This window comes from Halorubrum wangae (assembly GCF_051194135.1).
Classification (GTDB): Archaea; Halobacteriota; Halobacteria; order Halobacteriales; family Haloferacaceae; genus Halorubrum.
On record NZ_JBLZNH010000004.1, the window covers coordinates 218,127 to 272,659 of the forward strand.

Annotated in this window: 59 protein-coding genes, 2 tRNA genes and 1 pseudogene (1 of these 62 only partly in view); 37 read left to right on the forward strand and 25 right to left on the reverse strand. The window is 67.9% G+C overall.

Translation table 11 applies throughout. The annotated features are described in order from the left end of the window. A protein-coding gene (locus ACNS84_RS13500; protein WP_435075386.1) for a 3-hydroxyacyl-CoA dehydrogenase/enoyl-CoA hydratase family protein crosses the window boundary here: on the reverse strand, nt 1–356 show its beginning. The gene continues 1,636 nt to the left of window position 1, outside the view; the window shows 356 of its 1,992 coding nt (coding positions 1–356); its start codon is at nt 354–356; its stop codon lies beyond the left edge, outside the window. Between the two features lie 149 nt (nt 357–505). Here ACNS84_RS13500 and ACNS84_RS13505 point away from each other — a divergent pair, with 149 nt between their 5' ends. Continuing rightward, nucleotides 506–1,102 carry a DNA-3-methyladenine glycosylase family protein gene (locus ACNS84_RS13505; protein WP_435075387.1) on the forward strand — a complete coding sequence of 199 codons (597 nt, stop codon included), beginning with the start codon at nt 506–508 and terminating at the stop codon, nt 1,100–1,102. A gap of 20 nt (nt 1,103–1,122) precedes the next feature. On the opposite strand, the gene ACNS84_RS13510 is transcribed toward ACNS84_RS13505, so the two are convergent. Further along, nucleotides 1,123–2,475 (reverse strand): putative ATP-dependent zinc protease, encoded by a 1,353-nt coding sequence (locus tag ACNS84_RS13510; protein ID WP_435075388.1) that lies wholly within the window; start codon nt 2,473–2,475, stop codon nt 1,123–1,125. 156 nt (nt 2,476–2,631) lie between these two features. On the opposite strand from ACNS84_RS13510, the gene ACNS84_RS13515 reads away from it, so the two are divergent. Continuing rightward, nucleotides 2,632–3,669, forward strand: coding sequence for a succinylglutamate desuccinylase/aspartoacylase family protein (locus ACNS84_RS13515; RefSeq protein WP_435075389.1), 1,038 nt, complete (start codon nt 2,632–2,634; stop codon nt 3,667–3,669). A 53-nt stretch (nt 3,670–3,722) separates the two neighbouring features. Here the strand turns inward: ACNS84_RS13515 and ACNS84_RS13520 are convergent, their stop codons facing one another. The 3 genes from ACNS84_RS13520 to ACNS84_RS13530 all read right to left on the reverse strand — a co-directional run bounded on the left by ACNS84_RS13520 (nt 3,723) and on the right by ACNS84_RS13530 (nt 6,298). Continuing rightward, nucleotides 3,723–4,616 (reverse strand): bifunctional methylenetetrahydrofolate dehydrogenase/methenyltetrahydrofolate cyclohydrolase, encoded by an 894-nt coding sequence (locus ACNS84_RS13520; protein WP_435075390.1) that lies wholly within the window; start codon nt 4,614–4,616, stop codon nt 3,723–3,725. Between the two features lie 124 nt (nt 4,617–4,740). Next, a complete protein-coding gene (locus ACNS84_RS13525) occupies nt 4,741–5,547 on the reverse strand; it encodes an aldo/keto reductase (protein WP_435075391.1) in 807 nt (268 codons plus the stop codon). A 61-nt stretch (nt 5,548–5,608) separates the two neighbouring features. After that, on the reverse strand, nt 5,609–6,298 hold the full coding sequence (locus ACNS84_RS13530; protein ID WP_435075392.1) for an HAD family hydrolase: 690 nt from the start codon (nt 6,296–6,298) through the stop codon (nt 5,609–5,611). Nucleotides 6,299–6,430: 132 nt separating this feature from the next. On the opposite strand from ACNS84_RS13530, the gene ACNS84_RS13535 reads away from it, so the two are divergent. Then, nucleotides 6,431–7,570, forward strand: a complete 1,140-nt coding sequence (locus tag ACNS84_RS13535; protein ID WP_435075393.1) for a CBS domain-containing protein — start codon at nt 6,431–6,433, stop codon at nt 7,568–7,570. A gap of 417 nt (nt 7,571–7,987) precedes the next feature. Here ACNS84_RS13535 and radB read toward each other — a convergent pair whose 3' ends face one another. Further along, nucleotides 7,988–8,695 carry a DNA repair and recombination protein RadB gene (gene radB, locus ACNS84_RS13540; protein ID WP_435075394.1) on the reverse strand — a complete coding sequence of 236 codons (708 nt, stop codon included), beginning with the start codon at nt 8,693–8,695 and terminating at the stop codon, nt 7,988–7,990. A gap of 184 nt (nt 8,696–8,879) precedes the next feature. Next, the gene (locus ACNS84_RS13545) at nt 8,880–9,086 is read right to left on the reverse strand and encodes a cold-shock protein (RefSeq protein ID WP_004046191.1); all 207 of its coding nucleotides are present in this window, start codon (nt 9,084–9,086) and stop codon (nt 8,880–8,882) included. Nucleotides 9,087–9,356: 270 nt separating this feature from the next. On the opposite strand from ACNS84_RS13545, the gene ACNS84_RS13550 reads away from it, so the two are divergent. The 6 genes from ACNS84_RS13550 to ACNS84_RS13575 all read left to right on the forward strand — a co-directional run bounded on the left by ACNS84_RS13550 (nt 9,357) and on the right by ACNS84_RS13575 (nt 13,762). Beyond that, entirely contained in the window at nt 9,357–10,052 is a 696-nt protein-coding gene (locus ACNS84_RS13550; protein WP_435075395.1) for an SCO family protein, read from the forward strand. Further along, nucleotides 10,049–10,597 carry a TlpA family protein disulfide reductase gene (locus tag ACNS84_RS13555; protein WP_435075396.1) on the forward strand — a complete coding sequence of 183 codons (549 nt, stop codon included), beginning with the start codon at nt 10,049–10,051 and terminating at the stop codon, nt 10,595–10,597. Before ACNS84_RS13550 ends, ACNS84_RS13555 begins: the two co-directional genes overlap by 4 nt. After that, nucleotides 10,594–11,259 (forward strand): cytochrome c biogenesis CcdA family protein, encoded by a 666-nt coding sequence (locus tag ACNS84_RS13560; protein WP_435075397.1) that lies wholly within the window; start codon nt 10,594–10,596, stop codon nt 11,257–11,259. The genes ACNS84_RS13555 and ACNS84_RS13560 overlap by 4 nt, the downstream gene beginning before the upstream one ends. A gap of 96 nt (nt 11,260–11,355) precedes the next feature. Next, a complete protein-coding gene (locus ACNS84_RS13565; RefSeq protein ID WP_435075398.1) occupies nt 11,356–12,006 on the forward strand; it encodes a hypothetical protein in 651 nt (216 codons plus the stop codon). Nucleotides 12,007–12,106: 100 nt separating this feature from the next. Then, nucleotides 12,107–12,763 (forward strand): AIM24 family protein, encoded by a 657-nt coding sequence (locus tag ACNS84_RS13570; RefSeq protein WP_435075399.1) that lies wholly within the window; start codon nt 12,107–12,109, stop codon nt 12,761–12,763. A 168-nt stretch (nt 12,764–12,931) separates the two neighbouring features. Then, nucleotides 12,932–13,762, forward strand: coding sequence for a glycerophosphodiester phosphodiesterase (locus ACNS84_RS13575; RefSeq protein WP_435075400.1), 831 nt, complete (start codon nt 12,932–12,934; stop codon nt 13,760–13,762). A 19-nt stretch (nt 13,763–13,781) separates the two neighbouring features. Here the strand turns inward: ACNS84_RS13575 and ACNS84_RS13580 are convergent, their stop codons facing one another. Beyond that, nucleotides 13,782–15,137, reverse strand: coding sequence for a sodium-dependent transporter (locus ACNS84_RS13580; protein ID WP_435075401.1), 1,356 nt, complete (start codon nt 15,135–15,137; stop codon nt 13,782–13,784). A gap of 184 nt (nt 15,138–15,321) precedes the next feature. Here ACNS84_RS13580 and ACNS84_RS13585 point away from each other — a divergent pair, with 184 nt between their 5' ends. Further along, nucleotides 15,322–16,710 (forward strand): NAD(P)/FAD-dependent oxidoreductase, encoded by a 1,389-nt coding sequence (locus ACNS84_RS13585; RefSeq protein ID WP_435075402.1) that lies wholly within the window; start codon nt 15,322–15,324, stop codon nt 16,708–16,710. 24 nt (nt 16,711–16,734) lie between these two features. Here ACNS84_RS13585 and ACNS84_RS13590 read toward each other — a convergent pair whose 3' ends face one another. Beyond that, complete coding sequence (locus tag ACNS84_RS13590) at nt 16,735–17,856, reverse strand: M24 family metallopeptidase (RefSeq protein WP_435075403.1); 1,122 nt, start codon at nt 17,854–17,856, stop codon at nt 16,735–16,737. A 204-nt stretch (nt 17,857–18,060) separates the two neighbouring features. Between ACNS84_RS13590 and ACNS84_RS13595 the strand changes: the two genes are divergently transcribed. Then, a tRNA-Val gene (locus ACNS84_RS13595) sits at nt 18,061–18,135 on the forward strand. 196 nt (nt 18,136–18,331) lie between these two features. Here ACNS84_RS13595 and ACNS84_RS13600 read toward each other — a convergent pair. After that, a complete protein-coding gene (locus ACNS84_RS13600; protein ID WP_435075404.1) occupies nt 18,332–19,438 on the reverse strand; it encodes an NAD(P)/FAD-dependent oxidoreductase in 1,107 nt (368 codons plus the stop codon). Nucleotides 19,439–19,666: 228 nt separating this feature from the next. Here ACNS84_RS13600 and phoU point away from each other — a divergent pair, with 228 nt between their 5' ends. From phoU to ACNS84_RS13625, 5 genes are all read left to right on the forward strand, one after another. Next, nucleotides 19,667–20,341, forward strand: a complete 675-nt coding sequence (phoU, locus tag ACNS84_RS13605; protein WP_435075405.1) for a phosphate signaling complex protein PhoU — start codon at nt 19,667–19,669, stop codon at nt 20,339–20,341. 227 nt (nt 20,342–20,568) lie between these two features. Next, complete coding sequence (locus ACNS84_RS13610; RefSeq protein ID WP_435075406.1) at nt 20,569–20,967, forward strand: acyl-CoA thioesterase; 399 nt, start codon at nt 20,569–20,571, stop codon at nt 20,965–20,967. Nucleotides 20,968–21,095: 128 nt separating this feature from the next. Then, complete coding sequence (locus ACNS84_RS13615; RefSeq protein ID WP_435075407.1) at nt 21,096–21,335, forward strand: glutaredoxin family protein; 240 nt, start codon at nt 21,096–21,098, stop codon at nt 21,333–21,335. After that, nucleotides 21,332–21,865 carry a cob(I)yrinic acid a,c-diamide adenosyltransferase gene (locus ACNS84_RS13620; protein WP_435075408.1) on the forward strand — a complete coding sequence of 178 codons (534 nt, stop codon included), beginning with the start codon at nt 21,332–21,334 and terminating at the stop codon, nt 21,863–21,865. Before ACNS84_RS13615 ends, ACNS84_RS13620 begins: the two co-directional genes overlap by 4 nt. 112 nt (nt 21,866–21,977) lie before the next feature. Continuing rightward, on the forward strand, nt 21,978–22,256 hold the full coding sequence (locus ACNS84_RS13625) for a DUF7553 family protein (protein WP_435075409.1): 279 nt from the start codon (nt 21,978–21,980) through the stop codon (nt 22,254–22,256). 4 nt (nt 22,257–22,260) lie between these two features. Here the strand turns inward: ACNS84_RS13625 and ACNS84_RS13630 are convergent, their stop codons facing one another. Next, nucleotides 22,261–22,785 (reverse strand): hypothetical protein, encoded by a 525-nt coding sequence (locus ACNS84_RS13630; RefSeq protein WP_435075410.1) that lies wholly within the window; start codon nt 22,783–22,785, stop codon nt 22,261–22,263. A gap of 82 nt (nt 22,786–22,867) precedes the next feature. On the opposite strand from ACNS84_RS13630, the gene ACNS84_RS13635 reads away from it, so the two are divergent. Next, nucleotides 22,868–22,942: transfer RNA gene (locus tag ACNS84_RS13635), tRNA-Val, on the forward strand. A gap of 125 nt (nt 22,943–23,067) precedes the next feature. On the opposite strand, the gene ACNS84_RS13640 is transcribed toward ACNS84_RS13635, so the two are convergent. Then, nucleotides 23,068–23,892 carry a DUF7537 family lipoprotein gene (locus ACNS84_RS13640; protein ID WP_435075411.1) on the reverse strand — a complete coding sequence of 275 codons (825 nt, stop codon included), beginning with the start codon at nt 23,890–23,892 and terminating at the stop codon, nt 23,068–23,070. Nucleotides 23,893–23,985: 93 nt separating this feature from the next. Continuing rightward, nucleotides 23,986–25,146 carry an NAD(P)/FAD-dependent oxidoreductase gene (locus tag ACNS84_RS13645; protein ID WP_435075412.1) on the reverse strand — a complete coding sequence of 387 codons (1,161 nt, stop codon included), beginning with the start codon at nt 25,144–25,146 and terminating at the stop codon, nt 23,986–23,988. Between the two features lie 159 nt (nt 25,147–25,305). On the opposite strand from ACNS84_RS13645, the gene ACNS84_RS13650 reads away from it, so the two are divergent. The 6 genes from ACNS84_RS13650 (at nt 25,306) to ACNS84_RS13675 (ending at nt 31,233) form a co-directional block, all read left to right on the forward strand. Further along, nucleotides 25,306–26,277, forward strand: a complete 972-nt coding sequence (locus ACNS84_RS13650; protein ID WP_435075413.1) for an ornithine cyclodeaminase family protein — start codon at nt 25,306–25,308, stop codon at nt 26,275–26,277. Nucleotides 26,278–26,570: 293 nt separating this feature from the next. Further along, a complete protein-coding gene (locus ACNS84_RS13655; protein ID WP_435075414.1) occupies nt 26,571–27,815 on the forward strand; it encodes an ABC transporter substrate-binding protein in 1,245 nt (414 codons plus the stop codon). Nucleotides 27,816–27,819: 4 nt separating this feature from the next. Then, on the forward strand, nt 27,820–28,734 hold the full coding sequence (locus ACNS84_RS13660) for a branched-chain amino acid ABC transporter permease (RefSeq protein WP_435075415.1): 915 nt from the start codon (nt 27,820–27,822) through the stop codon (nt 28,732–28,734). After that, nucleotides 28,731–29,771 (forward strand): branched-chain amino acid ABC transporter permease, encoded by a 1,041-nt coding sequence (locus ACNS84_RS13665; protein WP_435075416.1) that lies wholly within the window; start codon nt 28,731–28,733, stop codon nt 29,769–29,771. Before ACNS84_RS13660 ends, ACNS84_RS13665 begins: the two co-directional genes overlap by 4 nt. Further along, nucleotides 29,768–30,532, forward strand: coding sequence for an ABC transporter ATP-binding protein (locus ACNS84_RS13670; RefSeq protein ID WP_435075417.1), 765 nt, complete (start codon nt 29,768–29,770; stop codon nt 30,530–30,532). The genes ACNS84_RS13665 and ACNS84_RS13670 overlap by 4 nt, the downstream gene beginning before the upstream one ends. Then, nucleotides 30,529–31,233 (forward strand): ABC transporter ATP-binding protein, encoded by a 705-nt coding sequence (locus ACNS84_RS13675; RefSeq protein WP_435075418.1) that lies wholly within the window; start codon nt 30,529–30,531, stop codon nt 31,231–31,233. The genes ACNS84_RS13670 and ACNS84_RS13675 overlap by 4 nt, the downstream gene beginning before the upstream one ends. A 49-nt stretch (nt 31,234–31,282) precedes the next feature. Here ACNS84_RS13675 and ACNS84_RS13680 read toward each other — a convergent pair whose 3' ends face one another. Further along, nucleotides 31,283–32,122 (reverse strand): VOC family protein, encoded by an 840-nt coding sequence (locus ACNS84_RS13680; RefSeq protein ID WP_435075419.1) that lies wholly within the window; start codon nt 32,120–32,122, stop codon nt 31,283–31,285. Nucleotides 32,123–32,291: 169 nt separating this feature from the next. Between ACNS84_RS13680 and nirK the strand changes: the two are divergent. The 5 genes and pseudogenes from nirK to ACNS84_RS13705 all read left to right on the forward strand — a co-directional run. After that, nucleotides 32,292–33,365: pseudogene (gene nirK / locus ACNS84_RS13685) on the forward strand (copper-containing nitrite reductase); the annotation flags it as partial. Beyond that, the gene (locus tag ACNS84_RS13690) at nt 33,342–33,743 is read left to right on the forward strand and encodes a halocyanin domain-containing protein (RefSeq protein ID WP_435075604.1); all 402 of its coding nucleotides are present in this window, start codon (nt 33,342–33,344) and stop codon (nt 33,741–33,743) included. The pseudogene nirK and the gene ACNS84_RS13690, both read left to right, overlap by 24 nt. Further along, nucleotides 33,740–33,907, forward strand: coding sequence for a hypothetical protein (locus tag ACNS84_RS13695; protein WP_435075420.1), 168 nt, complete (start codon nt 33,740–33,742; stop codon nt 33,905–33,907). Before ACNS84_RS13690 ends, ACNS84_RS13695 begins: the two co-directional genes overlap by 4 nt. A gap of 49 nt (nt 33,908–33,956) precedes the next feature. Then, nucleotides 33,957–34,676 carry an SDR family NAD(P)-dependent oxidoreductase gene (locus tag ACNS84_RS13700; RefSeq protein ID WP_435075421.1) on the forward strand — a complete coding sequence of 240 codons (720 nt, stop codon included), beginning with the start codon at nt 33,957–33,959 and terminating at the stop codon, nt 34,674–34,676. A gap of 129 nt (nt 34,677–34,805) precedes the next feature. After that, nucleotides 34,806–36,731 carry an ABC transporter ATP-binding protein gene (locus tag ACNS84_RS13705; RefSeq protein WP_435075422.1) on the forward strand — a complete coding sequence of 642 codons (1,926 nt, stop codon included), beginning with the start codon at nt 34,806–34,808 and terminating at the stop codon, nt 36,729–36,731. Nucleotides 36,732–36,937: 206 nt separating this feature from the next. Here the strand turns inward: ACNS84_RS13705 and ACNS84_RS13710 are convergent, their stop codons facing one another. The 4 genes from ACNS84_RS13710 to ACNS84_RS13725 form a co-directional block, all read right to left on the reverse strand. Next, nucleotides 36,938–37,435: a cupin domain-containing protein gene (locus ACNS84_RS13710; RefSeq protein WP_435075423.1), complete on the reverse strand. Its 498-nt coding sequence runs from the start codon at nt 37,433–37,435 to the stop codon at nt 36,938–36,940. 62 nt (nt 37,436–37,497) lie between these two features. Continuing rightward, nucleotides 37,498–37,854: a DsrE family protein gene (locus tag ACNS84_RS13715; RefSeq protein WP_435075424.1), complete on the reverse strand. Its 357-nt coding sequence runs from the start codon at nt 37,852–37,854 to the stop codon at nt 37,498–37,500. 130 nt (nt 37,855–37,984) lie between these two features. Further along, nucleotides 37,985–39,445, reverse strand: a complete 1,461-nt coding sequence (locus ACNS84_RS13720; RefSeq protein WP_435075605.1) for a dihydrolipoyl dehydrogenase — start codon at nt 39,443–39,445, stop codon at nt 37,985–37,987. 109 nt (nt 39,446–39,554) lie between these two features. Then, on the reverse strand, nt 39,555–40,298 hold the full coding sequence (locus ACNS84_RS13725; RefSeq protein ID WP_435075425.1) for a competence/damage-inducible protein A: 744 nt from the start codon (nt 40,296–40,298) through the stop codon (nt 39,555–39,557). A 95-nt stretch (nt 40,299–40,393) separates the two neighbouring features. Between ACNS84_RS13725 and ACNS84_RS13730 the strand changes: the two genes are divergently transcribed. From ACNS84_RS13730 to ACNS84_RS13740, 3 genes are all read left to right on the forward strand, one after another. After that, nucleotides 40,394–42,820, forward strand: a complete 2,427-nt coding sequence (locus ACNS84_RS13730; protein ID WP_435075426.1) for a penicillin acylase family protein — start codon at nt 40,394–40,396, stop codon at nt 42,818–42,820. Beyond that, on the forward strand, nt 42,817–43,176 hold the full coding sequence (locus ACNS84_RS13735) for a hypothetical protein (RefSeq protein ID WP_435075427.1): 360 nt from the start codon (nt 42,817–42,819) through the stop codon (nt 43,174–43,176). The genes ACNS84_RS13730 and ACNS84_RS13735 overlap by 4 nt, the downstream gene beginning before the upstream one ends. Before the next feature lie 207 nt (nt 43,177–43,383). Then, the gene (locus ACNS84_RS13740) at nt 43,384–44,010 is read left to right on the forward strand and encodes a class I SAM-dependent methyltransferase (protein ID WP_435075428.1); all 627 of its coding nucleotides are present in this window, start codon (nt 43,384–43,386) and stop codon (nt 44,008–44,010) included. 54 nt (nt 44,011–44,064) lie between these two features. Here ACNS84_RS13740 and ACNS84_RS13745 read toward each other — a convergent pair whose 3' ends face one another. Continuing rightward, entirely contained in the window at nt 44,065–45,435 is a 1,371-nt protein-coding gene (locus ACNS84_RS13745) for an MFS transporter (protein ID WP_435075429.1), read from the reverse strand. A 190-nt stretch (nt 45,436–45,625) separates the two neighbouring features. Between ACNS84_RS13745 and ACNS84_RS13750 the strand changes: the two genes are divergently transcribed. Continuing rightward, nucleotides 45,626–46,663, forward strand: coding sequence for an NAD(P)/FAD-dependent oxidoreductase (locus ACNS84_RS13750; protein WP_435075430.1), 1,038 nt, complete (start codon nt 45,626–45,628; stop codon nt 46,661–46,663). A gap of 96 nt (nt 46,664–46,759) precedes the next feature. Here the strand turns inward: ACNS84_RS13750 and ACNS84_RS13755 are convergent, their stop codons facing one another. After that, nucleotides 46,760–47,038, reverse strand: a complete 279-nt coding sequence (locus tag ACNS84_RS13755) for a hypothetical protein (RefSeq protein ID WP_435075431.1) — start codon at nt 47,036–47,038, stop codon at nt 46,760–46,762. Between the two features lie 242 nt (nt 47,039–47,280). Between ACNS84_RS13755 and ACNS84_RS13760 the strand changes: the two genes are divergently transcribed. From ACNS84_RS13760 to ACNS84_RS13780, 5 genes are all read left to right on the forward strand, one after another. Further along, nucleotides 47,281–47,685 carry an abortive infection protein gene (locus ACNS84_RS13760; RefSeq protein ID WP_435075432.1) on the forward strand — a complete coding sequence of 135 codons (405 nt, stop codon included), beginning with the start codon at nt 47,281–47,283 and terminating at the stop codon, nt 47,683–47,685. 132 nt (nt 47,686–47,817) lie between these two features. After that, on the forward strand, nt 47,818–48,120 hold the full coding sequence (locus ACNS84_RS13765) for a DUF7344 domain-containing protein (RefSeq protein WP_435075433.1): 303 nt from the start codon (nt 47,818–47,820) through the stop codon (nt 48,118–48,120). A 45-nt stretch (nt 48,121–48,165) separates the two neighbouring features. After that, the gene (locus tag ACNS84_RS13770; RefSeq protein ID WP_435075434.1) at nt 48,166–49,086 is read left to right on the forward strand and encodes a DNA adenine methylase; all 921 of its coding nucleotides are present in this window, start codon (nt 48,166–48,168) and stop codon (nt 49,084–49,086) included. A gap of 100 nt (nt 49,087–49,186) precedes the next feature. Continuing rightward, entirely contained in the window at nt 49,187–49,636 is a 450-nt protein-coding gene (locus ACNS84_RS13775; RefSeq protein ID WP_435075435.1) for a universal stress protein, read from the forward strand. After that, the gene (locus ACNS84_RS13780; protein WP_435075436.1) at nt 49,636–50,451 is read left to right on the forward strand and encodes a DUF63 family protein; all 816 of its coding nucleotides are present in this window, start codon (nt 49,636–49,638) and stop codon (nt 50,449–50,451) included. The genes ACNS84_RS13775 and ACNS84_RS13780 overlap by 1 nt, the downstream gene beginning before the upstream one ends. A gap of 36 nt (nt 50,452–50,487) precedes the next feature. On the opposite strand, the gene ACNS84_RS13785 is transcribed toward ACNS84_RS13780, so the two are convergent. From ACNS84_RS13785 to ACNS84_RS13805, 5 genes are all read right to left on the reverse strand, one after another. Continuing rightward, nucleotides 50,488–50,970, reverse strand: coding sequence for a DUF456 domain-containing protein (locus tag ACNS84_RS13785; protein WP_435075437.1), 483 nt, complete (start codon nt 50,968–50,970; stop codon nt 50,488–50,490). A 133-nt stretch (nt 50,971–51,103) separates the two neighbouring features. Beyond that, entirely contained in the window at nt 51,104–51,685 is a 582-nt protein-coding gene (locus tag ACNS84_RS13790) for a DUF2150 family protein (protein WP_435075438.1), read from the reverse strand. Between the two features lie 156 nt (nt 51,686–51,841). Continuing rightward, nucleotides 51,842–52,018: a hypothetical protein gene (locus ACNS84_RS13795; protein ID WP_435075439.1), complete on the reverse strand. Its 177-nt coding sequence runs from the start codon at nt 52,016–52,018 to the stop codon at nt 51,842–51,844. After that, nucleotides 52,015–52,875 (reverse strand): TatD family hydrolase, encoded by an 861-nt coding sequence (locus tag ACNS84_RS13800; protein WP_435075440.1) that lies wholly within the window; start codon nt 52,873–52,875, stop codon nt 52,015–52,017. The genes ACNS84_RS13795 and ACNS84_RS13800 overlap by 4 nt, the downstream gene beginning before the upstream one ends. 60 nt (nt 52,876–52,935) lie before the next feature. Then, nucleotides 52,936–54,414: a bifunctional metallophosphatase/5'-nucleotidase gene (locus ACNS84_RS13805; RefSeq protein WP_435075441.1), complete on the reverse strand. Its 1,479-nt coding sequence runs from the start codon at nt 54,412–54,414 to the stop codon at nt 52,936–52,938. Nucleotides 54,415–54,533 lie beyond the last annotated feature (119 nt).

Below are 54,533 nucleotides of genomic sequence, written 5' to 3' on the forward strand. Positions count from 1 at the left end.
ACGAAGACGGCCTCGTCGGGCGCGTACTCGACGACCTCGTCGTACACGTCTTTCTTGATCGCCATCTTCTCGGGGACGACCTCGATGACCACGTCGGCGTCGGCGAGCGAGTCTTCGAGGTCAACGAAGGCCTCGACCCGGTCGAGCGCTGCGTCGGCCTCGTCGTCACTGATGCGATCCTTCTCGGCGAGCTTTCCGAGCGACCACTCGATCTGATCGTAGCCGTTCTGGACGAATTCCGATTTGATGTCTCGCAGGGCTACGTCGTAGCCGGCGAGCGCGGCCACCTCCGCGATGCCGTGCCCCATGTTTCCGGCGCCGAGGACCGTCACATGCTGGACGTCTTCGAGTTGCATACTGAAATGGTCGGAACCGTCATGGTTGAACGTTTCCATCTTCCAAACGAGAAACTCGCGGTAAGTTTATCAAGCGCGGGAGCGGGGTCGAAGCGCGGTCACCGCCGCGACCGAAACGGTCGGGTGGCTTCGGTTCGTGGGAAGACACGATGAACGAGCACGTCGCGGCGACGCTCCGCGAGGATCCGACGATGGCCGCGCTGATCGACCGGCACGGCCCGCTCCCGATCGAGGCTGCGGACGACGAGTTCGCGCGCCTCTGTACCTCGATCGTGAACCAACAGCTCTCGACCGCCTCCGCGGCGGCCATCCACGAGCGTTTCGTGGGAGTCCTCGGCGGCGATCCGACTCCCGACCGCGTGCTCGCGGCCGACGAGGACGCCTTGCGGGAGGCGGGGCTCAGCGGGACGAAAGTCGAGTACCTCCGCGAGGCCGCCGGCGCGTTCCGGGACGGCGACCGCGACCTGACACGCGAGGGGTTGGCGGACGCGAGCGACGAGGCGGTCGTCGAGGCGCTCACCACGATTCGGGGCGTCGGCGAGTGGACCGCGCGGATGTACCTGATCTTCGCGCTCGGTCGCGAGGACGTGTTGCCGCTCGGCGACCTCGCGGTGCGAAAAGGCATCGAACAGGTGTACAACGACGGTGCACCGCTGTCGCGAGCGGAGATGCGCGACATCGCCGAGACGTGGCGTCCCTACCGAAGCTACGGGACGCGCTACGTCTGGGCGGAGTACGAGTCGTAGCCGGTGCGCTCTCGGAGCGGCTACTCCTCTTCTAAGATCTCGTTGGCCTCGTCGCTCTCAGCTTCGTCGGCGTCGACGCGCCGCCGGACGTCGACGCGGTAGTCGCTGAGGATGTCCCGGCCGAGGAGGAGGGGGTACTCCATATGGCCGCGGTCCTCGACGCTCGCGGTGACGGTGTGCTGGTTGCCGCCGATGCCGATCACGAGGTCGACGACGGGGCGGGCCTTCCCGCCCTTCACGCTGCCCGATTTGACCCGAGTCATGCTCTTGATCGGGCCGGCACCGATGTCGGCGGCGAGTTTGGTGTCGATGCTGGTGCGGGTCGCGCCCGTGTCAGACTTCGCAAGCGCCTGCGTGGAGCCGGAGGTGCCGGTGACGACGACCTTTTCGATGTAGCCGATGTCGGGCTGTTCGGTCGGGATCGTCTTCGGCCGCGGCGCGCAGGAGGGCCGCGAGTCGTCCAGCGTGGCGGCGATGCGCTCGACGTCGTCGTCGTCAACCTCACCGTCGACGGTCTCGATCGCGAGCTTGGCGATGTGCGGCGCGGGGCTCGTGCCGGTCGCCTCGTAGAGCCCTTTAAACCCGGCCGTCGGATTCACTTCCAGCACGTACCAGCCGTCATACCCCTCGACGAGGTCGACGCCGGCGTAGTCGAGGTCCATCACGTCGGCCGCGTACAACGCGGTCTCGGCGGCCTCTTCCGGCATGTCGTCGGTCGCGTCCTCGACCGCGCCGCCGAGCGCGACGTTGGTCCGCCAGTCGCCCTCGGGGGCGTAACGGTACATCGACCCGACGATCTTGTCGCCCACGATGTAGACGCGCAGGTCGCGGTGCTTCTCGTCGTTGCGGTCGATCAGCTTCTGGAGGAACGCCTGCCGGTTGCCGACCTTCGGGTTTACCCGCTCGGTGAGGTCGACCTTCCACGTGCCGCCGCCGTGCGTTCCGATGGCGGTCTTGTACACGCCGACCTCACCGAAGCGCTCGCGCCCCTCGTTGAGCCTGTCGTTCGACAGCGCGAGCAGTGCGTCGGGGACGCGGATGTTCCAGTCGGCGAGCGTCGCCGCCGTCGCGAACTTGTGGATCGACGCGAGCACGGCGTCCGGCTCGTTTAGCATGGGTCGGATCCGCTCGAACGTCTTCGCCAGCCCCAGCAGCTCTGCGGGCTGGTCGGTGTTCGAAAGGAGCAGCCGGTTCGCGATGACGTCGACGGACGGCTCGACTGAGACGTCGCCGTCCTCGACGCTGATCGCGACGTTCTCCTCGCGGAGCCAGACGGGCTCGTGACCGAGGTCTTCGACCGCGTTGCAGATCGCTTTCGTTTCCTTGCTGTTGTGCAGCGACAGCACTCCCACGCGAACTGGGTCCGAACTCATGGATCTACCTGCGCGTGCCGCTGTAAAAGTTGGTCCGATTCGGCGCCGCCGACGTCAACGGTGCCGGTTCGCGTTTCACGCATCCCGTTGTCGGGCGTTTCGCCGGGTGATAGCCGGGTCGTCATATATAAACACGCTCACCTGCTCGCTCGTAGCATGAGCGACGACCGGATGTTCACGTACAACGGGGGGTCGGTGCCGCCCGGCGAGACGCAGAACATCCGATACGGTATCAGCGAGACGTACCTCGGCGACCCGGTTCGTATCCCCGTGACCATCGTTAACGGCGAACGCGACGGCCCGACAGTGTTCCTCACCGCGGCAGCACATGGCGACGAGCTCAACGGGATCGAGGTGGTCCGGGAGGTCGCCCACGAGTGGGACCTCTCGAACCTCGCCGGGACGCTCGTCTGTCTCCCGGTGCTCAACGTCCCCGGGTTCATCGCACAGCAGCGGTACCTCCCGGTGTACGACCGAGACCTCAACCGCTCGTTCCCCGGCGAGGCCGGCTCGACGAGTTCGAAGCGCATGGCCAACCAGATCTACTCCAACTTCATCGCGCCCTGCGACTTCGGACTCGACTTCCACACCTCCACCCGTGGTCGGACGAACATGCTCCACGTCCGAGCGGACATGGCCGACGCGGGCGTCCACCGGCTCGGCATGGCGTTCGGCTCGAAGGTGATCATCGACAGCGACGGACCGAGCGGCACCCTCCGAGGCGAGGCGACGGCCGCCGGTATCCCCACGATCACGATAGAGATGGGCGAGGCGCACCGCTTCCAGCGGCCCCTCATCGACGACGCGCTCGAAGGCGTCCACTCCGTCTTCGCCGAGTACGGACTGCTCGAAACAGACATGGTTCGCTGGCCCGGCTGGCGGACGATCGTCGCCGGTGCGGGCGAGAAAACGTGGCTTCGCGCTGACTCGGGGGGCATCGTCGACACGCACTACGAAAGCGGTTCGCTCGTCCACGAGGGCGAACGGATCGCGACGATCACCAACCCCTTCAAAGAGGACGCGGTCGCCGTCGAGGCCCCCTTCACCGGGCTGCTCATCGGGCTACTCGAGAACCCTGTCGTCTATCCGGGTAACCCCCTCTGTCACCTCGTCGAAATCGACGAGGCGGTCCGGCGTGCGATCGAGACGGGGAACGAACCGAAACCGGTCGGACAGCCGGACGCGGCGGACTGACAGCCGCGGAGACCGGCGAGGTGTCGGACGGAGCCGCGCGCCACGACTCCGTCTCAGTCCAGATCGATCGCCACGTCGTGTTGGAGTCCGGCCGCCTTCACCGTATTATAAAGGAGCATCGCCCGCGTCATCGGGCCGACGCCGCCGGGAACCGGCGTGATCGCGCCGGCGACCGCTTCGGCCGACTCGTAGTCGACGTCGCCCACCAGTTCGTACCCCTTCTCGGTGTCCGCGTCGACGCGGTTGATCCCTACGTCGACGACCGCCGCGCCCGGTTTCAGCATCGAGCCGTCGATGAACTCCGGGATGCCGGCGGCGGCGATGACGATGTCCGCGGTCGCGAGTTTCCCCTCGAGGTCTCTCGTCCGGGAGTGACAGACGGTCGTGGTCGCGTTCCCGACCGGCCCCTTCTGGATCAGGAGGTTCGCCATGGGCTTCCCGACGATGTCCGATCGACCGACGACGACCGCGTCCGCCCCCTCCGTCTCCACGTCGTACGCCGCGAGGAGTTTCTGGACGCCGTGCGGCGTGCAGGGCTTAAACCGGGCGTCACCGGCGACGAGCCGGCCGACGTTCTCCGGATGGAAGCCGTCCACGTCCTTCTCGGGATCGATCCGCCGGAGGACGCTCCGCTTGTCGACGTGGTCCGGGACGGGAAGCTGAACCAGAATCCCGTGGACGTCGTCCCGATCGTTGAGATCGTCGATGGTGTCGTACAGCTCTGCGGCCGGCGCGTCGGCATCGATCTCGACGTGGACGCTTTCGATACCGACCTCCTCGCAGTCGCGCTGTTTCATCGAGACGTACGTCTCGCTTGCGGGGTCGTCGCTCATCAGGACGGTGGCGAGGCCGGGCGTCACGCCGGCCGCCTCCAGCGTCTCGACGTGTGCGGTAACCTCGTCGCGCACGTCGGCCGCGACGGACTCCCCGTCGATGATCTCGGTCATGCCAGCCCGTCGTCGTCGCCGACGTAAAAGTGACGCGGGATCGTGGTCATTGAACCCTCCTAATCCTGTTTTTGATCCGTACCCGTGGATCGAACGCACCGAGAACGGCTACTCGGGGAACAGCCTACTCGGGGAACAGCTCTTCCTCGCGCTCGACGGCGTCGATGGCGGCTGTCTCGTCGGCCGTCAGTTCGAGGTCGGCGGCCGCGAGGTTCGCCCGAAGGTGGCGCTCGCTCGACGCCTTCGGGATCGTCACGACCGGCTCTTTCGCGGTCGCCCACGCGATCGCAACCGCCTCCGGCGTCGCGTCGTGCGCCGCTGCAACCTCGCGAACGGCGTCGATCTCGCGCACCCGACCACCGGCCAGCGGCGAGTACGCGACGACGGTGTAGCCGTGTTCTCGGGCGTGGTCCAGCAGCGCCGGCTTATAAAATAGCGGATGCAGCTCTGTCTGATGGGCCGCCAGTGGCGCGTCGAGGACGTCGATAGCGCGGTCCAGTTGCTCCGGATCGAAGTTCGAGACGCCGACGTTCCGCACGACTCTCTCGTCGACCAGCCGATCGAGTTCGGGGAGGGTCTCGGCCGGAGCGTACGCGCCCCGCGGCCGGTGGACGTACAGCAGGTCGAGTGTCTCGACGCCGAGCAGGTCGGCGCTCTCGCGAGCGGTCGGGCCGACGTCGTCCGCGCCGAGGTCGTCGATCCACAGCTTCGTCGCGACCGTCACGTCCTCGCGGCTCACTGCGTCGGCCCCGGCAGCGTCGCCGGGCGTCTCACGCTTGTCGAGCCAGGCGGTGAGTCCCTCGCCGACGACCGACTCGTTGCCGTAGATTCGGGCGGTGTCCAGGTGACGGTAGCCGACCGAGAGCGCGGTCGCGACCGTCTCGGGATCGTCTATCCCCATCGTGCCGAGCCCGACGGGCGGGAGGTTCATATCGGACTGTCCGCCGATCGGAACAAAAAGCGTCCGCTTCCCGCGCTCGTCGCCCCGTCGCTCACCGACGCGTGCCGCCGTCCGGGTCCACGGGCGCGCGCCCACAGATGCTCACGAGGTCGTGGAGGTCGTCGATCTCGTACGTCGGCTGACACGAGAGCTCCGTGGAGCGACGGTGCGGTCGGCGGACGAACGCGGAGTCGATGCCCGCGTTGTCGGCGGCGAGCACGTCGGATTCGTTGTCGCCGACGAACAGCGCCGTCTCGGCGCCGAGGTCCTCGAGGGCGCGTTCGAGGTAGTACGGCGACGGCTTCTTCCGCGAGAGGCTGGCGATGGAGGGTTCCCGGCCGTACGCCACCTCGAACTGTCCGGCGAGGTCGAAGTGGTCGAGGACGGCGTCGACCGTCGCCTGTTGGTTCGACGAGACCACCGCGAGCGGCGCGTCGAGGTAGCGGAGCGCGTCCACGTCATCGTACGGCGTCTTTCGGCCCTTCCGGGCCGCGTCGAGCTGCGCGGTCGCGGCCACCTCGTCGCGGACGCGCCAGAACTCCACCGGATCCACCCCGTAGCGCTCGCAGATATCGACGAGTGTCGCGGGGTCGACGCCGATGGCGACGTCGTCGACGTGGGCCAGGTCCGGGTCTTCGACGCCGAGGCTCACGAACGCGTCCCAGGCGGCCTCCCGGAGCGTATCGAACGGAGTCCGACCGACGAGGACACCGTCCTTGTCGAGGACGACGGCGTCGTACACGCCCTCCTCTCCGTGGGTTACCGGCAAAAGCCTTTCAGTGGTGTTCGACACCGTGGGCGCGGGAACGGTCTCAACACGTATGACGACCCCCGCACTTTCAATACCCGGCGCGACCAACCTAGAGATTGGACCATGAATATTGTTGATATCGCGGTGTCGGAATACGTCGAGGTCGACGTGGACGAGCGACTCGCCAAGGTCCGGTCCATCTTCGAGCGCGAGAATCCCAAGGGGATCATCGTCACCGAAGACGGCGAATACGTCGGCGTAGTCGGGGAGAAGCAGCTCATGCGCTCACGCATGGAAGACGACACGAAAGTGTCGGCAGTGATGAAGCCCGCGCCTTCTGTCGACCGTTACGAGGACGTGCGGGAGACGGCCCGTCTCCTCGTAGAGGGCGACGTGAAGATCGCTCCCGTGTACGAGGGCGAGAAGCTCTACGGAATCGTTACGGTTGACCAGATACTCGAAGCGGTCCTCGACAGCCTCGACGCGATCACCGTCGGGCAGGTCGTGACGGAGGACGTGATCGGGATCAACGAGAAGGACAGCGTCGGGCGCGCGATCAACCGCCTCCGCGAGAACGGCATCTCTCGGCTTCCGGTCCTCGACGAGGACGGCCAACTGGTCGGCGTCGTCACCACCAACGACATCGTCGAGTTCGTCGTGCGCGACCAGGAGCGACAGGGTAGCGGCGACCGCGCCGGCGACATCGACCGAATGCTCGACATCCCTGTGTACGACATCATGTCGAGTCCCGTCGTCACCGCGACCGCCGACGAGACCGCACAGGCTGTCGTCGAACGCATGTTCGACAACCACGTCTCCGGGCTCGTCGTTACGCCCGAGGGCGGCGACACCGTCGCCGGGATGGTGACGAAGACCGACGTGCTCCGGGCGCTCACGTTCACCGAGCAGGACTCGATGGACGTCCAGATCACCAACGTGGACCTCCTCGACACGACCAGCCGCGAACACATCGTCAAGTCGATCGAGCAGGTCGCCGACAAGTACGCGGCGATGCATGTCATCCACGCGCACGTCCGGCTTCACGCGCACAAGGAGAAGCTCCGCGGCACGCCCCTGATCCAGTGTCAGATCCGACTCCGGACCAACGAAGGGCAGGTCGGCGGCTCGGGCGAAGGGTACGGGGCGGAACACGCCTTCCACGTCGCGCTCGACAAGCTGGAGCGTAACGTCCTCGAGATCAAGGGAGTCAACGCAGACGAGGAGTACCGCGGGCAGCTGCTTCGCAAACTCGGCGAGCTGTAACGCGCTGACCGACCACCGGCCGGACTGAGACGACTGAACCGATTCCGGTCGGCCACTTCTACCGTTTTTCCGTCCGTCGAACGACCTCGCGCGAGCCGGTCTCCTAACCGCGTCAGCCGAGGCGGGAGCGCCGCTCCAGCGCTCCGGAGCCGGGCGCGGCATCGCCGAATTCGATCGTGTCTGGAGCGCCGCCCGAGACGTCCGACTCGATGGGTTCTTCGACGCTCTCGGGCCAAAAGCCGCCGATCACGGATACTGGTGCGGTTACCGGGACGAGGAGTCACGCAGTCACGGGCGGGATCGCCGCTCTTCAGAATCGGTCCGCCCGGTCACTCAGTACGGATTCCGGTGGAGGATGAGCGTACGTCTCATGTACAGGACGATCCTTCCGACGGGAGGTCTCGCCGGAGATCTCGCTCACGCGTCCGCGCCTTCGGCGAGTCCGTCGTCGACGATCTGGAAGGTGACCGAGTCGCCGGCGGGCTTCGAACGGTGCTTCTCGAGCGTGGCTCGGCGGTTCCCGCCCCGGAACCGGTCGACCCGGAGGATAGCGCCGGTCCAGTGGTTGAGGGTGTTGCCTCCGAGCGCGCGGTCGCGGTCGGAGTCGAGGTCCGTGAACACCTGGTTGGTGATCACCACGGCCAGGTCGTGGCGGCGCGCCAGCGAGAGGAGATGCGTCACCTGTTTGGCGACCTTCCGGAGCGACTGCCCGCCTTCGGTGTCGTCGGCTCGCTCCAGTCGGTAAAAGCCCGTCGCGGAGTCCAACACGATCAGCTCGACCTCCTCGGCGAGTTCCTCTGCGTCGCGGACCGCCTCCCGCTGACCCTCGAAGTCGTACGCCTCGGAGATCACCAGCCGCGACGCTATCTCCTCGACCGTGTCGTCGATGTCGGGGTCCGCGGCCCGACCCGCGGCTAGCTGTTCGAATCGGTCGATCGAGAGTCCCTCGGTGTCGATATACAGGGCGCGGTCGCCGGCGGCGGCCACCTCCACCGCCGCGGCGAGCGCGAGATTCGTCTTCCCCGCCGCAGGCGGGCCGTACACCTGCGTGACGACCCCCCGCTCGAACCCACCACCCAACAGTTCGTCGACCGGTCGACAGCCGGTCGAAATCGGATCGCTCACTACGAGACGTGTTGCTCGCGTTTGTATTTAAAGGGTCGATCGCGGCGGCGCACCTTCGAGAGCAGACGGTCGAACGCGTCGCTCGGCGTGTGAATAATTGCGAAAGAACGGAACTGCCGCCGGTCTCAGTGACCGGCGGCGGAGTCCGGTAATGCGGGCGGACGCGGTGTCCGCGGTAGAATCGTTAGTTGCGCGTCAGGTTCGTCGCGCGAGGTCCCTTGGGGGACGACTCGATATCGAACTCGACCTCCTGGCCCTCCTCGAGGTCCGGGCCGCCGACGTCTTCCATGTGGAAGAACACGTCCTCGTCGTCGTCGAGATCGCCGTCGTCAGTCGAAATGAAACCGTAGCCGCCAGTGTCGTTGAAGAAGTCAACCTTACCGTTTGCCATTGCAAGCTAACGTACAGGCCTTCGGGGGATAACCCTTGCGAGGGTCGTGGTACCACGACCGTCGTGGGTGGCGTTCTCGGGATCGATCCCGCGGATCCGGTCTCGGGCTAACGCGCGCCCGCGAGAGTAACACGGGGGCGCCTCCGTTGTGGGAGTACACCGCTCTTTTCAGACAGATAGCCGGAATACGGCCTCCTTCGGCTGTGTTCACCGCGTGCCATCAGCCGCGAGGTTCATTTACGAGCGTCCGCGTAGGTACGACCAAGAGACATGGATCGCCGCACCTACCTGCGGTCGTTCGCCGTGACCGGGACCGCAGCCGCCGCCACCGCGTCCGCCGGCTGCCTCGGCGTGTTCGGAGACTCCGGCGCCGAGGGGACGGTCCTCGGACCGCCAGAGTTGGACCTGAGCGAGGCGTCGCATCCGAGCTACGGCGACGAAATGCCCGATTTTACCGTCCCCGACCCACTCACGGGCGAGGACGTGTCGGTCGCTGACTTCGAGGGCGAGCGCGCCGTGTTGTGGACGTCCTTTTATACAAACTGCCCCGACGGCGTCTGTCCGGCGCTCATTCTCCGGCTCCGTCGCGCGCAGGCGTTCGCCGCCGAGGAGGGGTACGGCGACGACATCGCGTTCCTCGCCCAAACGTTCGATCCGGAGCGTGACACCGCCGCCGTCCTCCGAGAGTACGCCGGACAGCAGGGCGTCGACCTCGACGCGGGCAACTGGCACTTCCTCCGCCCGGAGAGCTACGAACGCAGCCAGGAGCTGATGGATGAGCAGTTCGGACTCGTGATCGAGAAGGTGGACGCCGACCACAACGAGAATCTGGAGTATCAGTTCCCGCACTACGGGCTGATCATCCTCGCGAACGAACGGGGAATCGTCGAACGGGCGTACCCGAGGGGGCCGCAGACGGATATCGAACGGCTCGTGAGCGACTTCGAGCAGGTGATCACCGCGTGAGGCGCCGCCACCTCTTGGCTGGGATCGCGAGCGTCGGCGCCCTCGGCGGGGCCGGCGCGGTCGCCACCGGGAACACGCCGCGTGCGCTCGGACTGGGGAGCGGCGGCGCGCAGCCGGTGGAGCCGACGACGATACAGACCATCGACGCCCCGGGGAGCCGCGACGGTGAGGTGACCGTTCCCGCGGACGGACGGCCCACCTTCGTCGACTTCTTCGGGACGTGGTGCCCCCCGTGCGCAGAGCAGATGCCGGACCTCGCCGCGGCGCACGACCGCGTCGGCGACGAGGTCCTGTTCGTCTCGGTGACGACGGAGGACGTCGGCGGCGCGGTGAGCGAGTCGACGGTGGCCCAGTGGTGGCGTGAGCACGACGGCGACTGGCTGGTGGCGGCGGACGTCACCGCCGAACTGGCGGCGAAGCTCGAGGTGGGCGGGTACCCCACCGCGGTCGTACTCGACGCAGACGGACGGATCGCGTGGAGCGACTCGGGCGTCCACTCGGCGGATCGACTCGTGGAGGCCATCGACGGCGCGACGGATCGATGACCGCCGTCTCGCTCGCGACCAACCTCCCGTTCGCCGTGGCCGCCGGCGTCGCGACGTTCTTTTCGCCGTGTGCGTACCCGCTGCTGCCGGGCTACGTCGGGTTTTACGTGAACTCCGTCGACGCCGACGACGCCTCGGTGACCGGCGCGGGCGTCCGAGGGCTCTCGGCCGCGGTCGGGGTGTTGGCGACGTTCGCGCTCCTCGCGGGCGCGACGGTCCGGATCGGCCAGTCGACGCTGTCGAACATCACCGTCTTCGAGACGCTCGTCGGTGGGCTACTCATCGTGTTCGGACTGCTCGTCGTCGCCGGGCGGGCGCCCTCCGTGTCCGTCTCGCTGCCGAAGCGGCGGTCGAGCGTCCTCGGGTTCGGACTGTTCGGCGCGGGGTACGCGCTGGCCGGCGCGGGCTGCGTCGCGCCGGTCTTCCTCGCCGTCATCGCGCGCGCCATCGCACTCCCCGGCGACGCGGCCGTGCTCGTCCTCTCCGTGTACGCCGGCGTCGTCGCGGTGCTGATGGCCGCCACGACCGTCGCGACGGGAGTGGGGCTGATCAGCAACGCCAACCGAGTGATGGCCCACGCCGGGAGCTTCAAGCGGCTCGCCGGCGCCGTGATGGTGGTCGCCGGCATCGGACAGCTGTACCTCTCGCTCGTCGTGTACTGATTTCCGTCGCGATCCGGGAGGTCCCCGCTACTCATCGTTCGCCGGCGTGTCGGCCGACAGACACGCATATCCGTCTGGGCGTCCTTATTGGGCGTCATGGTTAGCACGCGACGGCGGTATCTCCGCGGCGTCGGCGTCGGCTCGGCGCTCCTCGTCGGGAGTGCGGGCTGTCTCGGCCGCGACCCACAGAACGGTGACGGGCCGAATGGCGACGGGCTAAACGGCGACGGATCGGGCGGCGACGGTGCGAACGGAACGCGTCCGGAAGGGACGGGCGGACCCGGGGTCACGATCGTCTCGGTCGACGGGCTCGATGACTTCCCCGTGTCCCCCGCCGTCGAAGTCGTCCGGGAGGCCGCGACGGAATCGGCGCCGCCGCGGCTCAGGACGGTCCTCGAAAACACGAGCGACGAAACCGTCACCGTCGGCGAAGGGCGGGCGGTCCACCTGGAGTACGTGAGCGACGACTCCGGCGACCTCGTGTTTCTTCCGGCCGAGGGAGAGTTTCCTGCCGAACCCGGGTGCTGGCGGCTCACCGACACCGTGGCCACCACCCAGGAGTACCGCACCATCGATATCGACGCCGGCGGATCGAGCGAGCGGTTAATTGATCTCTACGCGACGCCCGGCGAGGACGCCTGCCTCCCGGTGGGCGAGTACCGATTCGAAACGACCGTCTCGATCGGTCGGCCGGATTCGGAGGCCGGTCCGTCGGGCACGTGGAGCCTCACGATCCTCTTGGAGTGAGAGCGTCGGACCCCGAGGCAACGGCCCGAACATCACAAACATTCATATTCGAAAGCGGATAATTCACCCGTAGCCGAACCGTTCGGTTCGGTCCCCGCACATGAATTTAGATCAGTTCACAGCCGAGAACGCACCGACCGAGAACGGTGAACGGTTTCAGCGCGAGAACAGCTACACCCTCGACGTCGACGTCGACGGGACCGTGATGGCGAAGGCCGGCTCGATGATCGCATACACCGGCGACGTCTCGTTTACCGGGAAGGCGTCCGCCGAGGGCGGTATCACTGGGTTCCTCAAGCAGGCCGCGACCGGCGAGGGGACGCCGATCATGGCCGTCGAGGGTCGGGGTCACGTCTACTTCGCCGACGACCGAAAGAAGGTGCAGGTCATCGAACTCGACGCCGGCGAGTCGATCACGGTCAACGGCGAGGACGTGCTCGCGTTCGATGAGTCGCTCTCCTACGAGATCAGCACTATCGACAGCCTCGCCGGATCGTTCGCCGGCGGGTTCAGCAACGTCTTCCTCGAAGGCCCGGGATACGTCGCGCTCACCACTCACGGTGACCCGATCGTTCTGGAGACGCCGGTGGCGACGGACCCCAGCGCGACCGTCGCGTGGGCCGGAACGTCCCCCAGCGTCGAGGTTAATCGCAGCCTCTCGGACATGGTCGGCCAGGAGTCCGGCGAACGGTACCAGATGCGATTCGACGACGCGGACGGGTTCGTGGTCGTTCAGCCGTACGAGGAACACGTCTGATCGTCACTCGACAATGACCGACGGCCGCGACGGACCGATCGCCGACCGCGAGGTCTAACCTGCTCCCGACCGCGACGAAGGCCAATATCCGCCCACCCGGCTCGCACGGATCAGAGCTGGGGTCACCGAGGCGGTCGGCGTCCCGGTCGAGACCGATTTCGAAGCGACATGACCGACGAGACACACCGCCCTCCGACCTTGATCGCCCACCGTGGGTTCGCCGGCGAGAACCCGGAGAACACCGTGTCGGCCGTCGAGCGAGCCGCGAGCCGCGGAGCCGACTGGGTCGAGGTCGACGCCGTACCTACCGGCGACGGTGACGTGGTCCTCATTCACGACGCGAGGCTCTCCGCCCGCGACGGTCGCGGACTCACCGACGCGACGGGCGTCGTCTGGGAGACGGACACCGCGACGGTCACCGACGCCGAGGTGCTCGCCAGCGGCGAGACCGTACCGCTGCTCGCGGACGTGCTCGACGCGGTTCCCCCCGCAGTCGGCGTGAACGTCGAACTCAAGAATCCCGGCCGGTGGGACCTCCGTCCCGGGGAGAAGCTCCGCGGCGAGACGCTCGTCGAGCGGACGGCGGTCTGGCGCCCCTTCGTCGACCGCGTGCTCGACGTGGTCGAAGACGTCGAACACGACGTCCTCTGCTCGTCGTTCTGCGAGGGAGCACTCGCGGCGGTCCGGGAGGCGTCGTCGCTGCCGGTCGCCCCGTTGGTGTCGGACTCGATCTCGGACGGACTCGCGATCGCCCGCGAGCACGACGCGGCGGCGATCCATCCGCCCGTCGACGCGATCCGAGGGACGCCCTTCTTCGACGCGGGGCGGTTCGGCGACCCCGAGGCCGACGCCGACAGTGAGTCGCTCGTCGCCACCGCGCACGAGGAGGGGCGCGCGGTGAACGTCTGGACCGTCGAGACGTGGTATCAAGCGGACCGACTCGCAGCGGCGGGCGTCGACGGCGTCATCGCCGACTACTCGACGCTGTTACGCGACTGAGCGCTCCTTCCCGACCCGGTTATCGGGACGCCAGCCACGCGGCGAAGTCGCCTCTGAGGAACCCAACGTAGTCGGCGATTCCGAGGGACAGCGAGACGATCACGACGATGGCGATCGGAACGCGGACGATCCATATCCACGCAATCCCGAGTCTGCCGATGTCGCCGATTCCGACCGCCAGTTCGTCGCGAGCCACGTCCGGAATCACCCAGCCGACGAACAGCGCGAGGAGCAGCGCGCCGAGCACGAGCAGAATCCCGTCTGCGAGTTTGTCGTACAGGTCAAGGAATATCAGGTCGATCGTCACGGGGACGCCGAGCAGGAAGGCGGCGACCCCGACGGCCGACGCGGCAGGAACACGGCCGACGCCGACCTCGTCGATCAGGTACGAGACGAGCACCTCGAGGATGCTGATCGCGGAGGAGAGCGCCGCGGTCCCCACCATCGCGAAGAACACGATCCCGATGATCCGTCCGCCGGGGATACCGGAGAACGCCGTGGTGAGGCTCACGAAGACGGCGCTGGCGCCGGGACCGCCCGGCTCGATCCCGGCCGCGAACAGGAACGGGAAGACGACGAAGCCGACGATCACTGCGATGAGCGTGTCGAGTGCGACGATCACCGCTGCGTCCGACGCGAGGTTGCGGTCCTGCCCGAGGTAGGACGCGTACGTGATCATCACGCCCATCCCGAGCGACAGTGTGAAGAACGCCTGTCCGGCGGCGGCCGGCAGGATGCTCGTCCAGTTCGCGGCGAGGTAGCCGAAGTCCGGCGTGAGGTAGTAGGCGTAGGCCGTGCCCGCGGCGTCGAGCGTGAACGCGTACGCCGCGAGACCGACGAGCAGCACGATGATCGCCGGCACCATCACCTTCACGCCGAGTTCGATGCCGTTCCGAACGCCGGCGGCGATGATCGCGATGACGACCGCCATGAACACGGCGTGGAACAGCAGGGAGTCGAGACCGGTCGAGACCGATCCGAACAGCGCGCCGGCCTCCTCGGCGCCGGCGAGCGCGTACCCCTCCGTGATCCCGATCAGCGTGTATCGGAGGAACCAGCCCGCGACGACGCTGTAGTACGAGAGGATGACGAAACCGATCGCGACGAACAGCCAGCCGAGGGAGGTCCACGCGCCGTCGCCGAGTTCTCGCATCGCGCCGACCGGGTTCAGGTTCGTGTGCCGTCCGATCACGAGCTCGACGAGGATGGCCGGGAAGCCGATCAGTGCGACGAAGAGCAGATAGACGAGGAGGAACGCGCCGCCACCCTCCTGACCGGTGATGAACGGAAACCGCCACACGTTCCCGAGTCCGACTGCGCTACCCACCGCTGCGAGGATGAATCCCGCTCGGGTCGCCCATGTCTCGCGTGCCATTGGTATCGGAGGAATTCCGTGGTGGCTTTTAAACGTGTTTTTCCGACGCGCAGACCGACATCAACGTCCCTGTACGATCCGCCGCACCGAGCGAGGGCCACCATTTCGGCGATCGCGACGTCCTGGTCCCGCTCGATCGGTCTGGGACCGTGAATTTAATAGCCGGAGGGTTACCTCACGGGGTATGGAACGCGTAGACGTCGCTATCGTTGGAGGCGGTCCGGCCGGCGCCTCCGCAGCGCACGCGGCCGCGACCGGCGGCGCCGACGCCCTCGTCTTCGAGAAGGGGGTGCCGCGGGCCGACCGCGACCGGCTCGGTCCCGATTCGACTGACGCCGCCGGGATCCTGGACTACTGGGTCGATATCATGGGGATTCACCCCGATGAGTTCGACGACGGCGTCGTCCAGCGGGAACTGAACCGCGCGGAGTTCCGGGGGCCCGACGAGGCGGCGACGCTCAGATCGACCGGGATCGAATCGTCGTACGACAAGTTCGGGTACACCTTCCACCGCGCTCGCTTCGACGACTGGCTCCGCGACCGGGCCGAGGACGCCGGGGCGGAGTACCGCGTCGGCGTGTCGGTCCGCGGCGTCGACACGGACCTGTCCGTCGACGACGAAAGCGACGATCCCCGTCACGTCGTCGAACTCGCCTCCGGTGAGTCGGTCGGGGCCGATTTCCTCGTGCTCGCCGACGGCCCGCAGCGAACCGTGACCAATCGCGTGCTCGACGAGTACCTGCCCGCGGATGCCGCCGCCTCCGAGCGGCTCGCCTCGCGCACGGCGAACCACATCGCCTATCAGGAGTACCGTCGGGTGCCCGAGGCGGTGTACGAGGAGGTGAAGGACGCGCTCGTCTTCTGGTGGGGCGTGATGCCCGGCGAGACGGCGTATCCGTGGATCTTCCCCAACGACGACCGCGTCTGCCGGATCGGACTGACGATGCCGATCGGCCTCGACATCGACGAGTTCGATCGGGACGCGTACGCCCTGCTTGAGCCCGACGACGAGTCGATCCCGAAGGGCGGCGAGTACATCCGACGCCTCCTTGAGTGGCAGTACGGCGACGAGTACGACGTCGAAGCCGACTTCCCCCTCGTCGAGGAGGCCGGCAAACGGAACGGCACGGAGACGTACCCTATCTCCTCGACACGGCCGATCGACTCGCCGACGGACGCCGGCGTCGTGGTCGTCGGCGGCGCGATGGGGACGACATCCGCCTTCCACGAGGGCGGCGACCACGTCGCGGTCCGAACCGGCGCGATCGCCGGCGAACTGGCCGCCGAGGGCGACCTGGCCCCCTACAACCGGCGCTGGAAGGAGGCGATCGGCGACGAGATCGTCCGCAACGTGACGATGGCCGACATGGTCGCCGACTACGAGCCGGACGACTGGAACCGGATCATCGGTGCCGCCGACGCCATGCTCGCGGCCAAGGCCGACGACGGCCTCCTCGCACAACCGTACCGCTCGGGGTGGGAGTCGGCGAAGCTCATGCTCGGCTACAAGTGGAACAAGCGCCGCGTCAAGAAGGACTACGTCGGCATCGACGAGAGCGAGTACGTCTACTGACGAACGCGCCCCGACGGGGCCAATTCAGCGGATGACCGGCGCGGACAGCTCTCGCGGCTCGGTCGAGAGTCCGGCGACGTCGACCGGTTCGACCTCGTGCGTCGGCCACTGGCCGGTCTTCGTCAGCGTCTCGGTGAAGTCGGACGCGACGAGGTGCGTGTCCTCACTTTTCGCGCCCTGCACCGTCGGGTTCCACGCGTAGCCCATCGGCTGTCGAATCGGCTCGTCGCTGCCGGGTGCGGCGATCCACTCGCGACCCGCGAACCCCGCGGCGCCGCCCTGGTGGTGACGCTCCCACTCGTCGGCGAAACCGACCGCGTCGTAGGCCGCTCGGATCGCGTCGAAGACGTCGCCGGCGGTGTCGACGCCGTCCGACTCGGTCAGCGCACCGGCCGCGGCCGCCTCGGTCGCCGCGAGCGCCGTCGCCTCGACGCGGGCCGCCGCCCGGTGGCGCTCCTCCAGCCAGTCGGGGGCGTCGAAGGCGACGGTTCGCGTCAGGGAGGCGTAGAGTCCGGCTCGTTCGGCGGTGACGGAGACGAGCGCGTAGTCGCCGAGCGCCGCGTCGCTCGGCGTGTAGTGCCGATACGCCTGCGCGCGCTCCGCGCCGCCGACGAGCACGACGGGGGTGTCGACGTCGCGCGAGGCGAGCGAGATATCGATGCCGGCGGCGACCTCGTACTCCGGGTCCTCGGGTTCGAGATTGCGGCAGACGGTCTCGACGGCGGCGGCGGCCTCACGGCCCAGCTCACGGTACCGCTCGACGTCGTCGTCAGTGAGAGGCTGTCGCAGCCGCGCCCCATCGACGCGCTCGAAGCCCGGCACCTCGAAGTCGGCGGCGGCGGATGCGGGCGACCGCTCGCTGACCGCTTCGGCGAGCGAACCGGTGTACCACGGGAACGACTCCACCGCGAACGCGTCCGGGAGTTCCTCGTCGACGAGTCGCTCCGCCTCGATGTCGTCGGTGATCACGCGGAGCGAGCCGTCGTAGCCGGCGGCGGCGACCCCCACGTCGGCGTCGGCGTCGACGACGTTGTCGCCGCCGGTGAGCCACGCGAACCCGTTCGGCTTGGCGAACCAGACCGCTTCGAGCCCGCGTTCGTCGAGGTACGAATCGAGCCTCTCGGTGCGGGCGGCGAGATCGACCATACCAACCGGCTCTCGCCAATCCAGTAAAAGCGGTCGAAAGCCCGCGACGCCGACCGCACCGAGTTCGAAAGTGCCCCTGACGGGACGCGATTCGGCTCGAGCGACTCGGACTGGATCGCGGGACCGCGGCCCGCCACGGGCGTCCGAAACGAAAGGTTCAATTACGTCCCCCGGATACCACGAGATGCGTCAGTAAGCCCACTCGGGTTGGTAGTCTAGTCCGGTTATGACACCTCCTTGACATGGAGGAGGCCGGCAGTTCAAATCTGCCCCAACCCACTCCCTTATAAGCGAACCCCACTGTGCTGAGAGGCTTCACTACCGCGAGTGAACGCTGCTACGATGCGGTCTCCGGAGACGAGTGTGACGGAAATACCTCGTCCGACGGGTCTCTTCTCGTCCCTGAGCGATGCCGACTCCGCCAGCGGAGCCGACAGCATTGGGGAACTTCGGTGATCGGCCGGCCCGGAATCGGCTACGAGAATCGCGCCGGTGACAGGAACGTCTCGAGGTCGGCATCGACGGCGTCGCCCGCGATCACCTCGGCGAGGTACGACCCGACCGCCGGCGCCAGCGTGATGCCGAGTCCGTTCATCCCCGCGGCGACGAAGAAGCCGTCGACGGCCGTCGTCCCGACGACGGGGGCGCCGTCGGGCGTGAGCGTCCGAACACCGACCCACTCGTTGACGAGTTCGACGCCGTCGAGTCGCGGTATCCGCTCCCGGATGCGGTCCTCGATGTCGAGGTAGAACTGGTGATCGACAGACCGGGCGTCGGTCGGAGACAGGCGCGTCGCCTCCGCGTAGCTCGCGCCGAAGTTCCCCGCGAGCGCTTGGTTCCGTCCTTCTCCGCGGAAGTAGAGTCCGTCGCTAAACTGCACGAACGGGAGGTCGAACGGCTCGTCCTTTTGAAGGACGACCACCGGACCGCGGTTGTGCCGAAACGGGAGCGAGACGCCGACCATCTCGTTCACGTCCGGTGCCCACGGTCCCGCCGCGTTCACGACGGCGGCGGCCGACCGCGTCCCGTTTTCGGTCTCGACTCCCGTGACGCGGCCGCCTTCGGTCACGACGTCGGTGACTGCCGTCTGCGTCTCGACGGTGACTCCCGCGTCGGTCGCCTCGCGGACGTAGTGCTGAATGATCTCCGACGGATCGAGGTAGCCGTCCTCCGGGGTCCACATGGCCCCGGAAACGGCGGCGGGGTCGAGGCCGTGGTCAGCGACCGCGTCCGGTCCGAGGAACGAGGCCTCGACGCCGAGTTCGTCGAGCTCCGCCGTGACCGCCCGAAGCTCGTCGGCCTCCGCCTCGTCGCTTGCGACGTCGAGCGTTCCGATTTGCTCGAAGCTGAGCGTCTCGTCGTCGATGAGCGGTGCGTACTGCTCCCACGACCGGGCTCGGAGCGCGTGGCTCGACCGATCCGGCGTCGACTGATGCCAGACGAACAGCGCGACGGAGTCGCCGGACGTTCCGGAGCCGAGCGCGTCGCGTTCGTACAAGACGACGGGACGGGGGTGAGATCGGAGGTGAAACGCGAGACTGGCGCCGATGACGCCGCCTCCGATAATGACGACCGGATCCATTACCGTCGTAGTGCGTCGGTTTCGCTAAATAGTTTCTCACGGCCGTCGCGTACGTCTCTGCCACCGGCCTGGAGCGGTCTAAACCCCCTGCCGACCGGTCTCTTCGGCCACCGACGGACCCTGTGGATGCGACCGATTGGCCGGAGGAATCGGGACCGGGAACAGCCGAACTTTCGGCCGGTCGCCGACGTGTTTTTATACGTTCGGTGAGGCAAATACGCCGACAACATGCCACGCGAACAGTACCAGTCGAAACTGGAGAAGCTCCGTGACGACGTGCTTTACATGAGCGAGGTCGTCACGGAACGGCTCCGGATGGGTCTCGACGCATTGGAGCAGCAAGACGAGGAACTAGGCGAGAAGGTCATCGCCGGCGACGCCGAGATCAACGACCTGTACCTCGAACTGGAGGGGCAGTGTACGGACCTCATCGCACTTCAGCAGCCGGTGGCGGGCGATCTGCGCTTCATCGCAGCCTCGTTCAAGATCATCACCGACCTCGAACGGATCGCGGACCTTGCGACGAACCTCGGCGGGTACGCGAAGCAGGCCGACCACGAGGTGTTCCCCGACGTCGACGTTCAGCGGATCGGCGACAAGACACTGGCAATGCTGGAAGAGGCGATGGAGGCGTACGCGGACTCGAACTCCGACCTATGCTACTCGGTCGCCGAAGCCGACGACGAGATCGACGCCGACTGCGAGGCCGCGAGCGACCTCGTCGTCCGCGATCTCATCGAGCGCGACGAACTCCGCGAAGAGGCGGGCGTCGAAGGGACGATGCAGAACGTCTCCCGGCTCCTGCTCACGATTCGCGACCTCGAACGCGTCGGCGACCACGCCGTCAACATCGCCGCTCGGTCGCTGTACATGATCGAGAACGACGACGCGTTGCTGTACTGACGCCCGCTCGCGGGACAACTTCGTCCGTTCGCGGGAGACCACGCCCATTCGCGGAGGACCACGTCCATTCGTCGGGACGCCTCGCCCGTTCGTCGGGACGCCTCGCCCGTTCGTCGGGACGCCTCGCCCGTTCGTCGGGCCGCCCTATTGCTGTCTCACGGCGATCGAACGCGCCCGCTGTTGACTGATCCCGACGCCTACAAACCCCTTCCCGCGGAGGTACGGACATGACCACGTACACGACCGAGATCGACGTCCGATTCCGCGACATCGACGCGATGGGGCACGTCAACAACGCCGTCTACGCGACGTACCTCGAACAGGCCCGAACCGAGTACTACCGCGACGTCCTCGATGCCGACCTGTCGCGCGTGTCGTCGGTGCTGGCGTCGCTCTCGCTCGACTTTCGACGGCCGGTCGAACTGGCGGACAGCACGGTCACGGTCGACGTCGACGTCACTGAGATCGGTCGATCCAGCGTGACGATGACCTACGAGTTCCGGGTCGACGACGCGGTCGTGGCCGAGGGAGAGACGACGCTCGTCAGTCTCGATCCGGACTCCGGCGAGCCCGTGCCGATCCCGCCCGCGTTCCGCGAGGAGATGATGTCATACCACGAGTTGTAACGGTACCGTCCACCGACTCGGCTCGCCATCGGACCGATCCGTTGCCGGCGCCACTGTACCGGAGCGACCGTACTGGAGCGACTCTCCGACACCGTACCTTCTTGCCGTCGCGCGCCGACGTATCGGGTATGACGCTTCGACTTTACGCGCTGGACGGCTGTCCGTGGTGTGAGAAGGTGTCCGACGCGCTCGACGACGCCGGTATCGAGTACGAGACCAGGTGGGTCGACGCGCTCCACTCCGGCCGTAACCAAGTGAAGCGAGTCAGCGGTCAGCGCGGCGTCCCTGTCCTGATCGACGAGGCGCGCGGCGTGACGATGGCCGAGAGCGCGAACATTTTGGAGTACGTCGAGCAGACCCTCGCATGACCATCTACACGGGACGCGGTGACGAGGGCGACACCGACCTCCGAGACATGAGCCGCGTGTCGAAGTCCAGCCCGCGGATCGAGGCGTACGGGACAGTCGACGAGGCGAACGCGCTGATCGGAACCGTGCGACCGACCGGGTACGACGATCTCGACGAACTGCTCGCGACGGTGCAGAACCACCTCCACGTCGTGCAGGCGGACCTCGCGAATCCTGACCCGGACCCGGAGGACCCGCAGGTCGAGCAGGACCTCGTCGAGACGCTCGAAGCCCGGATCGACGCCTTCGACGAGGAGTTGGAGCCACTGACATCGTTCATCCTGCCCGGCGGCGGCCAATCGGGAGCGCGCCTCCATCACGCCCGGACCGTGACCCGCCGCGCCGAGCGTCGGGTCGTCGAACTCGCGCGCTCCGAACCGATCAACGAGGTGGTGGTGTCGTACCTCAACCGCCTCTCGGATCTGCTGTTCACGCTCGGGCGCGTCACGAACGCCCGCGACGGCGAGCCCGAGGAGTCGCCCACGTACTGAGACGCACGGGAGCACGAGTCCGGTCGAAAGCAACCGGAACGACGGTCGAAGCCGATTCTGTCGGTTTCCCACAGCCACAAAGAATATATCCGTCGCCTTCTAAAGGACAGATATGAGTAAGCACTTCGAAGACGCACGGTACTACCTCGGTCGAGCGGCGGAACACGCGAAGGCGGGCGTGAAAGAGGAGTTGGAGCCGGTCGAGGCACGCGTGAAGGGACTGATCGGTGCCGAAGAGGAAGCGGAGGAGCCGGAGCCCTCGCGACTGGACCGCATTCAGGCCGACCTGAAGCAGTTAGAGGAGCGCGCGGAAGGCGAGGCCCGCGAGGCGATTGCGTCCGCCCGTGCGCGTGTGAAAGAGTACCGCGGCCACGACGCCGCCGCGGAGTAACGACTCAGTTTTCCGGGTCGCTCTCGGGGTCCGCCCCGAGCGCGACGCGTCTGTCGGCCGGCACCACGGCGTACTCGATGCCCTCGCGTTCGAACAGCGCGCGGGTTCGTTCGATGCCGGCCGCCGCGTCGACGTCTTTCGCTCGATAGTGACGGATCGGGTGGCGGATCCACGACGGCTCCCAGTGAGCGTAGACGTCGGTCGTCGTGCGGGCCGGCCCGACGAACAGCGCGAGGTGAAGCTGCGAGTCGCTGGCGAGCGCGCCGTCGGGATACCGGACCCAGCTCGCGACCGACGTCTCGGAAGGCATCGCGTACTCCCGGAACTTCAGAGAGGAGACGAGGTTGCGGACGAACCCCAGTCGATGCAGCCGCGCTTCCACGACCTGATACGGCTCGTGAAGTGTGAGCGCGTACTGGTCTCGGGGGGTCTCCCGCTCGGCGTAGAGCCCGACCGCCGACAGCGGGAGGTGCAGCAGGCTCGTGACGCCCTGGCGCACCCGTTCCAGGAATCGGAGTTCGTGGGTCACAGCATGACATGGGGCGCCCGGCTGATGAATCCCGGCGACAAAGTAACCCTTAAGTCCCGACATCAGGTACCTCAAAACGCGCGGGTTGGTGGTCTAGCCAGGTTATGACGGCTCCTTCACACGGAGCAGGTCGGCGGTTCGAATCCGCCCCAACCCATACGTTCTCCTGCCCCCCTGAGTGACAGCCGTCCGCAGTTTCGCTAGTGACTTTTGAATCGCCATCTGCACGGTTACCGACCTGATTGAATGACAAACGCGACGGTTGCGAGGGCGGCAGACCGGCTACGCTCCCGCCTCGTCCAACCAGTCAGGGTCCTCGACGGTAGTCGCTCCTATCGCCGTTAGCGAGAACTCCCACGATCCGCTCACCTCACGTTGGTCGTCCGTTCGTCCGGAGAACGACCACGATTCGTAGCGAGAGAGACCGTCTTCGTCGACCAGGACGACGTACTCGAAGTCCGTTATCTCCAGAGTGCCGGGATTGTCCTGAGCGGCGACCGACCCGGCCTGAATCAACGCCTTGTCGGCAGCCGACAGTTCATACCGGTCCACCGTCACGCCGTCGAACGTCTCGGTGCCGGCGAATTCCAGGTCGTCGTCGGCATCGTACGCACGAGCCTGCGAGAGCGCGATGGCGGTCCCGAGTACCTCCGTCGACCCTTCCTGCGACGAGACGAACGCGTCGTCCCCGGAGCCCATCCGGACGTACGTGACGCCGTCGGCGACGAACCGCTCTACGCTCCCGGCGTCTGCCTGTCCGTCGGTCGCGGACACGGTCCGGCTGTAGGAGCGTTCGGACGCGAGGTCAGCGTAGAACTCTCTGGTGAACTCGGTTTCAACGCCGTTCGCGTCGACGCCGGCGTACGACCACGTGACGGTGAAACTCCCCGCATCGCGGAGGATGCTCTCGGGGTCGCCCAATTCGAACTCGTCGCCGCCGTCGCTTCCGCTCCCGGCAGAGCCACCGGTCGCCCCGTCATTGCCTCCGGCCGATCCGCCCGCCGAGTCGGCGCCCTCGGCGTCTGGTGCGACGTCTCCACCGCCGGCGCATCCGGCGAGGACGACGAGCAACACAACGACCAAGAGGCGGATACGGCCCGAATACATGACAGTTGTACGACGTGAGGGGGGATAAATGAATACGTAGCGTCGCGCTCCGGTCTGTGCACACGCGTTCGACGAGAGCACCGCGTGCCGCGCTCAGGCGACGCTTCGCTCGGTGAGCGCCGCGCCCTGCTCGAACCGTTCCCGGGCGAGCGCCGACACGTCCACGACCTCCGTCTCGCCCTCGAGAACGAGATCGGCGACGATCCGTCCGGTAGCGGGTGCGTGCTGGAATCCGTGACCGGAGAACCCGGCGGCGGTCACCAGCCCCGGTATCGACGTCTCGACGATCGGGTGATGGTCCGGGGTGACCGCGTACAGGCCCGCCCAGCCGCGCCGGATGCGCGTCTCGGGGCCGAAGTAGTCCGTGTACGCGCCCGCCCGCTCCACCGCCTCCGCAGCCCAGTTGATATCCAGTCCCTCGTCGTAGCGATCCGGATCTGCGTCGGGATCGGCATCAGCGAAATGACCCCCGACGAGCGCGATGTCGTCGCGCTCCGGCCGGAAGTACGACCCCGTGTCGAGGTCGATGGTCAGCGGGGCCGACTCGGGGACCGGGGTCGAGGGCTCGACGACCGCGATCTGGCGGCGACGCGGCGAGATCGGCAGTTCGACGCCTGCCAGCCTCCCCACTTGGGCGGCCCATGCGCCCGCCGCGTTCACGACGCAGTCGGTCGCCATCTGCTCGGTCCCTCCCGCTGTGTCGAGGTCGACGCCGACGACGCGGCCGGCGTCCCGGTGCACGGCTGTGACGGCGGTCTTGGTTCGGATATCGACGCCCGCCTCGCGGGCAGCGGCGGCGTAGCCCTGCACGGCGAGGTTCGGGTCGGCGACCCCGTCGTCGGGGTTGTACGTCGCCGCGACGAACGGCTCGGGATCGATTCCGGGGCAGTGATCGGCCGCTTCCGCGGGTGTCAACAGCTCCGACGCAGTACCCAACTCCCGCTGCATGGCGACGTTTTCGCGAAACTGGTCGGCGGATTCCTCGGTGCGAGCGAGGAACACGTACCCGTTTTTGCGGAGTCCGATGTCGACGCCGAATCGTTCCTCGAACGAGTTCCAAACCGGCTTGCTGGCGAGCGAGAGCTCCACGTTGACTCGCGTCGAGAACTGCGACCGGATGCCGCCGGCCGCGCGTGCGGTGCTCCCGGCTCCGAGCGACCCGCGCTCGCACAGCACCACGTCCGCACCGCGGTCCGCGAGTTCGTATGCGGCTGCCAGCCCGACGATCCCACCGCCGCAGACCAATACGTCCATGAGGACTCCTCGATCTGTGGCGATATAAGCGGTGGTGGCCGTCGGCGAGACCGAGTCACCGGAAGCCGATCGGTCGATATCGGTGTGCCGGGTGCGAGCAGACCGTACGTATCGGTCCATGAGTCACACCTAAGACACCCGGGAGTGACCCCGACAAACATGGTACTCCTGCTCTCCGAAGACGTCGTCCACACACATCTTCATCTCCCGACGCTCGTCGACGTGGTGGGAGACGCGCTCGCGAAACAGGCGGCGGGAGCGGTAGAGCGTCCCGACCGGCCACATTTTCCGGTCGGAGCCGGCCTCGACGGAGACGAACCGACGGGGACTGCCATCACGATGCCCGCGTACATCCACGGCGAGGAGCAGTACGCCACGAAGCTCGTCGGAGTCCACGAGGGGAACGCGGACCGCGGACTCCCGACGATCAACGCACAGATCGCGCTCACCGACGCCCGGACGGGCCGGCCGGAGGCGTACATGGCCGGCACGACGATCACCAACGCCCGCACGGGATGTCTCGGCGCCCTCGCCGTCCGCGAACTGGCTCCGGAGACGGTTACCCTCGGGGTGATCGGCGCCGGGGCACAGGCACGCTGGCAGACTCGCGCCATTGCGACCGTAGCCGGACTGGACGACGTCCGAATCTACTCACCGAGCGACTCCCGACTCGCGTGTGCCGACGACCTCTCTGAGGAGGGACTCCCGGCTCGGGCGGTCGACACGCCGCGGGCGGCCGTCACAGGCGCCGACGTGGTGGTGACGGCGACGACCGCGACCGCGCCGGTCTTCCCGGCGGACGCGCTCGACCCGGGCGCGCTGGTTGTGGCAGTGGGCGCGTTCACCGACGAGATGCAGGAGCTGGATCCGGCCGTCCTCGAAGCGGCGGCGGCGGTGTTCGCGGACGTACCCGGTGAGGTCGCCGAGACCGGTGACCTGCTCGCGAGCGACATCGGCGTCGAGGACCTCGTGCCGTTCGGCGACCTGATCGCCGGTCGGCGCTCGCCGCCCGACTCGACGGCCACGAGAGTGGTCGCGAGCGTCGGGTCCGCGACGCTCGACGCGGCCGCCGGGGCGGCCGTCTACCGCCGCGCGGTCGAGGCCGGCGACGGGACGACCGTCTCGTTGTGAGGGCTGCTTAGGATCACGCGAACGTCTTCAGGACAGCAGCCAAGTAGCGCCGTAGCTGACATAGCAGACACATGTTCGGTTTCTATCCATACTTCGCTAAATAGCGATGATTATTTGGAAAATAAATGCACATTTAGGCGGAGAATCACTTGAATGCGACCATGGTCGCCCCATACTTTATTATATCATGTACAAGGAGATTTTTCATGGCTTCAAACACCAATAAGAGTGCGAGCCGGAGGGCGTTTTTAACCGCGGCCGGCGCGGGCGGTATCGCCGGACTTTCCGGCTGCGTGAGTTTCGGTGGGGATGAAAACGACTCAGGCGGCTCCGGGTCCACGGGCGGCGACACGGCTCCAGAAACGATTGTCTTCGGCCAGCCCGGCGCGCTGACCGGCGCGTTCGACTTCCTGCAGCCCGGCGTCTCGCAGGCGGCTGACGCCGCAGTTCAGCACATCAACGAGGCCGGCGGGCCGCTCGACGCCGAGTTGGAACTCGTGCGCCGCGACACCGCCGTCGACCCGCAGGAGGCCCGTACCGTCGCGACTCAGCTGGTCGAAAACGACGACGCCGCGGCCATCGTGGGGCTGTTCTCCAGCGAGATCAACCCCCTCTGGGACTTCCTGCAGGACCTTCAGACACCGATAGTCACGCCGTGGCCCGGATCGACGTTCCTCGACACCCGTGGCGGCGACAAGGGGACGCCAGACGACACGAGCGACGACGAGTGGGTGTGGCGGACCGTGGTGGGCGACACCGTCCACACCGGCGGGAGCGCCGTCTACGCGCTCGAAGAGGGCTACGAGTCTCTCGGCGTGATCAACGGGAACACCGAGGGCGAGCGCAGCTACGTCGACGGGTTCCTCTCCGTCTTCGAGAATAACGGCGGCACGGTCGAAGAGCGCGTCGAGGTCGAACTCGGCGCGTCGAGCTACCAGTCCGCGCTCAGTCGGCTCTTCGACGCCGACTTCGATGCGTTCCTCGTCAGTATGCCTCAGGAGTCGGCGATCACGGCGCTCGGCGACTGGTCCGACGGCGGGTACGGCCGACAGCCGATCCTCTCGGACACGCTGGCACAGCAGGAGGTCATCGACCAGGTCGGCAGCGACCTCAACGGCGCGTGGGTCGCCCAGCCCGGTCGGTCCGGTCCGGGGTACGACACCTTCGAGGGAATCTACACCGAGGCGGGCGACGCGTCGATCAATAGCTGGACGCCGCCGTCGTGGGACTCGGTGCAGGTGACCGCGCTGGCCATCGAGCACGCGGGCTCGACGGATCCCGAGGCGATCCAGTCCAGCCTCGGGCCCGTCAGCCGCAGCGGGGGGACGGAGGTCTCCACCTTCGCCGAGGGGAAAGAGGCGCTCGCAAACGGCGAGGAGATCAACTATCAGGGCGCCGCGACGCCCGTTGATTTCACGCAGCACGGGAACGTCTTCGGGACCGTGACCATCAACACGGCACAGGACGGAGAATTCGTAGCCACCAGCGAGGTATCGGCTGCAGACGTGCGCGAGTACGTCGCAGAAGGCGAATACTGAATCGATGGGGCTGCTACAGGAGATCATCTTCGGACTGGTCACGGGGTCGTACATAGCGATCGCGGCGATCGGGTTCACCCTGATCTACGGGATCGTGAATATGATCAACTTCGCGTACGGCGAGTACCTCACGCTCGGCGCGTTCATCGGCCTCGTGGCGGCGACGATGATACCGGTTCCGTTGCCGATCGCGGCCCTCGTCGCCATGGTCGGCGGGGGGGTCGTCAGCATCGTCCTCGCCCGCGGCTTCTTCACCCCGATCAACGACACCGGTCCGGTTCCGATGCTGCTCACGTCCATCGGACTCGGTATCGCACTCCGAAACGCGATCCGGCTCGTCGGTGGCCGGGGCGCGCGGTACTTCGAGACAGAGACCGCGACGTACCGGTTCGACACCATTCCCGAGGTCTCGCTCGGGCCGGTCGACCTGCTCGGCGGATTCTTTGTCACGTCGGAACAGCTGATCGTACTCGGCGCCGCGGTGGCGGTGTTCGTGGCTATCCACGGCCTGCTGACCCGAACGAACGTGGGAATAGCGATGCGGGCGATGGGCGACGACGAGAGCCTCGCGCGTGTCCGCGGCATCGACACGCAGCTGATCCGCGACAGCGTCTGGGTTCTCGCAGGAGTCCTCGCCGGTCTGGCGGGCGTGCTGATGGCCATCCAGACGAACGTCAGCGCGGACACCGGCTTCAGCCACATCCTGCAGATCCTCTCGGCCGCCATTCTGGGCGGAGCGGGGAGCCCGTACGGAGCGATCGTCGGGGCGTACGTTATCGGCCTCGTGCTCGCAATTTCGACCGCGTTCCTGCCATCGTCGATGACCGGACTGTCTTCGGCGGTCGCGTTCGTCATTCTCGTGGCGGTCTTGTTGGTCAAACCGAGCGGTATCGCCGGGAAAGAGGTGCGTGAAGCGTGAGCGTCCTCGATACACTACCCGACGGCCACGGCGACCGCGCGCTGATCGCGGGTGTCGCATGCCTGCTCATCGGCGCGCTGTTCGCGTTCACGCCGGTACGTGCGCAACTTCCGAGCGCGCTGTACGTCTTCGCGGAAGTCGGAATCCTGTTCGTCATCTACGGGATGCTCGTGCTGGGACTCGACCTCCAGTACGGTCACACCGGACTGGTCAACTTCGGCCACGTCGTCTTCTTCGCGGCCGGAGCCTATGCAACCGCGATGCTGTCCGCACAGGACAGCTTCTCGGGGATCGCGTTGGGCTACCCGTGGCCCGTCGGACTCGCAGTCGGCGTCCTCGCGGCCGCGGTGTTAGGCCTCGCAGTCAGCGCCACGTCGATCCGGCTCCGGGGCGACTTCCTCGCGATCGTCACCCTCGCGACCGCGGAGATATTCCACTCCGTGTTCGTCAACTTCGAGGGTACCTTCGGCGGTAACGTCGGGATCCTCGGCGTGCCGCGACCGATCGCCGCGCTCGTCGAAGGGGACACGAGGTTGGTCGTGACGCTGCTCATGCTGGGCGGCGTCACGCTGGTGACCCTCGCGGGCGTCACGCGACTCACGAAGGCCCCGTACGGCCGCACGCTTCGGGCCATCCGGGCCGACGAGCTCGTGACGCGGTCGCTCGGAAAGTCCACGATCACGTACAAGACACAGTCGTTCGTCTACGGCGCCGCCCTCGCCGGACTCGCTGGCGGACTGTTCGCGCTGTACAACGGCGCGGTCGCGCCCGGCTTCTTCACGATTCAGGTGACGGTGACGATCTGGATCGGGATGCTTCTCGGCGGGGCTGCCAACCACCGTGCGGTGTTGGCCGGACTGGCGATCATCATGGGACTGCGGCTCGTTTCCCGCTTCGCGCTCGACGTGACGCCGGTCTCGGGCGACGTGTTCGCTTCGCTCCGGCTCATCGTCGTCGGCCTGATCCTCGTCGCGGTGATACGGTACCGACCCGCCGGAATCTGGGGCGACGCCCGCGAACTGGGGGTGGATCGATGAGTCTGCTCTCGACCGACGGGCTCGTCAAGGAGTTCGGCGGGCTGCGCGCCGTCGACGAGCTGTCGATGTCCGTCGACGACGGCGAGATCGTCGGCGTGATGGGCCCCAACGGCGCGGGCAAGTCGACGTTCTTCAACTGCGTCAGCGGCGTCATCAAGCCCGATTCGGGGACGGTCACGCTGGACGGTGCCGACGTGACCGGGGACTCCCCGGAGTCGCTCGCTCACCAGGGCCTCGTCCGGACGTTCCAAGACACCCGAGAGTTGGAAACGATGACCGTCCGCGACAACGTTCGGCTCGCCGCGCCAGACCAGCCCGGCGAGCGGACGATCCCGGCACTGCTCCGGAGCGACGCGATGCAGGAGCACGAGGAGGGAGTTCGAGAGCGGGCCGACGAGCTGATCGAGGCGTTCGAACTCGACCACCTCGCGGACGAGTACAGCAGCACCCTCTCCGGCGGCCAGCGGAAGCTGCTCGAACTCGCTCGCGCACTGATGCTCGACCCGGACATCCTCATGCTCGACGAGCCGTTCGCGGGTGTCAATCCGACACTGACCGGTGAGATCGCCGAGCGGATCGCGGACCTCAACGACCGTGGAATGACCGTCGTCATCATCGAACACGAGATCGAGACGCTGAGCGAGTTGGTCGACCGGCTGATCGTGCTTCAGCAGGGGAGCCTGCTCGTCGAGGGCGATCCGGACGCGGTGCTATCCGACGAGCGCGTCATCGAGGCGTACCTCGGAGGTGACGCCGAATGAGCCTGCTGAACGTCTCGAATCTCGACGCCGGCTACGGCGACCTGCAGGTGCTATCCGGGATCGACCTCCACGTCGACGAGGGCGAATACGTCACCATCGTCGGCCCCAACGGAGCCGGGAAATCCACGGTGATGAAGACCATCATCGGACTCGCGACCCACCAAGGCGGCGAGATCACGCTCCGAGGGACCGATATCGCGGGGGCAGAGCCCGAAGAAGCCGTTCGGAACGGTATCGGCTACGTCCCCCAGACGGACAACGTCTTCCCGACGCTGACGATCGAGGAGAACCTCCGACTCGGTGCGTACGTGCTCGACGGCTTTCCGGAAGGCCGGAAACAAGACGTGTACGACCGATTTCCGGCACTTGCGGACCGAACCGACGAGGACGCCGGTTCCCTGTCAGGCGGCCAGCAACAGATGCTCGCGATGGGGTGTGCGCTGATGCTCGATCCGGACGTGGTGCTGCTGGACGAGCCGTCGGCGGGCCTCGCTCCCGACCTGGTCGACGAGATGTTCGACCGGGTCGACGAGATCAACGACGCCGGAACGACCGTCCTGATGGTCGAGCAGAACGCGAAGGAAGCGCTCCGACGCTGCGATCGCGGCTACGTGCTCGCAGGCGGCGAGAACCGCTACGAGGACGACGGAGACGCGCTACTCAACGACGAGGAGGTCCGACAGCAGTTCCTCGGCGGGTAGCCGAGCGATTCGCGGTTCGCTTTTTTTTCTGTTCAGGGCGCGTCTCCAGCTATTCGTCCGTCGCGACGAGTCCGATGTACCGACGCCCTGCGGGGTGCGTAACCGGGAGCCACTCGACCGAGCGCTCGCCGACCGACCCTGCCGTGAGGTCGTCAAACCCGTGGTCGGCGCCGGGCTCGTACCCGAGGAGGTACGCGGCGGGCGAGGCGCCGGCGCGTTCGACGCGGTCGGCGAGCCAGCCGTCGCCCTCCGGTTCTGCCAGCGCGACCGGGAGGTCCGAAAACGCCGCGACCTCCGCGCGCAGGTCGTCGCACTCGCTCAGCGTCGGTTCGGCGGCGTCGAAGGCGGTTTCGAACGCGTCGACCGCGGCTGACAGCTCCGGGACGGCGACGACCACGGTCTCGATCCCTCGAACCGGCGACGACGCCAGTTCCCCGGTCGGCCGGACGCGTCGCTCGCGGGGCGTGCGGTCAGCGACCAGGAACGGGAGCCGAGCCCCGGGATCGCCGTCTTCGAGGTACGTGAGGTCCCACTCGACGAGCGTCCCGTCCTCTCGCTCTCGCTGGTAGCCGCTCGGTCCGTCGACGACCACGCCGCGGTCGCGGAGCGTCGCGGTCATCGCCTCGATGTCGTCGGCGCGGGCGGCCCACGCGCACGGGCCGCCGTCGTTCCGAATTGCGTCGTCCCACCACGGTGACTCCGTCCCGTCTTCGAGCGTCGAGATGAGTTCGATGTAGCTCCCGTCCCGGAAGCCGACGATCGACATGTGCGTGACCCCGTTGGAGTGGCGGCCGCCGTACTCGACCGGGAGTCCGGCCGCCGAGAACGCGTCCGCGAGCCGGTCGAGGTCCCGCCCCGCGACGGTTACGTGGTCGATGTGTATATCCATAGTTGGAGGCCGACACCGACGATCAAAGCTGTTTCGGGGTGGCGCGGTCGGGACATTCCGTTAGCTCGCCGAACATGTTCTGCGTTTCAACGCGGTGTTCTCTCCCCGTTGCAATAGTAGACTCCTTGAATATCCAATGCGATAAAAGGTATAATAGGAGGGTTAATGTATGACCACCGTTCCCGAAACGACGCGTCGTCGCGTCCTGCAAGCACTCGGCGTCGGAGGGGGACTCGCCCTCTCCGGCTGTCTGAGCGGACCGACTGCTGACCAGTCCGAATCACTAACGTCGCCTTCGTCCCCCAGTATGAACTCCGCCAAACCCGTCGACGTCGACCGAGTAGCCGCCAACCCCACGGCGATACCGTCGCCGATCGACCGTGACGAACCCGCCACCGTGACTGCGGACCTCGTCACGCGCGAACTCGTGGCCGAGATCGAACCGGGAGTCACGCACACGTACATGACGTTCGACGGCCGCATCCCGGGACCGATGATCCGAGCGCGCGTCGGCGATCACGTCGAAGTCACGGTGACGAACGATGAGAGCAACTCCATGCCCCACAACATCGACCTGCACGCTGTCCGCGGTCCGGGCGGTGGGGCGGAGGCGTCGATGGTGACCCCCGGTGAGACGAAGTCGTTCACGTTCAAGGCGACCTACCCGGGCCTGTTCATCTACCACTGTGCCGTTCCGAACCTCGACTACCACATCTCCGCGGGGATGTTCGGAGCGATTCTCGTCGAGCCGGAAGAAGGGCTCCCCGAAGTGGATCACGAGTTCTACCTCGGTCAGCACGAGCTCTACACGAAAGGCGAGGCGGGCGAAGAGGGCCACCACGACTTCGACATGGAGGCGATGGCCGACGAACAGCCCACGTACGTGCTGATAAACGGCGAAAAGTACGCCATCGGCCCGGACGGCTACAACGAAATGCAGATGCAGACCGGCGAGACGGCCCGCGTCTACTACGCCGTTGGCGGCCCGAACCTGCAGAGTTCGTTCCACCCGATCGGATCCGTCTGGGACGAGGTCTATACGCAGGGTGGGCTCGGCGGACGCCCCCAGCGTAACATCCAGACGACGCCGGTCATGCCGGGGTCGACAGCGATCGCGACGCTCCACGCGCCGGTCCCCGGTCCGATTAAGCTGGTGGATCACGCGCTCTCGCGCGTCGCACGGCGGGGGGCGCTGGCGGTCATCGACGTCGACGGACCGATGGACAGAGACATCTTCGACCCGGGAGAGACCGCTTCCGCGAAGGCACAGACCTCCGGGAAGTTCGACGGCTGGTTCGACAACGTCGACAACTTCGACGGCGTCGTCGACGAGACGGGAGCCGACGAGGTCCGCATCGACGTGGGATCAGAGGCCAATGGCGGGGGCTTCGGGTTCGGCCCCGCAGCGGTGGCCGTCTCGCCCGGCACCACCGTCGTCTGGGAGTGGACCGGTAACGGCGGGGGGCACAACGTAGAGGCAGAAGGCGGCTCCTTCGAGAGCGACCTCGTCTCCGAGAGCGGGCACGAGTTCAGCCACACCTTCGAGTCGTCGGGGACGACCCGATACTTCTGCCTGCCCCACAAGCAGATGGGCATGAAGGGCGCCGTCGTCGTGAAGTGATCGGCCCCGTCATCGTCGGGTCCACGAGAGACGTACCGACCACGGAAGCCGGCTTCCTGCTCGCGGCCGGCTTCGTCGCGTTCGCGGCGACGCTGTTCGGCATCCGATCCCGACGCGCAGCGACGACGGCCGTCCGGCGCCGGCCGACTGAAGACCGGCCGTGACCGCGGCGGGAGCGGCCATCATTTTCACGCGGCGGTCCGTAACGAGGGTATGACACGCACAGCGGTCGTCGCCGGCGTCGGACCCGGACTCGGAGAGTCGCTCGCGCGGAAGTTCGCGGCGGAAGGGTGTCAGGTGGCCCTGTTCGCACGCTCCACGGAATTCATCGAAGAGCTGGCCGCCGACCTCCCAGCCCCCGGGGAGGGGCTCGCGGTCACGGTCGACCTGACCGACGTCGAGGCGATCCGGGACGGCTTCGAGGCGGTCCGCGAGGCGTTCGGGCCGGTCGACGTGCTCGTCAATCACGCGAGCGCGGCGTCGTGGACCGGACTGATGGACACGAGCGTCGAGGCGTTCGAGGAGGCGTGGGCGGTCACCGGTCGCGGCGGGTTCGTCTGCTCGCAGGAGGCCGTCGGCGACATGCTCGACGCCGGCGGCGGTACCGTGATATTCACCGGCGCAACCTCGGCGGTGCGGAGCCGCGGCGGGGCGATCGGATTCACCGCCGCGAAGTTCGCCGCGCGGGGGATGGCGATGGACATCGCGCAGGAGTACGGCGGCGAGGGGGTCCACGTCGCGCACGTCGTCATCGACGGACAGATCGACTCGCCCGGTGCCCGCGAGCGCCAACCCGACCGCGACGACGAGACGTTCCTCGATCCGACCGAACTGGCCGAGACGTACTGGCACCTGATCGAGCGGGACGACGTGGGCACGCAGCCGTTCGAGGTCCACGTCACGAACGGGCCCAACCCCTCGGAGTTTATCTGAACGAGTCGCGAGGGAGCGAGCGTCGGCCCGCCGCCCCGTCGTGAGCCTCGTTGCGACCGAAGCGAGCGGGCAGCCGTCGGAGGCGATCCGCCCGGTGGCTCTTAATCCGCGCGGGGCGCGTGTAGGAGTATGGAGACGGAGCCTGGTCGCTCAGTGGACGCCGACTCGCAACCGGGGAATCCCATCTGGCGGCTGTACACAGAGTACGGCACCGGACGCCGGTACGCCGCTCTCGGCGCCGTCGCCACGGTCGTCGGCCGAGCGTTCGGGCTGATCCCCGCCTTCGTCATCGGACTGGCCGTCGACGCGATATTCCTCGCCGAACGTCCGTACGCGCTCCCTCTGGTTCCGGACGGCATCGTGCCGGCCACCGACGTCGGACAACTGTACCTCTCGATAGCGATCCTGTTGGGGGCGACCGTCGTCGGGGCGGTCGCCTCGTGGGTCGAGGACTGGGGGTGGAGCGTCTTCGCCCAGCGCGTCCAGCGGAACCTCCGCGTCGACGCCTACGAGCGCCTTCAAGACCTCGAACTCGCCTACTTCACCGGGAACCGTACGGGCGACCTGATGAGCATCCTCAACAACGACGTCAACGCCCTCGAGACGTTCCTCGAAGACGGACTGAGCGCGACGCTGTGGATCCTCGCGACCGTCGCCGGTATCGGGCTGATTCTCGTCGGGCTGAACCCTCCGCTGACGGCGGTAACCCTGCTGCCGATACCGTTTCTCGCGGCGTTCACCCTCCTCTTTACGCGGTTGATAGAGCCGCGCTACCTCTCGATCCGCGAGGAGATCGGCGACCTGAACTCCCGGCTGGAGAACAACGTTAGCGGTATCGAGGTGATCAAGAGCGAGGGCGCGGAGCGGTTCGAGACCGAGCGGGTGGCCGAGGCCTCCGACGAGTACCTCGCCGCCAACCTCTCGGCGGTCAAGATCCGGATAACGTACTTCCCGGGGCTGAACGTCATCTCGGGCGTCGGCTTCGCCGTCACGTTCCTCGTCGGCGGGCTGTGGGTCCTCGGTCGCCCGGCGTTCGGCCTGACCGGCGCGCTGACGCCGGGGGCGTTCGTCACCTTCGTCATCTACGCCCAGCAGTTCCTCTGGCCGATCATTCGTCTGGGCGACGTCGTCGACGACTACGAACGGGCCAAGGCCGCCGGAGGTCGGGTTCAGGGGGTCCTCGCTCGGGATCCCACGGTTCGAGACCGCCCCGACGCCCGCCCGCTCGACGTCGACCGGGGTGCGGTCGTCTACGACGACGTCCGGTTCGCCTACTCGGGGGAGACCGTGCTCACCGACGTCGACTTCGCGGTCGAGGGCGGGGCGACGGTCGGCGTCGTCGGACCGACCGGCGCCGGCAAGTCGACGTTGCTGAAGCTGCTACCGCGGCTGTACGACGTCGACGAAGGCGCCGTCCGGATCGACGACCAGGACGTCCGCGACGTGTCGCTCCGAAGTCTCAGGCGGTCGATCGGCTACGTCAGTCAGGAGCCGTTCCTCTTCTTCGGGACGGTCGCGGAGAACGTCCGGTACGGCACCTTCGACGCGAGCGACGAGGACGTCGAACGCGCCGCTCGACGGGCGCAGGCCCACGAGTTTATCGAGAACCTGCCCGACGGGTACGAGACGCTGGTCGGCGAACGCGGCGTGAAGCTTTCCGGCGGCCAGCGCCAGCGGCTGGCGCTCGCGCGGACGATGCTCAAAGACCCCGCGATCCTCGTGTTGGACGAGGCCACCTCGGCGGTGGACACCGAGACGGAGGCGCTCATTCAGGACCGGATCGCCGCGTTCGCCGCCGACCGGACGACCTTCGTCATCGCGCACCGCCTGTCGAGCGTCCGGACTGCGGACCGCATCCTCGTCCTCGACGACGGACGGGTGGTGGAGGACGGGACCCACGAGGGCCTCCTCGAGGCGGACGGCCTGTACGCGAACTTCTGGCGGGTCCAGACCGGCGACATCGCGTCGCTCCCCAGGGCGTTCCTCGAACGCGCGCTCCGCCGTCAGGCGGTCGTCGACCTCGGCGACGAACGGGACGCGGACCGGTCGGAATAACTACGCGTCCGGAGTGCGGCGACACCGCTGATTCGATCGACGACCTCGAGGAGGGCGGAACGGTCACCGAGGTGGAGGCGGACGAGCGCGGATCGATCGATCTCTACGAGAACCACAACCTGTTCCGCTGTGCCGGCTGTCGCAAGCCGCTCGGGATCACTCGCTTCCGGTCCTGAGCCGGTTAGCGGTACCCTCGTCCCCAACGATCAGGGCACCTCGCCGTCCATCGACCCCCGGTACCAGCGTCCCGTCTCCGCGCCGCACTCGACGCAGTGCGCGACGACGGCGTCTTCGCCGTCAGCGGCGGCGCTCAGGTCGGTGTCGGTCTCGGCGTCACACGCATCGCAGTATCGGAGTTTCTCTTGCGTCCCGTACTCCAGCGGCGCGCCGAGCGCGAGCGCCCGGACGGTGTCCTCGCCGCGGTTCCACCCGCGCTGGAACTCCCCGCGGTCGAATCGCACGGCCTCGTTCGGCCCGACAGCGACCGGTCCGTCCGCCGTCTCGAACGTCGCGGTCCCCGAGATGATGAAGAACACCTCCTCCTGAACCTCGTGGCTGTGGTAGGCGAACGCGAAACTGTCGCCCGGTTCCAGTTCGTAGTAGTTGATCGCGACGTCGGTGAGGCCGAGCGCATCGGTGAGGGGACGCATCACCGCGGCGGGCTGGATCGAGTTCTTGACGTCGTCGACGCTGACGCGGTTCATACCCGACGGTTCGGGAGACAGTATTTAAATAGTACGGCGCAGCGCGCGGCCTCGTCGGTGTCTCAGAAGGTGAGTATCTCGTAGTCGTCGTCGACGAGCGAGCGGACGCTCGGGTGGCCGTCGTGCTCGTCGAGGCTGACGAGTTCGGAGTCGGCGACTGCGTCGTCGACGTCGAAAGCGCCGGAACAGTAGTCGCAGGCCGCCGCGTCGTCGCGGACCGCCTTATAAAGATCGTGATAGTCGCTCTCCTCGTCTTCGAGCTCCGGAATCCACTGGGTGCCTGCCCCGTCGAAGATGAGTTGCAACTCGTCCTCGTCGTTCTCCGCGAACTCCTTCGCGGCCTCCAGCGCGTTCGCGAGGCGACCGTAGTCGGCGTGCGACTCGTTACCGGCGAGAATGATTATCGCGGCTTTTGCCATGGTGCTCACGGATACATACCGCTCATACAAAACCGCCTCGCGGCTGTGTGTCCGTAACGCGGATTCGGCATGCGATGACGTAGCAGGGCATCAAGGTTCGCGGGAGCGGGGGAGCACGACCCCGCGCCGCTCAGCCGTGGTGCCGGTGGTCGTGTCCGCCGCCACGCGAGAACTGCCCCGAGAAGGCCCGGTCGACGACCTCGGAGAGCGCGGGGTGAATGTGGACCGCGTCGCGGATGTCCTCGACGGTCCCTGAGCCCGCCGTCATCGCGACGACGACCTCCTCGATTAGGTTCGACGCCTCGGGGCCGATGATGTGACAGCCCTCGATGGTCCCGTCCAGATCGATGAGGACCTTCACGAACCCCTCGGCCCGCATCGCGCTGCCTCGCGCGGTCTCGTCGTAAGCGTAGGTGCGGGTGGCGTAGTCGCCGTCGGCCGCTCGGAGGTCCTGCTCGCGCGCGCCGACCCCGGCGACCTCGGGCGAGGCGAACACCGCGAACGGCATCGCCGAGTAGTCGACCGGTTCGGGTTCGTCCCCGAGCAGGTTCCGAATGACGGCCTTCGCCTCGTGGTTCGCGCTGTGTTTCAGCAGGTACTCGCCCACCACGTCGCCCAGCGCCCACACGCCTTCGGCGTCCGTCCGGAGGTACTCGTCGGTCTCGACGAAGCCCGCCTCGTCCGTCTCCACGCCGGTCGCGTCGAGGTTCAGCGCGTCCGTGTTCGGCCGCCGGCCCGCCGCGACCAGTAGCGTGTCGCCCGTGACGGTCACGTCCTCGGCCTCCCCGGGAGCCCCCAGTCGCTCACCGCCCGCGCGGATCGCGTCGGCCTCGGGGTACGGTCGAGCCTCGACGGTCACCTCGCCGTCGGCCTCTTCGGCCGCGACGGCCTCGTACCCGGCGTACACGTCGAACCGCTCGGCGTAGCGGTCGGTGAACGCCTCGCCCACCTCGTCGTCGGCCTCGGGGAGGAGGGTCTCGCGCCGGCCGACGATAGTCACGTCGCTACCGAACGTCTCGAAGAAGTGGCCGAGTTCGGCGGCGATGTACCCGCCGCCCACGATCACGAGGTCGTCCGGGGGCGCCTCCAGGCGCAGGGCCTCCGTGCTCGTGAGGTAGTCGACGTCCTCGATCCCGTCGATCCGGGGGATAGCGGGGCGCGTGCCGGTGGCGACGAGGACGGTGTCGGCGCGAAGGGTCGCCCCCGCGTCGTCGCCGTCGACGATCTCGATGGTGCGGTCGTCGACGAACCGCCCGGTCCCGCTAAACAGGTCGTGGGCGTCCGACGCGGTGAGCCCGCGGCGGATCGAGTCGGCGCTGTCGGCAACCTCATCGTTCACCTTTCGGACGATCTCCCCGAAGTCGACGTCGGTGACCTCGGCGTCGATTTCGAACGCGCCGGCGCCCTCGATCGTCTCCAGCACCTCCGCGTGGTACAGCAGACGCTTCGAGGGGATGCAGCCCCGGTTGAGACACGTTCCGCCGAGCCGTCCCTCCTCGACGACTGCGACCGAGTGTCCCCGACCGGCCATCGCGTTCGCCACGTCCAGTCCCGAGCCCGACCCGATCACGAGGAAGTCGTACTCCTGCATGGCCGCGATGACGACGGCCACCCTCATCAAAGCCCGTCCGGGGTGGCATCGGCCGCACACGACCGCGGTGGCGTTCGAATCCGCTCGACGCGGTGCTCGACCGTTGTACTCAGTCCCAGTTCCGCCGGACCGGCGTCTCGCTCGCGTTCACGTTCGACAGCAGCCACGCCGCGGCGTCGTCGAGCGCGTCGTCGTCAGTCGCGGTCACCTTCAGACGGTTGTGGTCGGCCTCCCGGTCGGGGTAACAGCCGACGACGACGTCGAACCGCTCCATCGCCTCCCGCAGGGCGGGCACGATGTTGGACTCGGGTTCCACCGTGTAGAGGAACCGCGAGCGTCGGTCCCCGGCGAACTCGTCGGCGACGGTCTCGAACATGGCCTTCAACTCGTCCGGGATCCCGGGCATCACGTAGACGCCCTCGATCACGCAGCCGGGTGCGAGCCCCGCCTCCGTCAGCAGCGGGCGGCTCCCCTCCGGGATCGCCGCCTCCGCCTCGACGTCCACGTCGAACTCGCGGTCGGGGACGCGCTCGCGGATCGTCTCGAGCCGACGCTCGACGGACTCGAGCGTGAGGTCGGTCGGCTCCATCTCCCGTTCGAACGCGTCCGCGACCGCCTCCATCGTCACGTCGTCTGGCGTGCTCCCGATCCCTCCGGTGACGATCACGGCGTCGAACGTCCCGGCGTACCCGCGCGCGTGCTCGGCGATCGTCGCCCGATCGTCCGGCACGGAGAGGATGCGGGGCACGACGACCCCGCGGTCGCTCAGCTCGCCGGCGAGCCAGTTCGCGTTCGTGTTCACCGTGTCTCCCGAGAGCAGTTCGTCGCCGACCGTGATCAACGCGACCTCCATCGAAGCGTCGTTGGGGCGGCCGACGGATGTAGGTTTCCCGCCGGGGGCCGCTCCCGACCCGAATAATCATTAGTTCCCCGTGACTCCGTCACGAGGTGACGAACGACACCACCCGCCGGGGGGTCCTCGCCGCGGCGCTCGCGGTCGGCACCGCCGGGCTGGCTCGCTCGGAGGCCGCCGCCCTCCTCGACTCCTTCGCGCCGCTCTCCGGCGACGCGTGGGACGCGGCCGATCGATCGCTTCCGGAGACCGTCGAGAGCCCAGACGGCGACGCGACCGTCCGCGTCGACGACCGCGGGGTCCCGCACGTCGAGGCCGACGACGAGGCCGCGGCCTACTTCGCGGTCGGCTACCTGCAGGCGTTCCACCGGCTGTTCCCGATGGACCTCCAGCGTCGCGTCATGCGCGGGCGGCTCTCCGAGGTGGTCGGCGAGGCCACGGTCGAGAGCGACGAGTTCAACGTCGCGATGGGCTTCCTCCCGGCCGCCGAGGCGACGTGGGACCTCGTGAGCGAAACGGAGACCGGCTCCCTCGTCGAGTCGTACGCGGCGGGCGTCAACGCGGCGATGGAGTCGGAGACGCTGCCGATCGAGTTCGAACTGCTCGGCTACGAGCCGGCACCGTGGACACCCGTCGACTCGATGCTGATGGAGAAACAGATATCGTGGACGCTCACGGGGAGTTTCGCCGGACTCCGGCGGGCGGTGGTCGAGGACCGATTCGGCGCGGACCGCGCCGCGACGCTGTTCCCGCGACGGTTGGACCACGACGCGCCGATCCTCGACGGCGACGAGACGCGGCTGGGCGGCGGCGACGAGCGGGAACGGTGGCGAGACGACCGCTCGCCCGGTGCGGCGGGTGCGACCGATCCGATACCGCCGGCGCTGACGGGGTGGCTCTCCGGGTTCGAATCGCCGACGGGCGTCGGATCGAACAGCTGGGTCGTCTCCGGGGCACACACCGCTAGCGGGACGCCGACGGTGGCGTACGACCCGCATCTCTCCCTGATGGCGCCGCCGCTGTGGTACGAGCAGCGCGTGGAGACGCCCGAGCGATCGGTCCGAGGCGCGACGTTCCCCGGCGTCCCCTTCGTCATCGCCGGTGCGAGCGACCGCGCGACGTGGTCGTTCACCAACGTCGGCGCCGACGTGCTCGACTGCTACCGCTACGAGGTCGATCAGTCCGGCGAGCGCTACCGCTACGACGGGGAGTGGCGCGAGTTCGAGAGCGAGGAGCGGGTGATACCCGTCTCGGGCGGCGAGGACCGCACGCTGGAGGTCAAACGCACCGTCCACGGCCCCCTCATCGAGCGCGAGGGGCGACGCGTGGGAGTGGCGTGGACGGGGCACACCGCGACGCGAACGACGCTCGCCATCGACGGATTGGGTCGCGCAGACGGGTTCGACGACGCGTTGGCGGCGACCCGCACGTTCGACCTCCCGACGCAGAACCTCGTCTACGCCGACGCCGACGGCCGGACGATGTACTACGCGACCGGACAGCTCCCGATCCGGCGGATCGACGGCGAGGTCGTCGCCGGCGACCGGGTCTTCGACGGCTCCGCCGGCGAGGGCGAATGGGAAGGGTTCGAGCCGTTCGGTCGCTCCTCGTGGATCGGGTTCGTTCCCTTCGAGGAGAAGCCGCACGCGATCGATCCCGACGTCCTCTCGACGGCCAACCAGCGCGTGATCGACGACCCGATCCACTACGTCGGGGCCGACTACGCGACGCCCTACCGCGGCGCGCGCATCGCCGAGCGCCTCGATGCGGCGGTCGCCGGCGACGAGCCGGTGGACCCCGCGTTCCACCGCGACCTCCAGCGCGACGTGCGCGACGGGCGGGCCGACCAGTTGGTCCCGGACCTCGTTGCGGCGGTCGGGGAGCGCGACGCCTCGGAGGGCTCGGACGGCCTCGCCGCGGCCGCCGCGACCCTCGACGCGTGGGACCGGCGGATGGCCGCCGACTCTCGCGGCGCGCTGATCTTCGACCGGTGGCTCACCCGGTTCCGGGACCTGGTGTTCGCGTCCGCCTTCGACGAGGCCGACCTCGACGAGTCGTATTACCCAAACGACTGGGTACTGGCGAGACTGCCGGCTGACGACCCTCTGTTCGCCGACCGATCGCGCGAGGAGACGATGGTCGCGGCGCTGGCGGAGGCGCTATCCGAGATAGACGAGGCGGGATGGGAGACGTACGGCGACCGAAACTCGACGGCGGCGATAACCCACCCGCTCGGCGGTGAGGCACCCTTCTTGAACTACGAAACGCTCCCCGCGGACGGCTCGCCGGCGACGGTGATGAACTACCGCGTCGACGACGCGGTGGGGTCAAGCTGGCGGATGGTGGTCCGCCCCGGCGAGGACGCCACCGCGGTGATCCCCGGCGGCAACTCCGGCGACTACTTCTCCGAGCACTACGACGACCAGCTCCGCGACTGGCTGGCGAACGATCAGAAACCGATGTCGCTCGATCCCGAGGGAGACACCGGCGAGACGGCCGCCTTCCGGGGTGAGCCCTCGTGAGCGGCGACGACTCCCGAGCTTCCTCCGAGTCGCCGTCGCCGCTCGCGCGAATCCGAGACGAACCCCGGACCCGCGCCGTCGCTTTCGCTGTCGCGGTCGTTTTCGGTATCGCGCTGGCGTCGGTTCACTGGCTCGGCCTCCTCGCGGCCGGCGCGGCGTCCTCGCTCGTCGCCCCGACCGCGCGGCGAGGGATCGCTTACGCACTCGGTGCCGGCGCGCTCGCGCTCGTCGCGTTCGCGGTATCGCTCGGCTCGGCGGCCACGACCCTCCCCGAGATGCAACCGGTGATATTCGTCGCGGTCGGCGCGGCGGTGGGCCTCCCGCTGCTCGGCTCGCTGGCGAGATGGATCATTTAAAAATACTGGATGTCTCGGGAGGACAACCGAGCGCTTGGGACCGCTCTACGGCGCCAGGTACTGCTCTTATACGCGTGTAGAAGGGTGACCGACGCCGCCTAACTCCGACTGCGCGGTCCTCGCGGGAGACTCTGCGACCGGGCGCTGGGGCACCCGACCGTCGTCGGCGACGCGTTCTTGGCGCCGCGGCCCGGATCACGACATCCAGTGACGACCGTCCTCACCGACCGCGACCGCCTGAAGCGCGACGACTGGCCCGACGGGACGTTTTATCGGGAGCCGCGGTTCGTCACCCACGCCGACGACGCGTTCCTCGCTCGACTGACCGAACTGTACGACGAGCTGCTCGAGCCGGGTGACCGCGTCCTCGACGCGATGAGCAGTTGGGTCTCGCACCTCCCGGCGACCGACTTCGACCGCGTCGTCGGTCACGGCCTCAACGAGGCCGAACTCGCGGCAAACGACCGGCTCGACGAGTTCGTCGTACAGGACCTCAACAGCGAGCAGGCGCTCCCCTTCGCCGACGACGCGTTCGACGCCGTCTGCTGTGCCCTGTCGGTCCAGTACCTCCAGTACCCGGGGCCCGTGTTCGCGGAGTTCGCGCGCGTCCTCGCGCCCGACGGCGTGCTCGTCGTGAGCTTTTCGAATCGGATGTTCCCGACGAAGGCCGTCCGGGCGTGGCGGGTCGCTTCGATGGACGAGCGGGCCGACCTCGTCGAACGGTATTTAAAAGCAGGTGGCCTCACAGTCGCGGACCGTCTCGCGGAGCGCTCCGAGACCGATCCGTTCTACGCGGTCGTGGGTCGGACCCCGCCGGGACACGGGGGCGACTAACCCCATCTACTGGCCCCAGCGACTGCGACGGCGACCGGCGAGACCGTCTCGCTCTCAGTTCGTCGCCGTCTCGGCCTCCAGTCCGGACCCGCTCGGCGGCCTGAGCGCGAGCGCGGCGAGACCGGCGGCGATGGCGAGGCCGCCGCCCAGCGCGAACGTCGGGACCCAACCGAACGACGCGACGAGGTAGCCGGTGACGGTGCCGGCGAAGACGCCGCCGCCGACCTTCGCGGTGTAGAGAACGGCGTAGTTGCCGGAGGAGTTCCGGGCGCCGTAGTAGTCCGCGATCATCGACGGGAAGTAGACGAACAGCGGCGAGGAGAAGAACATCGCCGCCATCACGAGCGCGACGAAGGCGATGCCGGCCCCCGCCTGCCCGGCGCCGATCAGCGCGAGCCGGAACGCTCCGGCGAGCACGAACGACGCGGCCATCACTCTCTTGCGGTCGAACCGGTCCGAGGCCTCGCCGAGGATCATCCGCGAGACGCCGGCGGCGACGGGCAACAGGGTCGCCGCCGCGGTGGCGACGACCGCCGCGAGCCCGAACTGCTCGGCGAACCGCACGACGTTGGCGATGACGATCAGGTCGGCGCCGGCCATGGCGACGAACATCGCGTACAGCAGCCAGAACTGCCACGTCGAGAGCATCTCGCGGGTCGTGTAGGCGCGCCCTCGCAGGGAGGCCGCCAGTCCGTCGTCGTCTTCGTCGTCCCCCCGATCCGCCAAGCCGAGCCAGTCCTTCGGGGGGTCTCGGAGGAGAAACGCGCCGACGAGAGTAACGACGAGGATGGCGAGTCCGACGTTCCGGAGGACGTCGCCGTACGCCGCCACCGTCGCGTTCGCCCGGACGTACGGCACCACGAGGGCGCTCCCACCTGCGAACGCCATCGTGCCGATGCCGGTCGTGAGTCCCGTGCGGTCGGGGAACCACTTGACCGCGGTGTTCACCGCGACCGTGTACACGATCCCAACCCCGATGGCGCCGAGCGAGTACAGCAGGTACAGCTGCCAGACGGCGGTGGCGTACGCCAGCCCGATGTATCCGCCGCCCGCCAACAGCGCCGCGAGGAAGGTGAGCGCGCCCGGTCCGCGGCTGTCGCGCCACTTCCCGGCGGGGAACTGCGAGAGCGACTGAAAGACGACGTAAAACGAGAACACCGCGCCAAGCGCCGGCAGCCCGATGTCGAGGCTCGCGGCGAGCGGCTGTTCGATGGACGACCAGACGTACTGGTAGGGGCTCACCGCGGCCATCATCCCGGCCGCGGCGACGATCTGCCACCAGCGAGAGAAGCCGAGGATCGACGAAGCTCGACCCGCGTAGTCGACCGTGCCGTCGCCCTCGTCGACGACCTCGTCGCCGATGGAGTCCGCCGGCGGGTCGTTGGCTCCGGCGTCGGCCGCCTCGTCGCCCGCGTCCTTACCCATTGTTGCCGTCCGTCGACCGCGTGGTGGTGTTCGGTGTCATGTCGTGTGCCTCGGGCCGCGCCGCGGGGGGCCGCGCCGCAGCACCGCTTGCGTTCGTATCGATACAGTTCGGACTGATCGATTAAAGCGCGTCGTTGGAGCCGCGAACCACGAGACGACCGATTAAGTGGTCGCATCGCGTACGATCGACATGACCGAAATCGGCATCGTCGGCGCCGGTGCGGGCGCGGCGGCCGCGGCGTTCGCCATCGACGCGGCGGCGCCCGACGCGAACGTGACCGTGTTCGAGAAGTCCGGGGGGCTCTGCGGTCGCGCGGCGACTCGTCGGCACGGCGACCTGACGTACGACTACGGCGCGAACTACCTGAAGTCCGATGACGAGCGCGTCGTCGAACTGATGACCGAGACGCTCGACGACGAGGGGCTCGTCGAGATCACCGAACCGGTGTACACCTTCGACGCCGACGGCGAGGTCTCGCCGGGCCGCGACGCCGACGAGCACAAGTGGAGCTATCGGCAGGGGCTCACGCAGATCGCAAAACGGCTCTTCGGTCCGACCGACGCGACGGTCCATCGGCGGACTCGCATCGAGACCGTCCGACGCACTGACGGGCGATGGGAGTTGGATGACGCCGCCGGCGAGACGCGAGGGCCGTTCGACGTCCTCCTGTTGAGTCCCCCGGCGCCGCAGACGACCGAACTGCTCCGTGACGCCGATTGGGAGTCGCCGGTCCGCGACTCGCTCGTCGAGGCCGCGGGCGACGTGGCGTACCGATCGGTGTGGTCCGCCGTGCTGCAGTACCCCTTCCCGATAGACGTGCCCTACTACGGGCTTATAAACACCGACAAGGACCATCCCGTCGGCTGGATCTCGCGCGAGGAGTGCAAGGCGGGCCACGTCCCGGACGGCGAGACGCTGCTCGTCGTGCAGGCGAACCACGAGTGGTCCGTGGCACACTACGACGACGACCCGGCGGCGAACGTCGCCGCGCTCGCCGAGCACACCGCCGCCGTCGTCGGCGACGACCGACTCGCCGAGCCGGCGTGGAGCGACCACCAAGGGTGGCGCTACGCGCTCCCCGAAAGCGGCGTCGACCGCGGTCCGATCGACGCCGCGCGCCGCGAGGACCTCCATCTGCTCGGCGACTGGGTCGCCGGTGAGGGGCGCATCCACGCCGCGATAGCCAACGGCCTCGACACCGGCGAGCGGGCCGCTCACGACCTGTAACGCCTACAATCGAGAACGAAACGAAGAAGCGAACGTCGTCTATTTATAACAAGACACTATCCGAGACGATTCCACGCGGGGACGTCGCGCGTCGACTTAGCTCCGCGTGAAGCGGTACTCGACGGTGCCGAGTCCGGGGAGGCAGATCTCGCGGACGGTGTCGGTGTCGACGTGACGGACGAGCGAACGTCCCAGCGCGATGACGGCGACGCCGCCGGCGAGCAGCGCCGCGGAGACGACCGGAGACGAGGCCACCAGGAGCGGGACCATGATCAACGCCACGAAGGCCAGCGAAACACCGAGTCCGCCGTTCGGCGGGCTGTCGGACCCCGCTGCGACCGCACGCGCCGTGTATCCGCTGTTCATTGGTTGCATACTCACCTGTACGTCGCCGTGAGTAAAAACCTTTCATATCTCATATGCTTTCTGAGCAATGGTAGCACTCAACACATGCTCATATAGTCTGAAACGATTGATAACGGAGTGTAACGAGTGCCATGGTACGCGTTCGTACACCTCTCGGAAAAATGGGACGTTCAGTCGAAGTTGGCCCGATAGGCCTCGGTGACACGCGGCCGAACCGGAGTGCTTCTCCCGCTCGCTCCCCTGTGGACGGTATGGGTTATCCGTGGGTCTCGCGGTCGCGCTCGAACGTCCCCTTCTGGACGACGGTCGCGTTCGCGGCGCTGTACCTGCCGGCGTCGGTCGGCGCACGCGTGCTCGTCGAACCGGAGTACGCGGCCGCGATGGCGTGGGTGCCCCGGTCGGTCGCCGACGTCGCGGGAACCTCACTCGGCGTGGCGCTCGCGGCGGTCCTGTGGCTCCCAGTTGCGGGCGGATTCCTCTACGCCTTCGCGACGGAGCTGTCGACAATGCGGACGCAGACCGCGTGGTCGCCGCCCGACAAGGGGTACCTCATCCTCACGGTCGGCGCGCTGGCGGCGCACCCGCTCACCGGGCTCCCGTTCGTGTACCTCGTGGTCGCCGGCTACACGCTCCACCGGACGCTGCGAGTCCGGTAGAGCGGCCGAACCCACCGTCTGTGGCGCGGCCCTCCGGCTCGACGAGCGAGCGGTCGGCTCCCCAGTCGCGTTCGACTCCCTGGCACCCGTACTTTTATTTCATCAGAAAACAAGTCGTAGGTACGAACAGAGATGTCAACGACACAAGACAGTTCGGCCGGGCGGCCGAGGGGACTCGAAGCGGCAGATGCGCGGCGGACGGTCGCCGCGCTCGCCGACGACGCGGCCGAGACGGTCGGTGACCTCCGCGTTCGGAGCACGCCCGACGAGGTCGCTGACGAACTACGCGAGACGCACCTCCCCGCGCTGGAGGAGGCCGGCTACATCGAGTGGGACCGCGAGACCGGAACCATCGCCCCGGGGCCGAACTTCGAGGAGGCCGCGGCGCACGTCGCCGACCTCCCCGACCTCAGCGTCGAACCGGCCGACGACTGAGCCCGGGACGTTTATACGCCACCGCGGGGGAGTCCCGACATCGAAATGGCCGAGCCGATCCTGAAGTGGGCCGGCGGCAAACGCCAGCTGCTCGACGAGCTGTATGCTCGGTTCCCGAGCTCGTACGGCCGGTATCACGAGCCGTTCGTCGGCGGCGGCGCGCTCTTCTTCGATCTGGAGCCCGCGGACGCGACGGTCAACGACGCGAACCCGCGGCTGGTGAACTTCTACGAGCGGGTCCGCGACGACCCGGAGGCGCTGATCGACCGACTGGAGGCGTTCGACGACCCGGACGCTGACCCGGACCCGTCGCTCCCGTATCACGAGGAGACGGCTCGCGGCCGCGACGTGGAGAGCTACTACTATCAGCAGCGAGCGCGATTCAACGAGCGCCCCTACGAGGGGAAGTTCGAGCCGATCGAGGAGGCCGCGCTGCTGTTGTACCTCAACCGGACCTGTTACAACGGCCTCTACCGGGAGAACGCCGACGGCGGCTTCAACGTTCCCGTGGGTCGGTACGCGAATCCGGACTGGGTCCAGCGCGACCGGATCCGGCGCGCGAGCGACGTGCTCGCGAAGGCGACGCTCCGAAACGACGACTTCGCGTACGTCCTCGACGCCGCCGAGCCCGGCGACCTCGTCTACTTCGACCCGCCCTACGAGCCGATGAGTGCGACCGCAAACTTCAACGAGTACAGCGCCGACGGCTTCGACCGCGAGGACCAGCGTCGGCTGCTCGACGTCGCGATGGAGCTGGACGACGCGGGCGTCTGGGTCGTGTTGAGCAACAGCGGCGTGATGAACGAACCGTACGCCGACGCGGGACTCTACGTCGAGCGGGAGGACGCGACCCGCGCGATCAACAGCGACGCCGACGGCCGGGACGCGGTCGACGAGATAGTCGCGACGAACGTGCCACCCGACGAGCGGCGAACGGCGGGCCAGCGTGAGCTCTCTGGGTTCTGAGGCGTCGAGCGGGGTCGCCCCGTGTTCGGCCCGCTGCATGCGCGGACCTCGCCGGTCGCATGGGGCGGGCTTTTTGAACTCCCCCAACCACGTCCCGCGTATGACCGATCTCGACATCGACCTCGTGCTCGTTCCCGTCGACGGGAGCGAGGAGTCTCACGAGGCGGTCGACTACGCGATCGCGGTCGCCGCCGAGTACGGCGCGAGCGTCCACGCCCTGTACGTGCTGGACGAGGACGTGGTTCGCGCCATCGACCGCGGCGCGGTCGACGAAGGGGACGTCGCCGACGACACCGAGGCGTTCACGGACTCCGTCGCGCAGCGCGCGGAGGCCGCCGGAGTCCCCCACAGCAACTCCATGGCGTACGGCTTCTCGACGACGGTGAAGACGGTCCACCCCGGCAGCGTCGTCCTCGACACCGCCGAGGAACTGGCGTCAGACTTCATCGTGATCCCGCGTGAGCCCGTCTCCGGCGACCCCGGGGAGGTGCTGGGGAAGGCGGCCGAGTACGTCCTCCTCTACGCCAGCCAGCCGGTTCTGTCGGTGTGATGGCCGGCTCGATCCCGTTCCTCCCCGCGGGAACGACTCTCCCACCGCTTCCGTACCTTCTTGCCGTGCTGCTCGCCGCCGGCGCGGTCGGCGTCGCCCTCCGACGACGCCCCCCGCAAGTCACCGGACGGCACGTGCTCGCGCTCGCGCCGTGGATCGTACTCGGGTCCGCTGCCCACGTGCTGTACGTCGTCGACGCGCTCCCGGCCGCGCTCGCGCCGCTCGCCGGCTCACCGACCGTCTACCTCACGGTGGGGACGACGGCGGGCGCGTCGTGGCTCGCGCTCGCGAGGGGGCCGCCCGAGCGCGTCCCGACCCGACTCGCCGCCGCGGGCGCGCTCCTTCTCGTCCCTGTCGTCGCGGCCGCGCTCGCGACCGGGATTTCGCCGGCCGGCGCCCGGTGGTCGACGGTCGCGCTCGCGGTGACGGTGCCGGTCGCCGCCGCGGTGTGGGCGGGCCTGACGCGGCTGCGCCCCGAGACGGCGATCACCGGCGGCGTGGGCGCGCTCGCGGTGTTCGGACACGCACTCGACGGAATCTCGACTGCGGTGGGGACGACCCAACTCGGCTTCGGCGAGCGCACACCGGTCTCCCGGATCCTGCTCGAGTTCGGGTGGATCCCGCCGGTTCCGGTGGTCGGAACGGGGTGGGTGTTCGTGCTCGTCAAACTCGCGGTGGCGAGCCTCGTCGTGTGGCTGTTCGCGGAGTACGTTCGCGACCGACCCGCGGAGGGGTTCCTCCTGCTCGGCTTCGTCGCCGCCGTCGGCCTCGGCCCGGCAGCACACAACCTGTTGCTGTTCACCGTCGCCGGGTAGCTCCCCGATCCCTTCGGCCGTCGCTCTCGCGGTGGCTCAGAGGACGGCAAGCGCGAAGACGACGGTGACGCCGGCCAGCATGACCGCTTGGACGAACGCGCTGGCGAGGACGCCGATCACCGCGAACGCCGAGCGTCTGAGAGCGACGCGCGGTTCGGCGGTGTTCTCGTAGTAGCTGACGAGGAAGACGGTGCCGCCGAGCCCGACGACGATACCGATCGGACCCATCACAAACAGCAGGACGACGCCGACCAGCGTGCCGACGACCACGGTCCGGGTCGACGCGCCGCCGAGCCGTCCGGATATCATCCCCGAGAGCAGGTCCATCGCGGAGGCCAGCAGCGAGACGACGACGAGCGCGACCAGAACCGCAGGGCTCGGCTCGGTGAAGCCGGTGGTGTAGGCGTAGCCGAGGACGGTCAGCGCCGCGAGGGCGCCGCTCGGTACGAACGGAACGAACGAGCTCGCCGTCCAGACCACGAGTAGGACAATCGCCGCCTCGGCCGCGGGGAACGCCATGCGACGCGTACGTCGCGCGAGGGGAAAACGGTTCAGTCCTGCCGGCTCGTCGCGGCCACCACATCCCGGTGTTCCAGCCGAGCCGTCGGCTCGGCGCATGGGGAACAGGGAGACACGAACGCGACCGCCGCCGTCAGTCTTCTTCTTCGACGACTTCCGGGTCCTCGATGGCGGACTGCAGGGAGTCGAGGCCGTTGACCCACTCGGAGACGAGCCCGTACTCCAGCTCCTCGACGAGGTCGATGTCGAGCGGTTCTCCGTCGATGACGCGAGTACCGGCCTGCACGACGTAGCCGAGCGCGGCGTCGAGGTCGTCCTCGGCCTCGGCCTCGGCGGCCGCGCGCACGAACTCGGTCACGTCGCCGTCGACGACACCGCCGACGACGTACTCCTCGGCCGCGTAGAAGACGGGGATGAGCGAGGTCTGAACGCCGTCGATCAGCATCATCTTGTCCTCGTCGTCGAAGTCGACGTCGGCGAGGACGATGTCCCGCACGCTGCGGATCTCATCGACCGCGCGGTCCTCGTCGATGCGGTCGTCGTCGAGCGCCGCGAGGATCTTCACGACGGCGATCGCCGCGTCGTCCTGGAGGTTCAGTAGGAGCCGCGCCGAGTCTTCGTTCTCGGGGTCCAGGTCCTCCTCTTTCAAGCGATCGAGCCAGTTCTGCCAGCGGTCGTCGGTATAGAACGTTTCAACGGCGTCGTCGTCGGTCATGTGCGATACGTCGCCCGGATTACTCAAATGCCTTTCCTATCGATCGTCGCGAGAGAGGGCGTCTCACCCCCTCGACGCCGGAATTCCCGGAGCAGCGCTCCCGTCGTGCGTTCGGGCCGCGCTCGACGTCGCGGCGTCCACCGCGCCGCGGACTCGTCACGCCATCGTATCGGTGCCCACATCGGGGTTCTCACGGGCGAACGCTGCGATCTGGTCCACGGACGACTCGAACGGCGGCACGGAGACGTTCGTTCCGGCCAGCCCGTCGGTCGCGTTCAGACAGCGATAGCGGGCCGGCTGGTCGAAGTAGTCGATCGTCGCCGACTCGCTCACGACTCGGGTGCCTCCAGCGTCGCCACAGTGTCGATTCCGTACACCAACTCGGGCGTCTCCACGTGCGCGCGCCGAACCGCCTCCTCGTATCCCTCCTCCAGCAGCCAGCGGACGCGGCGGGGAACGGTCTTCGGGCCCATCACCATCCCCGGCTTCTCGGGATCGTCGACGAAGTCCGTCTCCATCAGGAACGGCTCGCCCGACTCGGCGGCGCGTTCGAGCCGGTCCTTCTCGCTCATCACGCTCGGGGTCGGCCCAGCGAGCCGTCCCTCGGCGTAGTGTTTCACGACGTTCGTCGGATCGAGCCCGACCGCCTCGGCCGCGGCGGCGAGGTCGGTGAGGTCCTCGCTGGCCTCGGTGTGCAGTTGGACGGCGCAGTCGAGAGCGGCGCCCAACTCGAACGCACGGCGGGTGACCGCGTTCGACGCGTCCCAAACCGCGTCGCTCACGTCGTAGTGCGGCCGTCCGGACTTCAGCGCGAGCGCGCGGTCGTCGTCGACGAACTCGCTCGCGACCTCCAGCCCGCCGCACATCAGGTCACGGGCGTCCTCGGGCGCGAAGTCGCGCTCGTCGACCAGCCGACTGATCAGGCCGGGATGGACGCCGAGGACGGGCCAGGCCCGCCCCGGCAGGACCTCGTTCGCGGCCGCGACCGCGTCGAGCGTCTCCTCGAAGACGGGACGGAAGTCACCCGGCTCGTCGGGCTCGACCCCGAGGTGCCAGGAGGGTTTGTTCACCACGATCAGGTGGGTGCCGCCGAGCCGGACGAAGTCCTCGACGGCGTCGACCCCGCGCCCGTGGCGCGGATCGAGGTGGAGGTGATTGTCGAGCACCGGCGTGTCGAGGTCGTCGGTCATACGTGCGCAAGGGAGGGCCGGAGCTTATAAACAACGGCCGGACAGCGCGGCCGCTCCCGCTCAGTCGCGCCCGTCGGTCGCGTCGTCGCGGTTTCGGATCTCGATTCGGCCCTCTAGTTCCGGGGCGATGCCGCGTTCGCGAGCGTACGCGGCGAGGACCTCGTACTGAATGTCGGCCTCGTCGACCCGGTGACGCTGTGCGAGCGTCGGGAACTCGTGTTCGGAGTGGAGGAGGTACTCCGAGACGGCGACGGTGTAGCGCGCCTCGGGGTCTATCGGCTCGCCGCCGACCGAGGCCTCCAGGATCAGCTCCGCCTCGTCGTCCCAGACGACGCGGGCGTTCGAGACGTGCCCGTGCCACCAGTCGGCCTCGCCGAAGTCGACGTCGGGCGCACCCATCTCGCGGAACACGTCGTGCAGCTCCGCGCCGGTAACCGAGGCGAGCGTCACGGGCTCCTCGAACGGGATCAAACTGATCAGGTCGGCCTTGGTCACCTCGCCCGCCCAGGGGTCGCCCTGTCGGAGTCCGCCGGCGTTCGAGAGCCCCACGTCGGCGTCGTGGGCCCACCGGAACGCGTCCGCGACGAAGTTGCCGACGCGGCACTCACCGCCGTGGACCACCGCGCCAGTGCGCTCGATTGGGTCGTCGACGACGTCGACCACCTCGCCGAGGTCGGCCGCGGCCATGCGCTCCGCGAGGGCGGCTTCGAGCCCCGGTACGGGGTCGGCACCGTCGGGCTTGTGGAGCGTCGCGGCGGGCGGCGAACCGCTCGATCCGTCGGTCGCGAGGGATCCGGACTCATCCCCGGGAGCGTCGTTATCTGGGGTCGCGTCGAAGTCGACCTCGGCGACGGACTCGCCGTTGACGCCGGGGCGGACGATCCGGGTGCCGGAGACGACTTCGTTGCGCCGGCTGTGAACGTGTCCGCCGAGGATCGCGTCGACGTCGAGCGCCCGGGCGAGGTCGTCGTCCCCGGCGCCGAGATGCGAGAGGACGACGGCGTAGTCGAGTGCCCGGGCGTCCTCCCCGCGCTCGGCGACCGCGGTTCGCATCTCCGCGAGCGCGTCGCGCGCGGCGGCGACAGGGTCGTCGAAGGTCAGGTCGGCCGCCATCGGGTTCAGCGAGTCGGTCGCCGGATCCGTGACGCCGACGAACCCGATGGTCGCGCCGCCGACGTCCAGGGTCGTCCATGGGACGACGCCCTCGGCGCGGCCGAAGGGATCGCCCGCCTCGTCGCGGACGTTCGCGGAGACGAACGTCACGGGCGCGTCGGCGACCAGCCCTCGGAGCGCATCCGGCCCGTAGTCGAACTCGTGGTTGCCGAACGTGTCGAGGCGAGTGTCGGTGGCCTCGTAGAAGTCGAGCACCTGTCGCCCGCTCGCGACCAGCGAGAGGACGCCCGGCGCGGTCGTGTCGCCGGTGGCGACGACCGCGGCGTCGGGGCCCGAGAGCTCCCGAATTCGGCCGGCGAGGCGTGCCGCGCGCTCGGGGGCGTCGAAGACGTTCTCGATGTCGGAGTAGTGGACGAGACGGGCCATTCGGTGTCGGACGGAAGGTGTGAGCGACGCTTAAAAAGCGCGAAGTCGAGCAGGGGGCGGCGCCCCGATTCGAGGGAGCGAGGGACGGCTCCGAACCGGGCGTTTCCGACCCCGTGACT

Bases quoted from the DNA above. Each gene is read 5' to 3' on its own strand.
- ACNS84_RS13505 (WP_435075387.1), top strand. From the start codon at position 506: ATGAACGAGCACGTCGCGGCGACGCTCCGCGAGGATCCGACGATGGCC.
- ACNS84_RS13510 (WP_435075388.1), bottom strand. From the start codon at position 2,475: ATGAGTTCGGACCCAGTTCGCGTGGGAGTGCTGTCGCTGCACAACAGC.
- ACNS84_RS13515 (WP_435075389.1), top strand. From the start codon at position 2,632: ATGAGCGACGACCGGATGTTCACGTACAACGGGGGGTCGGTGCCGCCC.
- ACNS84_RS13520 (WP_435075390.1), bottom strand. From the start codon at position 4,616: ATGACCGAGATCATCGACGGGGAGTCCGTCGCGGCCGACGTGCGCGAC.
- ACNS84_RS13525 (WP_435075391.1), bottom strand. From the start codon at position 5,547: ATGAACCTCCCGCCCGTCGGGCTCGGCACGATGGGGATAGACGATCCC.
- ACNS84_RS13535 (WP_435075393.1), top strand. From the start codon at position 6,431: ATGAATATTGTTGATATCGCGGTGTCGGAATACGTCGAGGTCGACGTG.
- ACNS84_RS13545 (WP_004046191.1), bottom strand. From the start codon at position 9,086: ATGGCAAACGGTAAGGTTGACTTCTTCAACGACACTGGCGGCTACGGT.
- ACNS84_RS13550 (WP_435075395.1), top strand. From the start codon at position 9,357: ATGGATCGCCGCACCTACCTGCGGTCGTTCGCCGTGACCGGGACCGCA.
- ACNS84_RS13560 (WP_435075397.1), top strand. From the start codon at position 10,594: ATGACCGCCGTCTCGCTCGCGACCAACCTCCCGTTCGCCGTGGCCGCC.
- ACNS84_RS13565 (WP_435075398.1), top strand. From the start codon at position 11,356: ATGGTTAGCACGCGACGGCGGTATCTCCGCGGCGTCGGCGTCGGCTCG.
- ACNS84_RS13570 (WP_435075399.1), top strand. From the start codon at position 12,107: ATGAATTTAGATCAGTTCACAGCCGAGAACGCACCGACCGAGAACGGT.
- ACNS84_RS13575 (WP_435075400.1), top strand. From the start codon at position 12,932: ATGACCGACGAGACACACCGCCCTCCGACCTTGATCGCCCACCGTGGG.
- ACNS84_RS13580 (WP_435075401.1), bottom strand. From the start codon at position 15,137: ATGGCACGCGAGACATGGGCGACCCGAGCGGGATTCATCCTCGCAGCG.
- ACNS84_RS13585 (WP_435075402.1), top strand. From the start codon at position 15,322: ATGGAACGCGTAGACGTCGCTATCGTTGGAGGCGGTCCGGCCGGCGCC.
- ACNS84_RS13590 (WP_435075403.1), bottom strand. From the start codon at position 17,856: ATGGTCGATCTCGCCGCCCGCACCGAGAGGCTCGATTCGTACCTCGAC.
- ACNS84_RS13600 (WP_435075404.1), bottom strand. From the start codon at position 19,438: ATGGATCCGGTCGTCATTATCGGAGGCGGCGTCATCGGCGCCAGTCTC.
- phoU (WP_435075405.1), top strand. From the start codon at position 19,667: ATGCCACGCGAACAGTACCAGTCGAAACTGGAGAAGCTCCGTGACGAC.
- ACNS84_RS13610 (WP_435075406.1), top strand. From the start codon at position 20,569: ATGACCACGTACACGACCGAGATCGACGTCCGATTCCGCGACATCGAC.
- ACNS84_RS13615 (WP_435075407.1), top strand. From the start codon at position 21,096: ATGACGCTTCGACTTTACGCGCTGGACGGCTGTCCGTGGTGTGAGAAG.
- ACNS84_RS13620 (WP_435075408.1), top strand. From the start codon at position 21,332: ATGACCATCTACACGGGACGCGGTGACGAGGGCGACACCGACCTCCGA.
- ACNS84_RS13625 (WP_435075409.1), top strand. From the start codon at position 21,978: ATGAGTAAGCACTTCGAAGACGCACGGTACTACCTCGGTCGAGCGGCG.
- ACNS84_RS13640 (WP_435075411.1), bottom strand. From the start codon at position 23,892: ATGTATTCGGGCCGTATCCGCCTCTTGGTCGTTGTGTTGCTCGTCGTC.
- ACNS84_RS13645 (WP_435075412.1), bottom strand. From the start codon at position 25,146: ATGGACGTATTGGTCTGCGGCGGTGGGATCGTCGGGCTGGCAGCCGCA.
- ACNS84_RS13650 (WP_435075413.1), top strand. From the start codon at position 25,306: ATGGTACTCCTGCTCTCCGAAGACGTCGTCCACACACATCTTCATCTC.
- ACNS84_RS13660 (WP_435075415.1), top strand. From the start codon at position 27,820: ATGGGGCTGCTACAGGAGATCATCTTCGGACTGGTCACGGGGTCGTAC.
- ACNS84_RS13670 (WP_435075417.1), top strand. From the start codon at position 29,768: ATGAGTCTGCTCTCGACCGACGGGCTCGTCAAGGAGTTCGGCGGGCTG.
- ACNS84_RS13675 (WP_435075418.1), top strand. From the start codon at position 30,529: ATGAGCCTGCTGAACGTCTCGAATCTCGACGCCGGCTACGGCGACCTG.
- ACNS84_RS13680 (WP_435075419.1), bottom strand. From the start codon at position 32,122: ATGGATATACACATCGACCACGTAACCGTCGCGGGGCGGGACCTCGAC.
- ACNS84_RS13690 (WP_435075604.1), top strand. From the start codon at position 33,342: ATGGACAGAGACATCTTCGACCCGGGAGAGACCGCTTCCGCGAAGGCA.
- ACNS84_RS13700 (WP_435075421.1), top strand. From the start codon at position 33,957: ATGACACGCACAGCGGTCGTCGCCGGCGTCGGACCCGGACTCGGAGAG.
- ACNS84_RS13705 (WP_435075422.1), top strand. From the start codon at position 34,806: ATGGAGACGGAGCCTGGTCGCTCAGTGGACGCCGACTCGCAACCGGGG.
- ACNS84_RS13710 (WP_435075423.1), bottom strand. From the start codon at position 37,435: ATGAACCGCGTCAGCGTCGACGACGTCAAGAACTCGATCCAGCCCGCC.
- ACNS84_RS13715 (WP_435075424.1), bottom strand. From the start codon at position 37,854: ATGGCAAAAGCCGCGATAATCATTCTCGCCGGTAACGAGTCGCACGCC.
- ACNS84_RS13720 (WP_435075605.1), bottom strand. From the start codon at position 39,445: ATGCAGGAGTACGACTTCCTCGTGATCGGGTCGGGCTCGGGACTGGAC.
- ACNS84_RS13725 (WP_435075425.1), bottom strand. From the start codon at position 40,298: ATGGAGGTCGCGTTGATCACGGTCGGCGACGAACTGCTCTCGGGAGAC.
- ACNS84_RS13745 (WP_435075429.1), bottom strand. From the start codon at position 45,435: ATGGGTAAGGACGCGGGCGACGAGGCGGCCGACGCCGGAGCCAACGAC.
- ACNS84_RS13750 (WP_435075430.1), top strand. From the start codon at position 45,626: ATGACCGAAATCGGCATCGTCGGCGCCGGTGCGGGCGCGGCGGCCGCG.
- ACNS84_RS13755 (WP_435075431.1), bottom strand. From the start codon at position 47,038: ATGCAACCAATGAACAGCGGATACACGGCGCGTGCGGTCGCAGCGGGG.
- ACNS84_RS13760 (WP_435075432.1), top strand. From the start codon at position 47,281: ATGGGTTATCCGTGGGTCTCGCGGTCGCGCTCGAACGTCCCCTTCTGG.
- ACNS84_RS13765 (WP_435075433.1), top strand. From the start codon at position 47,818: ATGTCAACGACACAAGACAGTTCGGCCGGGCGGCCGAGGGGACTCGAA.
- ACNS84_RS13770 (WP_435075434.1), top strand. From the start codon at position 48,166: ATGGCCGAGCCGATCCTGAAGTGGGCCGGCGGCAAACGCCAGCTGCTC.
- ACNS84_RS13775 (WP_435075435.1), top strand. From the start codon at position 49,187: ATGACCGATCTCGACATCGACCTCGTGCTCGTTCCCGTCGACGGGAGC.
- ACNS84_RS13780 (WP_435075436.1), top strand. From the start codon at position 49,636: ATGGCCGGCTCGATCCCGTTCCTCCCCGCGGGAACGACTCTCCCACCG.
- ACNS84_RS13785 (WP_435075437.1), bottom strand. From the start codon at position 50,970: ATGGCGTTCCCCGCGGCCGAGGCGGCGATTGTCCTACTCGTGGTCTGG.
- ACNS84_RS13790 (WP_435075438.1), bottom strand. From the start codon at position 51,685: ATGACCGACGACGACGCCGTTGAAACGTTCTATACCGACGACCGCTGG.
- ACNS84_RS13800 (WP_435075440.1), bottom strand. From the start codon at position 52,875: ATGACCGACGACCTCGACACGCCGGTGCTCGACAATCACCTCCACCTC.
- ACNS84_RS13805 (WP_435075441.1), bottom strand. From the start codon at position 54,414: ATGGCCCGTCTCGTCCACTACTCCGACATCGAGAACGTCTTCGACGCC.